Annotated in this window: 52 protein-coding genes and 1 tRNA gene (2 of these 53 only partly in view); 29 read left to right on the forward strand and 24 right to left on the reverse strand. The window is 62.1% G+C overall.

The annotated features are described in order from the left end of the window. From GTP55_RS09670 to GTP55_RS09685, 4 genes are all read left to right on the forward strand, one after another. On the forward strand, window positions 1–427 hold the 3' portion of the coding sequence (locus tag GTP55_RS09670; RefSeq protein WP_161044726.1) for a DUF4123 domain-containing protein. It extends 389 nt beyond the left edge of the window; 427 of the gene's 816 nt are visible here — the last part of the coding sequence; its start codon lies off the left edge, out of view; its stop codon occupies window positions 425–427. Continuing rightward, on the forward strand, window positions 424–1,020 hold the full coding sequence (locus GTP55_RS09675; protein ID WP_161044727.1) for a DUF3304 domain-containing protein: 597 nt from the start codon (window positions 424–426) through the stop codon (window positions 1,018–1,020). The genes GTP55_RS09670 and GTP55_RS09675 overlap by 4 nt, the downstream gene beginning before the upstream one ends. Further along, on the forward strand, window positions 1,011–2,615 hold the full coding sequence (locus GTP55_RS09680) for a T6SS phospholipase effector Tle1-like catalytic domain-containing protein (RefSeq protein ID WP_161044728.1): 1,605 nt from the start codon (window positions 1,011–1,013) through the stop codon (window positions 2,613–2,615). Before GTP55_RS09675 ends, GTP55_RS09680 begins: the two co-directional genes overlap by 10 nt. 234 nt (window positions 2,616–2,849) lie before the next feature. Then, window positions 2,850–3,107: a PAAR domain-containing protein gene (locus GTP55_RS09685; RefSeq protein ID WP_161044729.1), complete on the forward strand. Its 258-nt coding sequence runs from the start codon at window positions 2,850–2,852 to the stop codon at window positions 3,105–3,107. 24 nt (window positions 3,108–3,131) lie between these two features. Here the strand turns inward: GTP55_RS09685 and GTP55_RS09690 are convergent, their stop codons facing one another. The 4 genes from GTP55_RS09690 to GTP55_RS09705 are packed head-to-tail and all read right to left on the reverse strand — an operon-like array spanning window position 3,132 to window position 10,757. After that, window positions 3,132–5,498, reverse strand: a complete 2,367-nt coding sequence (locus GTP55_RS09690) for a beta-galactosidase (protein ID WP_161044730.1) — start codon at window positions 5,496–5,498, stop codon at window positions 3,132–3,134. Then, window positions 5,498–6,769: a DUF2264 domain-containing protein gene (locus GTP55_RS09695; RefSeq protein WP_161044731.1), complete on the reverse strand. Its 1,272-nt coding sequence runs from the start codon at window positions 6,767–6,769 to the stop codon at window positions 5,498–5,500. The genes GTP55_RS09690 and GTP55_RS09695 overlap by 1 nt, the downstream gene beginning before the upstream one ends. Window positions 6,770–6,782: 13 nt before the next feature. Beyond that, window positions 6,783–7,913, reverse strand: coding sequence for a glycoside hydrolase family 88/105 protein (locus GTP55_RS09700; protein WP_229257850.1), 1,131 nt, complete (start codon window positions 7,911–7,913; stop codon window positions 6,783–6,785). Then, window positions 7,914–10,757, reverse strand: coding sequence for a TonB-dependent receptor (locus GTP55_RS09705; RefSeq protein ID WP_161044732.1), 2,844 nt, complete (start codon window positions 10,755–10,757; stop codon window positions 7,914–7,916). 386 nt (window positions 10,758–11,143) lie between these two features. Between GTP55_RS09705 and GTP55_RS09710 the strand changes: the two genes are divergently transcribed. After that, complete coding sequence (locus tag GTP55_RS09710; protein WP_161044733.1) at window positions 11,144–11,455, forward strand: hypothetical protein; 312 nt, start codon at window positions 11,144–11,146, stop codon at window positions 11,453–11,455. A gap of 251 nt (window positions 11,456–11,706) precedes the next feature. Here the strand turns inward: GTP55_RS09710 and GTP55_RS09715 are convergent, their stop codons facing one another. Further along, complete coding sequence (locus GTP55_RS09715) at window positions 11,707–12,009, reverse strand: DUF8583 domain-containing protein (protein ID WP_161044734.1); 303 nt, start codon at window positions 12,007–12,009, stop codon at window positions 11,707–11,709. Between the two features lie 206 nt (window positions 12,010–12,215). Here GTP55_RS09715 and mobQ point away from each other — a divergent pair, with 206 nt between their 5' ends. Both mobQ and GTP55_RS09725 read left to right on the forward strand, forming a co-directional pair. After that, on the forward strand, window positions 12,216–13,322 hold the full coding sequence (gene mobQ, locus GTP55_RS09720) for a MobQ family relaxase (protein WP_161044735.1): 1,107 nt from the start codon (window positions 12,216–12,218) through the stop codon (window positions 13,320–13,322). A 22-nt stretch (window positions 13,323–13,344) separates the two neighbouring features. After that, the gene (locus GTP55_RS09725; RefSeq protein WP_161044736.1) at window positions 13,345–13,998 is read left to right on the forward strand and encodes a hypothetical protein; all 654 of its coding nucleotides are present in this window, start codon (window positions 13,345–13,347) and stop codon (window positions 13,996–13,998) included. A gap of 156 nt (window positions 13,999–14,154) precedes the next feature. Here GTP55_RS09725 and GTP55_RS09730 read toward each other — a convergent pair whose 3' ends face one another. The 3 genes from GTP55_RS09730 to GTP55_RS09740 all read right to left on the reverse strand — a co-directional run bounded on the left by GTP55_RS09730 (window position 14,155) and on the right by GTP55_RS09740 (window position 16,214). Then, window positions 14,155–14,586, reverse strand: coding sequence for a hypothetical protein (locus tag GTP55_RS09730; protein WP_161044737.1), 432 nt, complete (start codon window positions 14,584–14,586; stop codon window positions 14,155–14,157). A 116-nt stretch (window positions 14,587–14,702) separates the two neighbouring features. Beyond that, entirely contained in the window at window positions 14,703–15,947 is a 1,245-nt protein-coding gene (locus GTP55_RS09735) for a tyrosine-type recombinase/integrase (RefSeq protein ID WP_229257851.1), read from the reverse strand. Between the two features lie 190 nt (window positions 15,948–16,137). After that, window positions 16,138–16,214: transfer RNA gene (locus GTP55_RS09740), tRNA-Met, on the reverse strand. Between the two features lie 150 nt (window positions 16,215–16,364). Between GTP55_RS09740 and GTP55_RS09745 the strand changes: the two genes are divergently transcribed. Further along, window positions 16,365–16,769 (forward strand): VOC family protein, encoded by a 405-nt coding sequence (locus GTP55_RS09745; protein ID WP_161044739.1) that lies wholly within the window; start codon window positions 16,365–16,367, stop codon window positions 16,767–16,769. Here the strand turns inward: GTP55_RS09745 and miaA are convergent. The 3 genes from miaA to GTP55_RS09760 form a co-directional block, all read right to left on the reverse strand. Beyond that, the gene (miaA, locus tag GTP55_RS09750; RefSeq protein ID WP_161044740.1) at window positions 16,766–17,713 is read right to left on the reverse strand and encodes a tRNA (adenosine(37)-N6)-dimethylallyltransferase MiaA; all 948 of its coding nucleotides are present in this window, start codon (window positions 17,711–17,713) and stop codon (window positions 16,766–16,768) included. The two genes, GTP55_RS09745 and miaA, sit on opposite strands and share 4 nt — an antisense overlap. 2 nt (window positions 17,714–17,715) lie before the next feature. Beyond that, the gene (gene mutL / locus GTP55_RS09755) at window positions 17,716–19,758 is read right to left on the reverse strand and encodes a DNA mismatch repair endonuclease MutL (protein WP_161044741.1); all 2,043 of its coding nucleotides are present in this window, start codon (window positions 19,756–19,758) and stop codon (window positions 17,716–17,718) included. A gap of 92 nt (window positions 19,759–19,850) precedes the next feature. Then, on the reverse strand, window positions 19,851–20,777 hold the full coding sequence (locus GTP55_RS09760; RefSeq protein ID WP_161044742.1) for a peptidylprolyl isomerase: 927 nt from the start codon (window positions 20,775–20,777) through the stop codon (window positions 19,851–19,853). Window positions 20,778–20,912: 135 nt separating this feature from the next. Here GTP55_RS09760 and GTP55_RS09765 point away from each other — a divergent pair, with 135 nt between their 5' ends. Together GTP55_RS09765 and GTP55_RS09770 are read left to right on the forward strand one after the other, a co-directional pair. Next, complete coding sequence (locus GTP55_RS09765) at window positions 20,913–21,557, forward strand: VTT domain-containing protein (RefSeq protein WP_161044743.1); 645 nt, start codon at window positions 20,913–20,915, stop codon at window positions 21,555–21,557. 139 nt (window positions 21,558–21,696) lie between these two features. Then, on the forward strand, window positions 21,697–22,734 hold the full coding sequence (locus GTP55_RS09770; protein WP_161044744.1) for a carbonic anhydrase: 1,038 nt from the start codon (window positions 21,697–21,699) through the stop codon (window positions 22,732–22,734). A 64-nt stretch (window positions 22,735–22,798) separates the two neighbouring features. On the opposite strand, the gene GTP55_RS09775 is transcribed toward GTP55_RS09770, so the two are convergent. The 3 genes from GTP55_RS09775 to tsaE are packed head-to-tail and all read right to left on the reverse strand — an operon-like array spanning window position 22,799 to window position 25,470. Continuing rightward, complete coding sequence (locus GTP55_RS09775; protein WP_161044745.1) at window positions 22,799–23,626, reverse strand: D-hexose-6-phosphate mutarotase; 828 nt, start codon at window positions 23,624–23,626, stop codon at window positions 22,799–22,801. A gap of 21 nt (window positions 23,627–23,647) precedes the next feature. Continuing rightward, a complete protein-coding gene (locus tag GTP55_RS09780) occupies window positions 23,648–25,021 on the reverse strand; it encodes an N-acetylmuramoyl-L-alanine amidase (RefSeq protein WP_161044746.1) in 1,374 nt (457 codons plus the stop codon). Further along, a complete protein-coding gene (tsaE, locus tag GTP55_RS09785; protein ID WP_161044747.1) occupies window positions 24,985–25,470 on the reverse strand; it encodes a tRNA (adenosine(37)-N6)-threonylcarbamoyltransferase complex ATPase subunit type 1 TsaE in 486 nt (161 codons plus the stop codon). Before tsaE ends, GTP55_RS09780 begins: the two co-directional genes overlap by 37 nt. A gap of 63 nt (window positions 25,471–25,533) precedes the next feature. Between tsaE and queG the strand changes: the two genes are divergently transcribed. Beyond that, complete coding sequence (gene queG, locus GTP55_RS09790; protein WP_161044962.1) at window positions 25,534–26,631, forward strand: tRNA epoxyqueuosine(34) reductase QueG; 1,098 nt, start codon at window positions 25,534–25,536, stop codon at window positions 26,629–26,631. Between the two features lie 10 nt (window positions 26,632–26,641). Here queG and GTP55_RS09795 read toward each other — a convergent pair whose 3' ends face one another. From GTP55_RS09795 to GTP55_RS09805, 3 genes are all read right to left on the reverse strand, one after another. Further along, window positions 26,642–26,863 carry a hypothetical protein gene (locus GTP55_RS09795; RefSeq protein WP_161044748.1) on the reverse strand — a complete coding sequence of 74 codons (222 nt, stop codon included), beginning with the start codon at window positions 26,861–26,863 and terminating at the stop codon, window positions 26,642–26,644. 211 nt (window positions 26,864–27,074) lie between these two features. Next, window positions 27,075–27,923: a CPBP family intramembrane glutamic endopeptidase gene (locus tag GTP55_RS09800; protein WP_161044749.1), complete on the reverse strand. Its 849-nt coding sequence runs from the start codon at window positions 27,921–27,923 to the stop codon at window positions 27,075–27,077. Beyond that, complete coding sequence (locus GTP55_RS09805; protein WP_161044750.1) at window positions 27,920–28,396, reverse strand: MarR family winged helix-turn-helix transcriptional regulator; 477 nt, start codon at window positions 28,394–28,396, stop codon at window positions 27,920–27,922. Before GTP55_RS09805 ends, GTP55_RS09800 begins: the two co-directional genes overlap by 4 nt. A gap of 188 nt (window positions 28,397–28,584) precedes the next feature. On the opposite strand from GTP55_RS09805, the gene GTP55_RS09810 reads away from it, so the two are divergent. From GTP55_RS09810 to GTP55_RS09820, 3 genes are all read left to right on the forward strand, one after another. Next, on the forward strand, window positions 28,585–31,245 hold the full coding sequence (locus tag GTP55_RS09810) for a glycoside hydrolase family 3 C-terminal domain-containing protein (protein WP_202423642.1): 2,661 nt from the start codon (window positions 28,585–28,587) through the stop codon (window positions 31,243–31,245). Window positions 31,246–31,258: 13 nt separating this feature from the next. Further along, the gene (locus GTP55_RS09815) at window positions 31,259–32,176 is read left to right on the forward strand and encodes an alpha/beta hydrolase (protein WP_161044751.1); all 918 of its coding nucleotides are present in this window, start codon (window positions 31,259–31,261) and stop codon (window positions 32,174–32,176) included. Window positions 32,177–32,255: 79 nt separating this feature from the next. Continuing rightward, entirely contained in the window at window positions 32,256–35,219 is a 2,964-nt protein-coding gene (locus GTP55_RS09820) for a TonB-dependent receptor (RefSeq protein ID WP_202423643.1), read from the forward strand. A 1-nt stretch (window position 35,220) separates the two neighbouring features. On the opposite strand, the gene GTP55_RS09825 is transcribed toward GTP55_RS09820, so the two are convergent. Then, window positions 35,221–35,802: a response regulator transcription factor gene (locus GTP55_RS09825; RefSeq protein WP_161044752.1), complete on the reverse strand. Its 582-nt coding sequence runs from the start codon at window positions 35,800–35,802 to the stop codon at window positions 35,221–35,223. A gap of 5 nt (window positions 35,803–35,807) precedes the next feature. Further along, window positions 35,808–37,826, reverse strand: coding sequence for a two-component system sensor histidine kinase NtrB (locus tag GTP55_RS09830; protein WP_161044753.1), 2,019 nt, complete (start codon window positions 37,824–37,826; stop codon window positions 35,808–35,810). 127 nt (window positions 37,827–37,953) lie between these two features. On the opposite strand from GTP55_RS09830, the gene GTP55_RS09835 reads away from it, so the two are divergent. The 6 genes from GTP55_RS09835 (at window position 37,954) to GTP55_RS29535 (ending at window position 42,881) form a co-directional block, all read left to right on the forward strand. After that, window positions 37,954–38,940, forward strand: coding sequence for a TRAP transporter substrate-binding protein (locus GTP55_RS09835; RefSeq protein ID WP_161044754.1), 987 nt, complete (start codon window positions 37,954–37,956; stop codon window positions 38,938–38,940). A 61-nt stretch (window positions 38,941–39,001) separates the two neighbouring features. Further along, window positions 39,002–39,571 (forward strand): TRAP transporter small permease, encoded by a 570-nt coding sequence (locus tag GTP55_RS09840; RefSeq protein ID WP_161044755.1) that lies wholly within the window; start codon window positions 39,002–39,004, stop codon window positions 39,569–39,571. After that, window positions 39,568–40,848: a TRAP transporter large permease gene (locus tag GTP55_RS09845; protein WP_161044756.1), complete on the forward strand. Its 1,281-nt coding sequence runs from the start codon at window positions 39,568–39,570 to the stop codon at window positions 40,846–40,848. Before GTP55_RS09840 ends, GTP55_RS09845 begins: the two co-directional genes overlap by 4 nt. Before the next feature lie 404 nt (window positions 40,849–41,252). Next, window positions 41,253–41,774 carry a methylated-DNA--[protein]-cysteine S-methyltransferase gene (locus tag GTP55_RS09850; protein ID WP_161044757.1) on the forward strand — a complete coding sequence of 174 codons (522 nt, stop codon included), beginning with the start codon at window positions 41,253–41,255 and terminating at the stop codon, window positions 41,772–41,774. Then, window positions 41,750–42,652, forward strand: coding sequence for a site-specific tyrosine recombinase XerD (gene xerD, locus GTP55_RS09855; RefSeq protein ID WP_161044758.1), 903 nt, complete (start codon window positions 41,750–41,752; stop codon window positions 42,650–42,652). Before GTP55_RS09850 ends, xerD begins: the two co-directional genes overlap by 25 nt. A 58-nt stretch (window positions 42,653–42,710) precedes the next feature. Further along, window positions 42,711–42,881, forward strand: coding sequence for a hypothetical protein (locus GTP55_RS29535; RefSeq protein WP_202423644.1), 171 nt, complete (start codon window positions 42,711–42,713; stop codon window positions 42,879–42,881). A gap of 6 nt (window positions 42,882–42,887) precedes the next feature. Here GTP55_RS29535 and GTP55_RS09860 read toward each other — a convergent pair whose 3' ends face one another. From GTP55_RS09860 to GTP55_RS09870, 3 genes are all read right to left on the reverse strand, one after another. Beyond that, window positions 42,888–45,992 carry an efflux RND transporter permease subunit gene (locus GTP55_RS09860; RefSeq protein WP_161044759.1) on the reverse strand — a complete coding sequence of 1,035 codons (3,105 nt, stop codon included), beginning with the start codon at window positions 45,990–45,992 and terminating at the stop codon, window positions 42,888–42,890. Between the two features lie 2 nt (window positions 45,993–45,994). Further along, window positions 45,995–47,242, reverse strand: a complete 1,248-nt coding sequence (locus GTP55_RS09865) for an efflux RND transporter periplasmic adaptor subunit (protein ID WP_161044760.1) — start codon at window positions 47,240–47,242, stop codon at window positions 45,995–45,997. A 167-nt stretch (window positions 47,243–47,409) separates the two neighbouring features. Continuing rightward, window positions 47,410–48,429, reverse strand: coding sequence for an endonuclease/exonuclease/phosphatase family protein (locus GTP55_RS09870; protein WP_161044761.1), 1,020 nt, complete (start codon window positions 48,427–48,429; stop codon window positions 47,410–47,412). 22 nt (window positions 48,430–48,451) lie between these two features. Here GTP55_RS09870 and ybaK point away from each other — a divergent pair, with 22 nt between their 5' ends. The 8 genes from ybaK to GTP55_RS09910 all read left to right on the forward strand — a co-directional run bounded on the left by ybaK (window position 48,452) and on the right by GTP55_RS09910 (window position 54,041). Continuing rightward, entirely contained in the window at window positions 48,452–48,943 is a 492-nt protein-coding gene (ybaK, locus tag GTP55_RS09875; RefSeq protein ID WP_161044762.1) for a Cys-tRNA(Pro) deacylase, read from the forward strand. Between the two features lie 55 nt (window positions 48,944–48,998). After that, a complete protein-coding gene (gene plsY / locus GTP55_RS09880; RefSeq protein ID WP_161044763.1) occupies window positions 48,999–49,631 on the forward strand; it encodes a glycerol-3-phosphate 1-O-acyltransferase PlsY in 633 nt (210 codons plus the stop codon). Beyond that, complete coding sequence (locus tag GTP55_RS09885; protein ID WP_161044764.1) at window positions 49,609–50,259, forward strand: DsbA family oxidoreductase; 651 nt, start codon at window positions 49,609–49,611, stop codon at window positions 50,257–50,259. The genes plsY and GTP55_RS09885 overlap by 23 nt, the downstream gene beginning before the upstream one ends. 96 nt (window positions 50,260–50,355) lie before the next feature. Further along, window positions 50,356–51,408: a sensor domain-containing diguanylate cyclase gene (locus GTP55_RS09890; RefSeq protein WP_161044765.1), complete on the forward strand. Its 1,053-nt coding sequence runs from the start codon at window positions 50,356–50,358 to the stop codon at window positions 51,406–51,408. Window positions 51,409–51,420: 12 nt separating this feature from the next. Next, on the forward strand, window positions 51,421–51,711 hold the full coding sequence (locus GTP55_RS09895) for a DUF427 domain-containing protein (RefSeq protein WP_161044766.1): 291 nt from the start codon (window positions 51,421–51,423) through the stop codon (window positions 51,709–51,711). Continuing rightward, window positions 51,711–52,457, forward strand: coding sequence for an AAA family ATPase (locus tag GTP55_RS09900; protein WP_371868316.1), 747 nt, complete (start codon window positions 51,711–51,713; stop codon window positions 52,455–52,457). The genes GTP55_RS09895 and GTP55_RS09900 overlap by 1 nt, the downstream gene beginning before the upstream one ends. After that, complete coding sequence (locus GTP55_RS09905; protein WP_161044767.1) at window positions 52,450–53,664, forward strand: metal-dependent hydrolase; 1,215 nt, start codon at window positions 52,450–52,452, stop codon at window positions 53,662–53,664. The genes GTP55_RS09900 and GTP55_RS09905 overlap by 8 nt, the downstream gene beginning before the upstream one ends. Before the next feature lie 197 nt (window positions 53,665–53,861). Then, a complete protein-coding gene (locus GTP55_RS09910; RefSeq protein ID WP_161044768.1) occupies window positions 53,862–54,041 on the forward strand; it encodes a hypothetical protein in 180 nt (59 codons plus the stop codon). Here the strand turns inward: GTP55_RS09910 and tsaD are convergent. Continuing rightward, window positions 54,038–55,078, reverse strand: a complete 1,041-nt coding sequence (tsaD, locus tag GTP55_RS09915; protein ID WP_161044769.1) for a tRNA (adenosine(37)-N6)-threonylcarbamoyltransferase complex transferase subunit TsaD — start codon at window positions 55,076–55,078, stop codon at window positions 54,038–54,040. The two genes, GTP55_RS09910 and tsaD, sit on opposite strands and share 4 nt — an antisense overlap. Window positions 55,079–55,258: 180 nt before the next feature. Here tsaD and GTP55_RS09920 point away from each other — a divergent pair, with 180 nt between their 5' ends. After that, entirely contained in the window at window positions 55,259–55,579 is a 321-nt protein-coding gene (locus GTP55_RS09920; RefSeq protein WP_110845083.1) for a hypothetical protein, read from the forward strand. 79 nt (window positions 55,580–55,658) lie between these two features. On the opposite strand, the gene GTP55_RS09925 is transcribed toward GTP55_RS09920, so the two are convergent. Beyond that, window positions 55,659–56,176, reverse strand: partial view of a 3-deoxy-7-phosphoheptulonate synthase gene (locus GTP55_RS09925; protein WP_161044770.1) — the 3' end only. Its footprint extends 541 nt past the window's final position; the window shows 518 of its 1,059 coding nt (coding positions 542–1,059); its start codon lies beyond the right edge, outside the window; its stop codon occupies window positions 55,659–55,661.

Here is a 56,176-nt window from a genome sequence, read left to right on the forward strand (position 1 = left end):
AGCGCCATTTGAGAGCTGGAAGGTCCACTCCCGTGATGGAAAATTAAAATCACTCCCCATTCTCAAAGTGGAATCTCCATCGAGGATTCCTTTATTGTTAAGCGAGATCCAGATCAGCGCTCTTAGAGATGCTTTCGGCGCTGATCAGCTACTGGCGAACTTGCGTAAGCTCCGGCCGGAGCACGGATCCGAATACTCGACAATGCAGGCCCACCAATATGCCGAACAAACGCGTCAGATATGGCTGTCCGCAGGACATGAAGAAAACACAGATCTCTTGCTGTTTGCTCGTCACGTTTTTGAGACTCAGGGGCGTCTTCTACTTCATCCTGGCTTGAAGTCGGTTCTAGAACAATCTGATCCCATTCTGCGGCAAAAAGACTTGCAGCGCTTGGCAAGTCATCATTGTGGCGGAACCAAGCGATGAGAAAGAAAGTACTGCGATTGCTTCTTGCCTGCTCTCTTGGCATAGCCCTTGCGGTTGGGTACGCTTCATTTTTCATGCCTACTGAAGAGGACGACTACGTAGGAACGGTAATGATTGGGGTACACCATCTAGGGCCAGATTACCTTCTGCCAGAGTTTTATGTTAACAAATATGGCGGTACAGGGGTGCAACGCGAAGGGGGCGGTAGCGGGGAGATTTGTTGCATCATGATTCCGAGGCATTGGCGACCGGGGTTGGTAGTTGAGGTACGGTGGAGCGTAGAGGATTGGTCACATGCAGATTATTCGGAAATAGACGCAGGAAACTATCGAAGCATCAAGAAAAAGGGCTTTTATTTCGCAAAGGTACCCGTCGAAAAATATACGGAAGCATATAGCTTATATATCCATTTCTTCCCCGAAGGTCGGGTTCGTGTGTTGACCACACCCTACTCAGTGGTGAGTCCGAATCACCCTGTGCCATATGGACCGACGGACGGGGGCGCTTCGGCGACGACAGGATCGCGTATTACAGAGATGTTTACGGAAGCTGAGAAGAAATATATGGATCGTTGGAGGAATACATGGAAATGATGCAATCAAACGGAAAATTCACAGCGACTCGCACCGCTCCTGTCGAATATCTGAGGCCTTCCAAGCCTGGCCAATACGCCAATGCTTCAGCATGCGAAATTACGATACAAGTAGGTATTTTTTTTGACGGAACAGGCAATAGCCTCTATCTACACAAGGACAAGAAAGGTCACTCCAATGTGGCACGGCTTTACGAAGCCTACCCTCATATTCCTGAAAAAGGATCCCATGCCGTGTACATTCCCGGTTTAGGTATGCCATTTGCGTTGATTAATGAAACAACAGAAAGTGTCTTGGGAAGCGCTTTCGCCAGTGGCGGTGACTCTCGTATCATGGTTGCGCTATTACGCGTTTTTAATGCGGTACATAGAGGTCTTTTTAGTACCGAACTGTTCTCAGCAGCGATGATCACTGCGCTATGCACTGGTACTCCATCCAAGGCTGACATGAAGCTACTCAAGAGCGTGGGACTCAATGACAGCCTCGTAGCGAATGCGGGCGCGATGAGGGGGGTATTCCTAAGTGTCTGTATCAATAGTATTAAAGCTCGAATGAAGAGCAACCGGTCGGCGAAGGTGTGTGAATGCGTCTTGGACATCTTCGGGTTTTCTCGTGGGGCCACGGAGGCTCGAGTATTTTGCCATTGGTTGAATGATTTTTTAACTCAGACCGGCTTAGCTGATGTCCCTCTCCGCTTTCGTTTTTTAGGTTTGATGGATACTGTTGCATCAGTTGGTATACGGGAGGGAGTTAAAAATGATCAATTGCGTATTACAGGTGGTCATTCTAACTGGGCGACACCTGAAGTTATGTGGATTTTGCCCAATATAGAAAATTGTGTTCACTTAATTGCGGTTCATGAGTTACGTAAGAATTTTCCATTGGACACAGTCTTGATGAATCGGGAGCTCCCTCCGAATTGCCTTGAATTCGCTTATCCGGGCGCGCACAGCGACGTCGGGGGAGGATATGAGCCGGGAGAGCTTGGTGTCGCTATCGAGGATTCGCTAAAACTTTCTCAGATTCCTCTGAATCATCTGTACGACTGCGCTATTGCTGCGGGGGTGCCGATATCAAAACGGCGTGGTACTGCGGACTTTGAAATTCACTCTGATTTGCTAACGGCATTTGAGCGATTTATTGATGTTTCCACAGAGGCTCCCAAATCATTGGGTGATTGGCTGCTGCCTTATCTGATATGGAGGTGGCAGGTGAGGAGGGATTTTGAGAATACTGCACAAGTGAGGAGAGCTAATCCAACTCATCGCCGCCATCTGATCGCGTCGAATCGACAATTTTGTGCCGCCGATGAGGAGCTTCAAATGAGTGCGACGTTGTCTTCCAAAGTTTTGAAAAAGAAACGGCCTTATGATCGGGATGGAAATCAGGCCGTGGTATTCGTTTTAGAGCCTGAAGCTCCTGAACTGAGGGCAAAAGTGGCTGCTCAGCCCAAAATCTCGCCTTTCTTGGCGACGTTCTTCGACAATTTTGTGCACGACTCCCTGGCCGGCTTTCGCGAGCAGTTTGTCGAACCAACCGGATATTGGCGCTACCGCAGACTATTTCGTGGTTCCGAAATCCCCTATACCGACTAGAAGAATGAGCGGACGGTCGTGGTTTGCGGTTGGCTTTTTATCAGCACCCCGTTGGCGATATGCCAGTCAGGTGGGCCGCTACGTCACAGGCGCACAAAACGCAAACGTATCCCTCGGACCCTCGCAGCAAGACGCCGGACTGGCATGGCGAGGAAGACAGCTTTAAGAACGCCGAGCTTTGGCGCGCAGAGATCGCTCCTGGTAACTAAATGAGAAGCATGACGGAGGTACCGCATGAAAAACAGCCAGGGCAAGGGCGTCATTCGTCTAGGTGACGCAACGTCGCATGGCGGCAAAGTGATCTCTGCGGCCAATGATTTCAAAGCGCTTGGCAAGCCAATAGCTGTGGATGGCGATATAACCGTCTGTCCGCAATGTAAAGGCAACTTCCCGATACAAGTGGCGTCCAGCGATCGGCATCACCACGGCAAAGCGGTTGCTTACGATGGCGACAAGGCTGCCTGCGGAGCAAAGTTGATCTCCTCAATCTGAGAGCAGCCTTGTCGCCAATCGGCGTCAGTTTTCCTTTACCAGATGGTCGCCGACGTAAGCGCGATAGTGCTTGATGCGGCCGGTGACGCCTTCCGGGCCTTGGCGCGGGGTGTAACGTAAGCCGGCGATGGTGGCTTCGGCGCCCAGGTCGATAATCAGGCGGTGCGGGTGCTTGCTGCCCGGCGCCGTCGCGGCCTTGCCGCTGTAAGCCGTGTGCCAGAAGTCGGAGGCCTGGCCGTTGATGGCGTTGAGGGCGCCGCCGTCTTCCTTGGTGGCTTCCTCGCTGCTGGCGTAGACGATGGTCCAGTTGGACTGGTTGAGCGTCTTGCCGTCGACACCCAGCAGCGCCAGTTCGGCCACGGCGGCGTACTGCTTGCCGTCGAACGCGTCCAGCGACTCGAGGCAGAACTGGCGGCCTTTGTGCGGCTGCGCAAATTTCACGTCCTGCACCGCCGAGCCTTGCGCGAATTCGCCTTCGTGCGCTGGCTTGACGCCGTCCAGCGCCGGTTTCACTTTGCTAGGCGGACGCGCCAGGTCCAGCTCCGGCCGCAGCTTGTCGAGAACTGGCATGGTCAAGCCTTCGATGCGTGCGCTGCGTGGGCCGGTCAGGTCCAGCACCACGACTTCGTTGTGGCCTTGCTTCATCCACGGGCCGGGCAGGTACATGGTTTGCGTCGGGCCGATGCTCCAGTAACGGCCCAGGCAGCGGCCATTGACCCACACGATGCCCTGGCCCCAGCCGGACAAGTCGAGGAAGGTGTCGCCGCTTTGCGTGACATCGAAACCGCCGCGCCAGAAAGCGGCGCCCTGTGCGCGGCCGGTCTTCCACGTCAGCGGCGGCAGCACGGCGTCGGCGTCAAAGTCGATGGCGCGGATGTCCCAATTTTCCAGCGGCTGGCCGTTGAGCAGCACCGGCCCATGCAGGCCTTTGCGGTCGTGGATTTCGACGCCGAAGTTGACGCGGGCGATGGTGTACAGCAGGATCTCCAGCGTCGCCGGTTTGCTGCGCGCCGGCAGGTCGACACTGAAGCGGCGGTAGCGCGTATCCATGGTGCCGACTTGTTTGCCGTCGATGCTGACCCAGGCCAGGTCGCGCACCTTGGCCGCTTCCAGCTTGCCGGCCGGGCCGGCGGGCAGCTTGACGCGATAGGAGACCAGGCCGCGGCTGATGTCGTATTGTTCGATCGGCTGCGGCGAGGTCACGCTCAGCGCCTTGGTTGGCATGGCGGCGGCCACCGTGCAGGACTCCTTGAACCCAAACGGTTTGATGGCGATGACCGGATTTCTCGGCGGTGGCGGCGGCAGTGTTTCGCCCGCCGGCAGGAAGGGTTTGATGCCCTCGCGGTAGGCCTGGAATTTTTCGCCGGTCCATCCGGCTTCGCTGATCGGCGCGTCGTAGTCGTAGCTGCTGGTGTCGGGACGGAAGGGCCGGTCGCAGCCGCCCCACAGACCGAAGCTGGTGCCGCCGTGCGCCATGTACAGGCTGAAGGAGCCGTTGGCCTTCAACATGGTCTGGATGTCGGCCACGGCGCCGTTGGCGGAACCGCGACGGTGCGGTGCGCCCCAGGTGTCAAACCAGCCGGAGTAGTATTCGCCGCACATGCGCGGGCCTTTCTGCACCTGGTCCAGCGCCTTGAAGCCAGTCTGCGGATCGCTGCCGAAATTGACGACGTTGAACAAGCCGTCGATGTGCGACTTGACTACCGAGTTAGTTGGATTGCACTGGAATAGCGGCACATCGAAGCCGGCATCTTGCAGCATGCTTTTCATGTCGCGCATGTAATCCAGGTCTTCGCCGAAGAAGCCATATTCGTTTTCGACCTGGACCATCAGTATCGGCCCGCCGCGGGTTATCTGCTGCGGTCCGAGGATACGGCCGACTTCCTTCATGTAGCGGCGCGCCGGCTGCACGAAGTTGGCGTCGCGCGTGCGCAGGAAGGCGTCGCCGGGCTTCTTCAGCAGCCACCATGGCAGGCCGCCCATTTCCCACTCGGCGCAGGCGTAGGGACCGGGACGCAGGATGACCCACAGGCCTTCCTGCTGCGCGAGTTTGCAGAATTCGGCGGCGTCGCGCTGTCCTTGCCAGTCGTAGCGGCCTTCGCGCCACTCATGGTAATTCCAGAACAGGTAGGCGCAGACGGTGTTCAGGCCCATGGCCTTGATGGCTTTCAGGCGGTGCTGCCAGTATTCGCGCGGCACGCGGGCAAAGTGCATTTCGCCGCAGCGGATTTGCAGGCGCTGGCCGTCCAGCATAAAGTCGGTGTCGCTGATGCTGAAGCGGGCGGCGGCTTGCGCGGACAGCGGCAGCATCAGGCTGCCCATGGTGGTTGCTGCTGCGGCGGCGCTGGCGCCACGTAACATGGTGCGGCGGGAAGTGGATTCGATCGTCATTAGTAATTTACCGGGTAGTCTTTAGGGAAGCGGGCGCCGGCGAAGGCTTTCTTTTGCGTCCAGTCTTGCGCGGGCGCAGTCCAGTAGCTGTCGGTCGGCGACAGGCCAAGTGGCAGCAGGCTGGCGGAGGCGATGTACATGCTGCCGTTGTTGGAGTACCAGTCGCCCAGTTCCGGTTGATGGCCGACAAAGCCAATGGTGAGATAACCTTCCTTGCTGAAGTTGGACGGCGCCGACCACACGGCCTTGTGCACTGCTTGCAGTGCGGCGCGGATCTGGCCTTCGGGCAGGCTTTGCGGCAGCTGCTTGCGCAGCGCCAGCAACGCCAATGGCTGGAAGGCGGCGGTGCGGTAGGTGAGCGACCGGCCGATTGGCGGGAAGCTGCCGTCGGTGGAGATGAAGCGTTCCAGGTGTTCGCTGTAGCGCTGCATGCGTTTGATGGCCTGTGCGCGCAGCTCTTCCGGCTTGCCGTTCCAGAACGCGCCTTTTTTCGCATCGAGAACGTCGAGGATTTCGACCAGCATCGGGTGCATGACGAAGGCGTTGTAGTAGTCGAAGTGGAAGGCGTCGCCATCCTTGATCCAGCCATCGCCGACGTACCATTCGTTGATTTTTCGGATGGCGACATTCATGCGCAGCGGGTCGAATTCTTCGCCGATCGACATCAGCCATGCTTCGTTCATGGCGGCGAACAGCATCCAGTTGATGTACGGCGGTTCGATGCGGCGCAGCGATTTGATTTCGGCGATGATGCGTTGCTTGGTTTTGGCGTCCAGCGGTTCCCACAGCGCTTGCGGCGCGCGGATCAGGGCATTGGTGAAGTAGGCGGAATCGACCAGCGTCTGGCCTGGGCCTTTCCACAGCAGGTAGTCCGGATTGGATGGATCGACAGAATTGGTATAGCTTTGCAGCGCGAGTTGTTGCAGGCGCTTGCGGGTGCGGCCCTCGGGCGTGCCATCGTTGGCGAGGGCCAGCCATGGCGCGACCCCGGCGATCAGTCGGCCGAAGCATTCGAGGAAGGCCACGCCTTTGTCGCGGCCATCCCAGGTGGGGCTGACTTCGAGGACGAAGTTTTTCTTTAGTGTGCCGGCGGCCATGTTGGCCAGCACTGGCTCGGACATTTTTTGCGCCAGTGTGGCGAGTTGTGTGCGGGCTGCGGCGCCGCTGCCATCTGCGCTTGCGGTGGCGGAACTAGCCGCCATGGCTGGCGCGCTGGCGATGCCGCCGCCGGCCGTCGCTGCGAGGGTCTGGATAAAGTGTCGTCGTTGCATTCAGTCTCCGTTGTTATTGTCGCAGCAGGCGCACCAGCTCCGAGGACGCCAGCAGGTAGGCGCCGACACCGAACGCCGTGGTCGAATTCTGGTCAACCACCTGTCCCGGTATGGCGCGGTCGCCGATCGGCTGCACGTAGCCGATTTTTCCGTCCGCTTGCAGCGCGGTCTTGCTCAGGTAGCGCCAGCCTTTGCGTACCACCGGCAGATACTCGTCGCGCTCAAGCAGGCCGTTATTGATGCCCCACAGGTAGCCGTAGACAAAGAAGGCGGTACCGCTGGTTTCCGGCCCGGGTGCGTGCTGCGGATCGAGCAGGCTGCGGGTCCAGTAGCCGTCGTCGGTCTGCGCTTTCTTCAACGCCTGCGCCATGCCTTTGAATTTGGCGATGTAGTCAGCGCGATAAGGATCATCCTTCGGCAAGTCCTTCAGCACTTTGGCCAGGCCGGCGAACACCCACCCATCGCCGCGCGACCAGAAGTCCTTCTTGCCGTTGACGCTTTGATGCTTGGGATAGACGTAGCGGGCATCACGGTAGTACAGCTGCGCGTCGCTGTCGTACATGATGCTGTTGGAGTATTCAAAATACTCGTGCAGCTTGTCGAGATACTGGCGATTGCCGGTGATCGTATACAGCTTGGTCATCACCGGCATCACCATGTACAAGCCGTCCGACCACCACCAGTAGTCCTTGTTGGCAGTGCTCATCTGGTACTCCATCACCTCGCGCGCGCGGGCGATCTTCTTTGGATCGGGATCGAGCTTGTACAAGTCGGCATAGGTCTGGAAGCAGATCTGCCAGTCGCCGAACAGCACATGGTCATCGGTCTCGCCGTACTGGTACTTCCACGTCGCCTTGTCGGTCGACTTGGCGCCCTGCCAGTTGTTATGCGCCGCCCAGTCTTCCGAGTACTTTCGCCATGCCGGATTGCCGGTGATCTGGTACGCCTCCATATTCCCGGTATGGTAGGCGGCGATATCCCAGAAGGCCCACTTCTGCGGCGCTTCGCGCTGCTGCCAGTAGCCATTGACCTTGTTGATAATGCCGATCACTTCCTGTTCGGACGTGTCGACCGCCGGCGGCGCCGAAGCGCAGCCGGCCAAACTCGCCGCCAACAGGCTGGCGGCGTACAGTCGTTTCATCATTTAGAGTTTTCCCCGGATGCCGAATTTGATCGTGCGGCCATCATACTTCGCATAGTCCATGCGGGTCTTTTTACCGCTACCGTATTTCCCGCTGGCGTCTTCGAAGTAATCGTAGGCCAGCGTGTTGCTCAGGTTGAGCGCATCGATACGGAATTCGAGATTCTCGTTGATCTTGTAGCTGATGTTGGCGTCGAGGTAGCCGCGTCCCGCGCGCCAGCGGATCAGGTCATCGCCCAGGTTGCGCGGGTTGTCCGGGTGTAGCGACTTGTCCTTGTAGTTATAGGACAGGCGCGCCGCCCATGGCCCCTGTTCGTAGTAGACCGTGGTGCTGTAAGCGTACTTCGGCACCGAATTGACGTCAATGACTTTGCCGGCGTTGGTAATCCACGGCGCGCTGTTGAAGGGATTGATGTGGGTATAGCTGGCGATGGCACCCATGCCGCTCCACGGCGCCGGCAGGAAGTTGAAGGCCTGCTGGTAGGCCAGCTCATACCCTTTCAGCGTTTGTTCGCCGGCGTTGGTGTAGGTGCGCAGCGTCATCGCCAGGTTGGGATCGACGTGGCCATTCGCATCCTGGAACAGCGGTCCCAATGCGGTATCCGGCAGGCCGAGCGAGGAGAACGGCACCACGGTGGTGTTGGCGACGGTGGCGTCGGTCAGCTTCTTCTGGAACACGGCTGCCGACAACAGGCTACCCGGCTTGAAGTACCATTCCAGGCTGGTGTCCAGGTTCTTCGATTGTTGCGGGCGCAGGTTGGGATTGCCCGAGGTGGCCGAGTTATCAAACTGGTTCGGGATCACGGTCTGCGCGGCGATGATCGACAGCGACGCGCGCGTGATGGTTTTGCCCCATGAGGCGCGCCACATCAAATCATCGGTCAGGTCAAACGCGCTGCTGATGGCCGGCAGCACATTGCTGTACGAGCCTTGCTCGTGGTTGGGCGAATAGACCAGGCCCGCGCCTTTCTGCTTGAAGTTGTCGATGTCGGTTTCGGTCTTGGAGAAACGCACGCCGGCGTTGAAGCGCAATTCGTGGCCGCCGATGTCGCCCTTGAAGTCGGACTGCACAAAGGCCGTTTTCACATCCTCTTCCGCCGCAAAGCTTTGCGATGGCGTGAAGGCGGAATCCGGGTTGTACACATTGGGGTCGAACTGCGAGTAGAAGTAGTTGCTGTTCCAGGTGGCCCAGCTATGCGGCCAGCCGGCGCCGAAGTCGAGGTTATTGATCGGCAGCTGGGACGTCATCGCGCTGCGCAGGCCGGCCGCGCCGATGCTGTTCAGGTGCGCGGTGGCGAGCGCGGTGCCGTTACGCTTGCTGACGCCCTTGATGGTGGCGACGTAGGTCAGGCCTGTTTTCAGGTGGCCGGTCCAGCCGCCGGGCAGGTCGTAGTCATAGTCGGCGGCCACGCGCGCTTGCTTGCCCTTGTCGGTCTCCTTGGTCCAGCCGGTGCCGATGGTGAAGCCGCTCCAGCTATTCGGATCGGTGTAGCTGGTCGGCGAGGAGATCGATGGGTAGACGTGATCGCTGCCGTAGTCGATGGTCGAGGTGGCGCCGTAGATGTAGCCGGACAGCTGGCCGGTGGCGCTGGTGGCGGTGCTTTGATTCAGGCTGGCCTGGCCGCTCAGCGTCAGCTTGGGACTGGCCTTCCAGCTGGCGTTCAATGCGCCGTAGCCGAATTTGGTGTCGTCCTTGGTATAGGCGGCGCCGGCGTTGTAGGTGGTATTGCCGAAGGTGCCGGTCAGCAGATTGGTGCCCGGGTCGATGTGGACGTCGAGCGGTATCAGGCCGTTGTTGCCGCTGGCGCCAACTGGCGCGTTGCGGTTGGTGGTGGCGGTGCTGCGCACCAGGATGCCGAACAGCTGTTCCGCGCGGGTGTTCTCCAGCTTCGAGTAGAGGGTGTCGAAACTGACGTTGAGTGTGGGCGTTTTCCACTGCACCGATGATACCAGGCCGTCGCGCGTGCGTTCGTTCTGCGAGCCGTAGAAGCGATAGATACGCGGCAGGAAGGCTTTGGCCACCTGGTCGCGTGTGTAGCCGCCCAGATTGGCCAGCGGGCTGTCGAAGTCCAGCGCAAGGGCGAAGTTGCCCTTGACCGGATTCTGGCTGCCGTTGAAGGAGCTGTTGTAGCCGCCGGTGGCTTCAAAGCCGGAGCGGGTGTTGATGCTGCCGCTGTGCGAGGCGCCGATCAGGAAGCCGAGGTTGTCCCAGGTGTTCGAGTACAGCACGAAGCCGTTCGGGTCATTGTGCTTGGAGCTGGTGTTGTAGGTGTCGGTGAGGCCGTAGCGGATGGTGCGCTTGGGATTGTCGAAGGGGCGCGGCGTTTGCAGGTCGACGATGCCTCCGAGGCCGCCCTCGGTCAGTTCGGCCAGCGGCGATTTATAGAAGTCGACGCGGCCAAACAGTTCGGATGCGAAGACGTCGTAGTTGAAGCCGCGCGCCGCCGAGCCGATGGTGGCGGTGGAGGTGGTGTTGACCGGGGCGCCGTTCAGCGTGGTGACCGAGTATTCGGTCGGCAGGCCGCGAATCGAAATGCGCTGGCCCTCGCCGGACGACTCGTCGCGGTTGAGGATCACGCCGGGCACGCGCTGCAAGGATTCGGCGACGTTCGCCTCGGGGAATTTGCCGATGTCTTCAGCGACGATGGAATCGCGCACGCCGATGGCTTGCTGCTTCAGGTTCAGCGCTTTTTGCAGGCTGGAGCGGAAGCCGGTAACGACCACGGTGGTGCCGGGATCTTCGGCGGCGGCCGGCGGTTCCGCTTGTGTTGCCTGGGCCGAGGCCGCAGGCGCATACATGGCCGCCAAAGCGAGCGGAACCATGGTCTCCATTATTTTCTTTTTCATGTCGTCCTCAGTCGGTTAGTTCTGGGCGGGTGCAGGTTGTCTGATGACCTGTCACGGTCAAGACTAGCCATTTCGGCAAGCATGGGCAACACGCCAGGGAAAACGTTTTATTGCAGTGCGGCAGAGGTGCGGCGAGGGTGATTTCGCTATGAAATCAGAGGATTTTGATGGTGTGGTTAGCCTGAAAAACGTGGCGATGGGCAGTTTTATACACTCAGGTATGCCGACATCGTATAGGCCAACGCAAATTTTCCATACGTCGATGTGGGGAAAAACTGACGCGCCATTTCACAGTCGCGTCCGCGCCGGAGAGACCGCTTGCGTACGATCAGCTCGATCTTGCGCAGGCGTGTTACAACAGGGATCGCTCTGAGAAAGGATGCGCTATGCGTCGTTGGCTGGTTTGCTTTTTAATTGCACTGCCGTCTATCGGACTCGGCAGCACTTGCTATGGCACGGTTGCGCAGGGCAAAACCTTCGTCTACGGCGAGACCGGCCTGGCGCAAGGCGGGCCGATCCGGCCGCATAAAACCCACCAGGCCGGATTGTCGGTGGATTTTATGGTGCCGGTGCTGAACGCCGCCGGCGAATCGGTGCCGCTGCCGGGTAATGTCAGCAACCAGTTCGGCTACGGCATCGAGTTCGACCAGGCCGGCAGATTTGAAGATCTGCGGATTGACTACGTCTGCACTTCATGAAGGAACGGCCATGGATACGGCACGACGAGCACTATCACGTGGATTTCGCGGTGGCGTGCCGGTAAAAACAAAAAAGCCGTAAATCATTTAGTATGATTTACGGCTTTCGGAATCTTGGTGGGATAGGTGGATTTGGACCTCGCGAAAGTAAGCCTTATCCTGATTGGGTTTCTTCACCTCGCGAAAATGCATATACCGAAATACATACCCTAATAATCTGTTGGTCCTGCTTGCGATGTTGAACGGCGCGACTAAGGCAGGTCAAGTTGGCTCTCCGGCGCTGTCGTTGGCGGACTGCGAAGGTCGAACAGTGCGCGGTCGTCCGGGCGCGTAAGCACCTCGTCCATCATCGCGAGAAGGCGCGCTTGCGGCCATTCGCCTCGTTCGACTTTAGCTAGGATCGCGGCACCGATCAAGATTTTTCTTCGAGTATCTTCTGTGCGTTTGCGTTTCGAATCCTCCGTGCGTTTGCGGGCTTCGATCTGTTGGCGTTGCGCCTTGAGCTTTTTGAGCCGAGTTTCGGCTGCCTCAATACGGGTGTCGATGGTTTCCATAGCATCTCCTTGATCGGGCTATGCGTTATTAAAGCCGATCCGCATGCATAGTGAGTGAGCCAGCGCAAGGGCGGTTCACGCCCGATGCGCAACCCCGAAGCGAACAGCAAGGGCGCACTTAGCGTAATCCCCTGCAGGGATTACCGTGCGGTCGCTGCGCGACAAAGTCAAAAACACAGACAACGACAACACCAACGGCGAACACCATGGCGATCTATCATCTGTCGGTGAAGGTTATCGGCCGTGCAGCTGGTCGCAGCGCGACCGCTGCCGCCGCCTATCGTGCGGCCGAAAAGATCGTCGATCAGCGCACTGGCCTCGTGCATGATTTCACCCGCAAGCGCGGTGTTGAACATACAGAGTTAGTGTTACCCGGCGGCACGCATGCCAGTCGCACCGACTTCTGGAACCGTGTCGAAACGCACCATAAGCGCGGCGACGCAGTGCTAGCGCGCGAAGTCGAAATCGCGTTGCCCGATGAACTGACGAAGGACGAACGACGCACGCTGGCCACAGCGTTCGCACGCGAACTCGCAGACCGCTACAAAGTGGCCGCTGACGTCGCGGTCCACGCACCCAGTCGCGAAGGCGACGAACGCAATCACCATGCGCACATCATGTTATCGGCTTGCTCCGTTGGCGAGGACGGAACCCTCGGGAAGAAGGCAGTAGAACTTGATCCGATTCATTGCCAGCGGCACGGACTCGGGAACATGGCTGATCGGGAGCGCGCGCGATGGGAGGAAATCGTCAATGTGCAACTCGAGCGCGCCGGGCATGCGGCCCGAGTAGATCATCGTAGCCTCCAGGCGCAGGGGATTGATCGTGTTCCGACGAGTCATCTCGGACCAGCGGTCGCCGGAATGAAGAGACGCGGGGCATCCAGCGACGTTGGACAACGTATCGCGAACGAAGTGGCGGATCATCTGAAGCGCGCACGCGAGATGGGAGAGCTTGAGCGGCATGCGTGCGTATTGGATCAATCGATCATCGATGCGTCCAGCGATCTCGCAGCGGCATTGCGGGATCGTGAGGAGATGGTGCAGCTAAAGGCCAACGTTGGTACAGGGAAGGCCAGTTTCCGAAGCCAGTTCAAACAGCATCAGGAGGCCGAAGGTGCTAAGGACGCACTTATGGCCTTTAGGGCGTTTCAAGTGGAGCAGGCATACGAGCTCGCGAAGGAGCATGCGCAGCGAGAAGCGAGCGCGCAGGAATTGGCGCGTCAAAGAGCCGAAGCACAGACAAGGGCCGGGCGCATGCGAGACGGTTCGAAATTGCCGCGTGAGCGTGGTGGCCCTTTGCATAAGCGGTAACGATGATTTCATCGGAGGTGAAATGGACGTGTCGACACAGATATACGGCTTGATGGCCGTGGCGGAAGAACAGCAGAAAGCGATTGCCGCCGCGCTGGATGGCTTGACGCAAGAGCGTAGAACCCTAGAAGTATTGCGGGCGGACCTAGTCAAACAGTACGCGGCGATTAAAACCACGAGACAGGAAACGATCTCGACTATTCAGAACGCGACAGAGGAGGCGACTCGCGACGCCGTGACGCGTTCTATCACTGGTATCTCGCACGTTGTTGTAGATGAGTTTCGCGAAAACTGGCAGCCATTTTTGGCCGAGGCGCATACGTCTACAGCGACCATGAGTGCGGCGGCGGGTGACGTGACATCTGTCATGAGGTGGTTCACCTGGCGTTGGTCGACGCTGTTGTGCTGTTTTCTAGCAGGCGTGTTTCTGCTGACCTGGTTGGGTACCACGGCTATGATTGCAAGCCAGCGTGGCGAAATCCGAGGCCTACAAAACGAGCGTGCGGCGTTGGCGTCGGAGGTTGTGAAATTGCAGCAGCAAGCCGATGCGTGGTCTACTAAGGGAGGGCGTGCGAAGCTGCAGGTGTGTGGACCCAAGCGGCGCTTGTGTGTGCGCGTCGACAAGCAGGGTGCTTATGGCGCGGGCGCGGATTATTTTGTCCTAAGCGGCTATTAGCTGATCGCTAGGGATGGCAACTAGCCTAGACCGTGCACTGCAGCACCAGTCGTAAACGCCCCGTTGCGGACGTTCGCGGTTCTACGAAGCGGTCGCTCAACAAACTAGCTTAGCAGCGCCGTTAGGCGTGGGCTGCAGCATCGGTCAGGTTGCCGTTCAAAAAATTACTAACACGCATCTACCGTTGTCCATTTCCACAAACGTTAGCACTAAGTTTCCGATAGGGTAGTGTTCGGCCTGCACTTCGATTTTTACCGTCGGCTGTTGGTGCGATGTCGTCAGATTTCCAGCCTCGGAAACGGATGCAACAGAAACCAGTCTTGGGGTGGAGAGCAGACCGAGAAATTTCATGCCGCTTAGGCTTCCGGGGCCTCCCTTTTCTGACAATGCACCGCAAACCATGCGATTCCATGTCGCTGCATCATCGTTCTGATAGGCGTCAACAAGTCGATAGGACTTGTCGAGAATGGCCTCCGCCCCTGGTGGAACGAGCGGGCGGCCATCAGCTGCGGCAGCTTTGCCTATGATGAGGGTGGACAGAATCAAAAATTTAAGAAGTTGTCTATTCATTCGAATCAATTCATCCAAGCGTTACCCAAGTATCGATATATGTAACTTTTCGCACTCCTCGCGCGATGTTCGGCGATGGAGCGTTGGAACCCGCTCCAGTGTTGAGTGAGATAGCAATTTTCTCATACGATCAATCACGTGTGGATTTTAGTTGTCCGCTCCGCATCGGCGGCTTTCTGGGCAATTTGATCGAGATAGTCGGCGTAGTCCTGCATCATTTTCTTGCGTTCATCGAGGAACATGGCGCGGTCGTAGGCTTCTCCGTAGATGTCTCCTGAAAGGTGGGCCAGCTGCCGGTCAACGACTTCGTGACGGTAGCCAAGGCGCTCTTTGAGTACGCCCATTGCCAAGCTGCGGAACCCGTGCCCTGTCATGCGGCCGGTATAACCCATTCGCTTGAGCGCGGCGAGGATCGCCCAATTGCTGGTTGGGCGGCTGTGGTCGTTTCGGTTAGGGAAGAGGTACTCGTTGCCACCTGTGTGCGAGTGCAATTCGCGAAGAAGCTCCCAGCCCTGGCGCGGAAGGTGGACATGGTGATCGACCCGGCGCGGGTTGATTTTCCTTTTACCCATTTTCATGCGGTGCCATTTGATGATCCAGACTTGTTTGTCGAAGTCGATCTCCGACCATGGCGTCTCCGTCAATTCGCTGGTGCGGACGAAGACCAACAGCATCAGCCGGATCATGATCCGGGTCTGCATCATCATGGAGTATTCATGCTTGGTTAAGAGGCGCAGGAATTCCGGCAGTTCATCTGGCGTAATAGCCGCATGGTGGCCGCGCGCACGAACCTTCAGGGCGCCGCGCAGGCTGGGGATTGGGTCGAATTCAGCCTGGCCGGTCGCGATGGCGTAACGGAAAACCTGGCCGCAGAACTGGCCGCATCGGCGCGCCATTTCCACTGCGCCGCGTTTCTCGATACGGCGTAGCACATCGAGCATCAACGGCGCTTTGACCTCACTGATGGGAAACTTGCCGATGAGCGGAAAGACGTCCTTCTCAAGACGGTGAAGGACATTCTTCGCGGTATTGTCTTTCCAGCTGTCGGCTTTGTTGGCATGCCAATCGCGGGCGACGTTCTCGAATGTGTGCGAAGCGTCCATTGCGGACTGGAGCTTTTCAAGGCGACGCGCCTGCGCCGGATCTTTGCCGATCGCGAGCAGGTGTTTGGCTTTTGCGCGCCGCTCGCGTGCCAGAGCCAGCGATACAGCAGGGTATGCGCCAAAGCTCAAGCAATTTTGTTTACCGTTGGCTTGCTGGTAGTTCATGCGCCAGATCTTCGATCCGGTCGGATTCACTTCAAGGTACATACCGGCCCCGTCCGCCAGCTTGTAACGTTTGGGCTGGGGCTTTGCGTGTCTGACCTGGATGTCGGTCAATGGCAATACGCGCCTGGGCATGTTTTTAAGGTATACCGTTTGAAGGTATATCGATTGTCCCTAAAAACATACCTCTAAAATTGATGGACATCAAAGGACGTGCGTGGACGTTTACGAACAAAAAACCCGCCGTCTCACTGGGAGAAGGGCGGGTTTTTGAAACTTCGTCAAACGGACTGAAGTAAATTCTTGGTGGTGATAGGTGGACTTGAACCACCGACCCCAGCATTATGAATGCTGTGCTCTAACCAACTGAGCTATATCACCTGCAACGCGAAGCATTATCGGGGATGGCGCCCGGACTGTCAAGAACGCCCCCAAACTTTTTTGAAAAAAATGCCCGTTAGCGTGCGGCGGTCGTCAAAACGTTGGCATATTGGTATTCTGACCGCATAACCATTTTTCAATGGAGGCGATATGGCCACCAATATCTTCATCAATCTGCCGGTGCGGGATCTGCAGAAGTCGATCCATTTCTTCACCCATCTGGGCTACAGCTTCAATCAGCACTACACAGATGACTCCGCCACTTGCATGATCGTGGACGAGAATATCTTTGTGATGCTGCTGACCGAGACCCGCTTCAAGGAGTTTACGCCCAAGCCGATCAGCGACGCGCACACGTCAACCGAGGTGCTGGTGTGCTTGCAGGCGCCGTCGCGCGACGCGGTGACGACGCTGGTTAGCAAGGCTATCGAGGCCGGCGGCCGCACCTACAAGGAGCCGCAAGATCGCGGCTTCATGTATGGCCACGGCTTCGAGGATCTCGATGGCCACCTGTGGGAACTGGTGTATATGAGCGGCGAGTTGCCGACGGACTAAGCGAGGCGCCCGGCAATTTGCGCCAGCATGGTGCTGGCCGGGTCCGGCGCCAGGCAGTCGAGCACCACGCGATCGGGCATTGAACGCAGCCAGGTCAGCTGGCGCTTGGCCAGCTGGCGCGTGGCGATGATGCCGGTTTCGCGCATGGTCGGATAGTCAATGGTGCCATCCAGGTATTCCCACGCCTGGCGGTAGCCCACGCAGCGGATCGACGGCAGGCCCAGATGCAGGTCGCCGCGCCGGCGCAGCGTTTCCACTTCGGTGATCAGGTTACCGTGCGGGGATTGTTCCAGCATGATATCGAAGCGGCGCGCAATGCGCTGATGTAGCACCGCACGGTCGGACGGCTCCAGCGCAAACGACAGCAGCTCAAACGGCAGTTCGGTTTTCTCGCGCAGCGCCAGCAGCTCGGACATCGGCTGGCCGCTCAGCGCATGGATCTCCAGCGCGCGCTGGATGCGTTGCGAATCGGCCGGCGCCAGGCGCCCCGCGGTTTCGGGATCGACGGCGGCCAGGCGCGCATGCATGGCAGGCCAGCCGATGCGGGCCGCTTCCTCATCCAGCGCGGCGCGCACGGCGGGATCGGCGCCCGGCAGGTCGTCCAGCCCATCGGCCAGGCCTTTGAAGTACAGCATGGTGCCGCCCACCAGCAGCGGCAGTTTGCCGCGCGCGCTGATGTCTGCCACCAGCCGCAGCGTGTCCTTGCGAAACTGCGCCACCGAATACGCGTCCAGCGGATCGAGAATGTCGATCAGGTGATGCGGCGCGGCGGCCAGTTCCTCCCTGGTCGGCTTGGCGGTGCCGATGTCCATGCCCTGGTAGACCAGCGCCGAATCGACGGAGATGATTTCGGACGGGATGCGGGCCGCAATCGCCAGCGCGGAGGCGGTCTTGCCCGACGCCGTCGGCCCCATGATGGCGACGGCCAGTGGTTTGGTGCTCATGATTATTGACCGCGCAGGAAGAGCTTATCGAGTGCGCCGATTTCCACCTGCACCCAGGTCGGGCGACCGTGGTTGCACTGGTCGGCGCGTTCGGTGATTTCCATCTGGCGCAGCAGGGCGTTCATCTCCTGCAGCGACAGGATGCGGTTGGCGCGCACCGCCGTATGGCAGGCGAGGGTGCCGAGCAGTTCGTTCTGGCGTTCGATCAGCACGCGGGAGCCGCCGAATTCGCGCACGTCGCGCAGCACGTCGCGCGCCAGCGTCTGGGCGTCGGCGTTCTTCAGCAGGACTGGCACCGAGCGTACCGCCAGCGTGGTCGGCGACAGCACGGCGATGTCGAAGCCCAGTGTCTGCAAGGTCTCCTGGTGTTCTTCGGCGGTGCCGACTTCCACTGCGTCGGCGTAGAAGGTGATCGGGATCAGCAGCGGCTGCACCTGCATTTCTTCACCGGCCACGCGGCTATCCAGCGCGTTTTTCAGTTGCTCGTACAGGATGCGTTCGTGCGCGGCGTGCATATCGACCAGCACCAGGCCTTTGACGTTCTGCGCCAGGATGTAGATGCCGTGCAGCTGCGCCAGCGCGAAGCCGAGCGGGAATTCTTCCTGCGCCATGGCGGCGGCGGAGACGGTGAAGGAGCTGGTTTGCGGCAGCGTCATGTCGGCGGCGCGCTCGCCGGCAGGGCGGTCGCTGTCGCGGAACATGGCGCCGTAGCGTTCGGTGCTTTGGGCGACACCGCCGCCGGCGCCGAAGCGTGGGCCGGCGTAGTTGCCGCCAAAGCTGCCGGCAGTCGACGCGCCGCCGTAGCCATGACCGCCGGCTGGGCCGCCGAAGCCGGCGCTACTGGCCACACCGCTGCCATCGCCCGCACCGCCGTCGGTGCCAGATGCGCCAGATGCGCCAAATGGCGATGGCGAGAACGTCGGCGCGTAATCAGGGGCCAGCAATGGGCCGAACGAGGTCTGCTCGCCGCGCCACATCGGCGTGGTGTTCAGGCTATCCGCCGCCGGTAGCGGCGATGGCACGCTGCCGTGTGCGGTGGCCGAGGTCTGCGCCAGCGCCCGCTGCACTGCGTGGAAGACGCATTGATGCACAGCGCGGCCATCGCGGAAGCGCACTTCGATTTTCGACGGGTGAACGTTGACGTCCACCAGCGCCGGATCCATGTCCAGCGACAGCACGTACGACGGGAAGCGGTCGCCGTGCAGCACGTCCTGATAAGCCGCTTTGACCGCATGCACCAGCACCTTGTCGCGCACGAAGCGGCCGTTCACGTAGAAGAACTGGCCGTCGGCGCGCGCCTTGGAGGCGGTCGGCAAACCGATGTAGCCGTGCAGGCGCAAAGGGCCGATGGTTTCGTCGACCGGCAGGCGCGCTTCGGCAAAGCCGTCGCCGAGGATCTGCGCGCTGCGGCGGGCGATTTCGCTGACATTCCAGTGATCGACGGTGCGGCCGTTGTGGGTCAGCGAGAACGAGACATCGGGCCGCGCCAGTGCGATGCGGCGCACGACTTCGGCGCAGTGGCCAAATTCGGTCTGCTCGGACTTGAGGAATTTGCGCCGCGCCGGCGTGTTGTAGTACAGGTCCTTGACGTCGATGGTGGTGCCCAGCGCGCCGGACGATGGCGTCGGCGTGGCGTTGTGCGAGCCGGCGATTTCCCATGCGTGGGCCACATCGGCGGTGCGCGAGGTGATGGTCACCTGCGCTACCGAGGCGATGGAGGCCAGCGCCTCGCCACGGAAGCCGAGGGTGCCGACGTTTTCCAGGTCGTCCAGCGAGGCGATCTTGGAGGTGGCGTGGCGCGCCAATGCCAGCGGCATTTGTTCGGGCGGGATGCCGCGGCCGTTGTCGGTGATGCAGATGCGTTTGACGCCGCCTTCCTCCAGGCGCACGGCGATTTGCGTGCCGCCGGCGTCCAGCGCGTTTTCCAGTAGCTCTTTGACCACGGCGGACGGACGCTCCACCACCTCGCCGGCGGCGATCTGGGAAATCAGCTGGTCAGGCAGGGCCTGGATAGGGCGTGGGGGGCGGAGGTCTGGGGCGTTCATCGACAAGATTATAGCGTGTGCGGCACCGCTCACCCCGCAAACCGCGGACCAGGGTCTGACCCCGTACGGGGTCAGACCCCCTCCGGCTGGGGTTACTGCTTCGGACGTTCGCGCACCGGGATGGCGGCGTTGCACAGTTCCAGATAGTTGGCGGCGTATTTGTTCCACGGGCCGCCACGGTTGCGTTGCGCTTCCAGCACCTGCTCGTAGATCGGCGCTTCGCTGCGCATCACTTCAAAGTGGCTGCGTTCCGCTTCCGGCACATCCGCCTCCAGCCGCACCGAGACGATCGGCATGCGCGCCTCGTTCGGGCCGTAGAAGCCCAGCGCCTCGCTGCCGCGCGGCAGGGTAGTCAGCAACGGCATGCCGGAGATCACGCGGCCCAGCAGCGTGATATTGCGGTCCAGGTGGCGCGGTGCATGGCCGGTGATCGCGTACAGCTCGGAACCGCTGCCGCTGTCGGTGTCGTTGTCGCGGCCCACGCCCACCATGCCGTAGCAGTGCGCCAGCCAGGTGGTCTTGGCCTTCGGATCGCGCCCCACCGGGAAGCCGTTGGAGTGGCCGATCTGCGGCGCGTAGCCATCCGCATCCTTTTGCAGCACGAAGTGCTTGTCGTTCGCCAGCGGCGCGGTGAATTCGCCCGGGACCTTGGCCTTGGCCGTGCCCAGCGACTTGGGCTTGGTCTCGGCGTTCGGATCGCCCCACTGCGCCACGTAGTTATCCTGCGAACGGATCACCGCCAGTCCATCGAAGTAGTGTTCCTTGACCATGGTCTTGATATTGGCCACGCCCAGCGGCGCGAAGTCCGGCGCCAGTTCGATCACCACGCGGCCGGTCGGCAGATCCATATATAGGGTGTTGGCCGGATCGGTCGGCCGCCAGTCGGCCGGCTTGGACGTCTTGATGATGTCGCCGGCGCTGGGGCGCTCCGGCAGATCGGCGGCGACAGCGCTGGCAGCGCCGAGGCCCAACGCCAGTGCTGGCAGGGATAAAACACGTAAAGTGCGGAACAAAGCCATCCAAATCTCCTTGGTTGATCGAACCCGCTTGTTGCGGGGCCTGCGATGATTGTAAACTGGATATGACCAGCTCGGAAACCGCTGCCGCAGTGACTGGCGGTAGTGTATGATGCCGGCTCACCTTATGGAAAGAATATGGACTTAGTGCAATTGTTTGACATGATCCTGCATGTCGATAAGACATTGGAAGTGTTGATCCAGCAGTACGGTACGCTGATCTACGTTGTTCTATTTGCCATTATCTTCGCCGAAACCGGTCTGGTGGTGCTGTTCTTCTTCCCGGGCGATACGCTGTTGTTTATCGCCGGCGCGCTGTGCGCGGTGGGCGAGATGAATCTGCCGCTGCTAATGGTGCTGCTCACTACCGCCGCCGTCACCGGCAACACGGTCAATTACTGGATCGGCGAGAAGGTCGGGCAGCGGGTATTTACCCACGATTACCGCTGGCTCAATAAAGAAGCGCTCACGCGCACCCACAACTTCTTCGAAAAACACGGCGGCAAGACCATCGTGCTGGCGCGTTTCATTCCGGTGGTGCGCACCTTTGCACCGTTCGTCGCCGGCGTGTCGGATATGACCTTTGCCCGCTTCCAGCTGTACAACTTCACCGGCGCCATCCTGTGGGTGCTGATGTTGACGTCGGCCGGCTATTTCTTCGGCAACATCCCGATCGTGCGTGAACACCTGACCGAAATCGTGCTGTTCGGCGTCGGCCTGGCGGTTGTGCCGATGGCGATCGGCGCCGTGTGGAAATTAACTCGGCGCCTGCAAAGCCGCTGAAACCCGCATGTAGCCGTGCTGCGCGGCCGCCGCAGCATGATTGTTTGCTATTTTCGGCGCTGCGCGCCAAGCCGCGACCCTCAAGTTTTGCCCAAATGCATCCGTATACCAGACTGTAACTGTTACTTCTGGATACTTCATGCGCTCCCTCCTGACCCTGATTGCCTGCTGCTGCGTGGTTTCCGCAGCCGCCGGCGCTGAAAAAGATCCGCTGATTTCGCCCTCGACGAAATCGGCGGTGGCGGGGGCTGCGGGTGTGACTGGCGCCGCCGCAGCGGTGGTGGGCGCGTCTTCGGCTTCGTCTGCGGCATCGAGTGCACCGCCGCGCAAGATGACCGAGCGCGAAAAAGAAGCCCAGGCGGAGGCCGACCTGACTGCCCGCATCCAGGAACGACTGGCCATCATGCGCGCCAACCAGGCCGCGCGCGTGGCCGCAGCGGCAAAGGCGAAGAAGCAGGCCGCCGCCAAGGAGGCCGCCGTGGCGGCCATCCCCAAGGTGTACAGCAATGTATGGTCGTATGAAGGCGAGACCGGCCCGGCCAACTGGGGCAAGATCAATCCGGCGTGGGCCAAGTGCGGCAGCGGCAATCGCCAGTCGCCGATCGACCTGCGCGACGGCATGAAGGTGGATCTGGAGCAGATCACGTTCGACTATCATCCGTCGTCGTTCAATGTGACCGACAACGGCCACACGGTGCAGGTGATGGTCGGCAGCGGCAATTTCCTCACGGTTGGCAACCGCACCTATGAGCTGATCCAGTTCCACTTCCATCGTCCGTCGGAAGAGCGTATCAACGGCAAGGGCTTCGAGATGGTGGTGCACCTGGTGCACAAGGACCCGGAAGGCCGCATCGCCATGCTGGCGCTGCTGCTGGAACGCGGCAAGCCGCAGCCGGTGATCCAGACCGTGTGGAATAATCTGCCGCTGGAGAAGTTCGATACGGCGGCGCCGTCCGAGCCGCTCGATCCGCAGGACCTGCTGCCGGCCAAGCGCGAGTACTACACCTTCATGGGATCGATGACCACGCCGCCGTGCAACGAGGGCGTGCTGTGGCTGGTGATGAAGGAACCGCTGCAGGCGTCGCCGCAGCAGATGGCGTTGTTCAGCCGCCTCTATCCATTGAATGCGCGGCCAGTCCAGCCTAGCGGCGGCCGCATCATCAAAGAGTCCAACTAGCCGTCATTCCCGCGCACGCGGGAATCCATGCTGAATGTGGGGTCCCGCTTGCGCGGGAATGACGTCAGGTGCTGATGGTGTGCCGGCCGGTCCAGGTGGCGCCGGCCGCCAGCGGCTGCTGGTAGATGCGCGCCGGTTCGATGCAGACGAAGCGCAGGTATTCGTCATCGGCCAGATCGGTCAGCGCAGCGGCATCGTCTTTGCCCGGATTCCATACCACCCATTGATCGAAGCCTTGCTGTTGCAGGTGCAGCGTGGCGTCGGCCGTGTTCAGCGTCACGCCTGGCGTGGACTGGTACATGCGGTCGTGCTTCTCGGTGAAGTGCAGCGCCGGCGTATCCTGCACCAGCGTTTGATTATGGTGATCGAGGAACTGCTGGTGTTGCAGGCCGCTGATGCTGGTCGCGTCCAGATGGCCGACATCGTAGTAAGTGTGCAGCGCCACGCCGAAATCGTAAGCCTGCTGGCCCGGATTGTGAGCGCTGTAGCTGATGTCCAGCGCAGCGGCGCGCAGCGTGAAGCGCAGCGTCAGCGTAAAGTCGTGCGGCCAGGCTTGCGCGTGTTCGGCCGACAGGTCGGATGGCGCCAGGCTGAATTCCACAAACGAATCTCCCTGGCCGGTCAGGCGCCAGGTGCTCACGCGCGCAAAGCCGTGACGCAGGCCAGGACCGCGCACGTTAAACTGCGGGAAGATGACCGGCACGCCGCCGCGTATCGCCTTGCTGCCGTCGAGCGGCGTTTGCGAACTGACGAACAGGCGCTCCTTGCCATCGGCGGTTTTCCACGACAGCAGGTGCGCGCCGAATAGCGACACCGTCGCTTGCGCGCCATCGGCTGCGGTCAGGTGGACGGCCGGCAGCTCGCCGTAGGTGGTCATCGTAACTACAGCCATGGGTCTCTCTTCGTGTCGTAATTAAGCCAGGCGGTTCTTCGCCAGCGGTGGATTCTTCGAAAAATAGCGGCGGATGCCGGTGACGATGGCGTCCGCCAGCTTGTTCTGGTAAGCCTCGTCGAGCAGCTTGGCTTCTTCTTCCGGATTGGAGATGAAGGCGGTTTCGATCAGGATCGACGGAATGTCCGGCGCCTTCAGCACCGCAAAGCCGGCCTGTTCGACCGAACCTTTGTGCAGGCGGTTGATGCCGCCGATTTCGCCCAGCACCGAGCGGCCCAGCTTCATGCTGTCGTTGATCTGGGCGGTGGTGGAAAGGTCGAGCAGCACGCTGGCCAGTTGCCGGTCGTGGTTCTTGACGTTGACGCCGCCGATGTTGTCGGCCGAATTCTCCTTGTCCGCCAGCCAGCGCGCGGCCGACGAGGTGGCGCCTTTTTCCGACAGCACGAACACCGACGAGCCGCGCGCGGTCGGCTGCACGAAAGCGTCGGCGTGGATCGACACGAACAAATCGGCCTGCACCTTGCGCGCCTTGTCGACGCGGGTGCCGAGCGGGACGAAGTAGTCGCCGTCGCGGGTCAGCATCACGCGCACGTTCGATTGTTCTTCCAGCTTGGCCTTGAGGCGCTTGGCGATGGACAGCACGATGTCCTTTTCACGGCTGCCGTTCTTGCCGGAGGCGCCGGGGTCTTCGCCGCCGTGGCCGGGATCGAGCGCGATGGTAATCATGCGCACCATCTTGCCGTTCTTGTCGGTTTTATCGGTTTTTTCGGTTTTGGTCTGGGCTTCGGCGGTTTTGAGTTCGGCCTTGAGTTCCTCGCGCGGCTCGGCCTTCAGGTCGGGCTTGAGCTGTTCCAGCTGCTCTTTCGGCGATGGCGGCGGCGCGGCGGCCACTTTCTGATCGGCCGACCAGTCGCCTTTTTCGATCATGGCGGCGATCGGATCGGCCGCCTTGACCGGATACAGGTCGAAGATCAGACGGTGCTTGTAGCTGCCGGCCGGCGGCAGCGTGAACACCTGCGGCTTGACTTCTTCTTTCAGGTCGAACACCAGCCGCACCACGTTGGGCCGGTTCTGGCCCACGCGCACCTGCTTGATGTACGGGTCGTTGGACTGGATCTTGGCCACCAGGCTTTTCAGCGTGGGATTGAGCTCCAGGCCTTCGATGTCGACCACCATCCGCTCCGGGTCCTTGACGATGAAGTGGGTGGCTTTGAGTTCGCTGTCGTTTTCCAGCGTGACGCGGGTGTAGTCGTCGGCCGGCCAGACGCGCACCGCGAGGATTTGCGCCGCGCTGGCGCGCAGTGGCGCCGTCACGGACAGCAGCAGGGTGGCGCCGGCCTTCAGGACGGTGCGGCGGCTCACATGTTGGGAGCGAATTTGAGGCGTTGAAGGCATGAGTTACCCAAGGCGGTAGACGCCTGCAATTCTACATCACGGCCATGGCCGGCCACAGTCAAAAATACGTTCAGATCGGGCGGCGGCAGCACGCCGTCGGCCTTTTCCGGCCATTCGACGATGCAGATGTTATCGCCGTTGAAGTCTTCGCGGAAGCCGGCGTCGAGGAATTCCTCCGGGCTGCCCATGCGGTACAGGTCAAAGTGGATCACGCCGACGGCGCGGCCATCGAGCTCGATGCTGTATGGTTCGGACAAGGTGTAGGTCGGGCTCTTGACGGTGCCGACATGGCCGGCGGCGTGCAGCAGCGCGCGCGTGAGGGCGGTTTTGCCGGCGCCAAGGTCGCCGTGCAGGTGAATCGCCAGGCCGGGCACGAGGGCCCGCGACAGCGCCGCGCCGAGTGCTGCGGTGCCTTCTTCGTCGTGGAGATGGGCTGTGAAGTGCTGCATCAATTAAAATGTGATGTTGGTTTGACCGCCATTGTAACCGCCTACGCCGCCTCGAATGCCAAGATGTCCCTGTCCGAATCCAATTTAGCCCAACTCGCCCTCAGCATCAAGCGCTGGGGTGTGGAGCTGGGCTTCGCCGAAATCCGCATCACCGACGTGGACCTGAGCCACGCCGAAGCCGGCCTGCAGGCCTGGCTGAACGCAGGCATGCACGGCGAAATGGACTATATGGCGGCGCATGGCATGAAGCGCGCGCGTCCCGCCGAGCTGGTGCCGGGTACCATCCGCGTGGTCAGCGCCCGCATGAACTATCTGCCGAGGGACACGGAAACCGGGGGCGAACATGACTGGCGCGATCGCGAGGCGGCGCGGCTGGCCGATCCCGGCGCGGCGGTGATCTCGGTCTATGCGCGCGGTCGCGACTACCACAAGGTACTGCGCGCGCGCCTGCAACAGCTGGCCGACAAGGTGAAGGCGGAAATCGGCGACTTCGGTTACCGCGTGTTCACCGACTCGGCGCCGGTGATGGAACTGCCGCTGGCCGAGAAGGCGGGCCTGGGCTGGCGCGGCAAGCACACCTTGCTGCTGTCGCGCACCGCCGGCTCGATGTTCTTCATGGGAGAATTCCTGGTCGACCTGCCGCTGCCGGTGGATGAACCGACCGGCGCGCATTGCGGTCAGTGCTCGGCGTGCATTACCGCCTGTCCGACGCAGGCGATTCTCGGGCCGGGCAAGCTGGATGCGCGGCGCTGCATCTCCTACCTGACCATCGAATTGAAGAATGCGATTCCGCTGGAGCTGCGGCCCTTGATCGGCAACCGCATCTACGGCTGCGACGATTGCCAGACCGCCTGCCCATGGAACAAGTTCGCGCAGCGCGCGGTGCTGCCGGACTTCGATGAGCGCCATGGTTTGGGCAGTTCGTCGATGATCGAACTGTTTGGGTGGAGCGAAGAGGAATTCAACCGCAAGATGGAAGGCAGCCCGATACGCCGAATCGGCCATGAACGATGGCTGCGCAATATCGCGGTAGGGCTGGGAAATGCCGCCGTCGGCGCACGCGGCGACGCCGCCATCGTCGCGGCGCTGGAGGCGCGCCGCGACGATCCGTCCGAACTAGTGCGCGAGCACGTGGCGTGGGCGCTGGCTTGCCACGTCTGAAATGACAGCACTAGCGTTTAGCCTTCTTGAGCTTTAAACGCCCGACTTTTTGGAAAGCATGCTGGCCAGGGAGAATCGTTTTCGCGTCCGCCCAGTATGCTTTGAAGGCCTCTGGATGATTCGTATCGTATGGGCAATCAGGATCATCGACATGATCAGGGGCGGCCGCGATCATTGCCTTGATTTCTTGCGCGCTAAAGGAAGGCGTTTTGAAAGTAGGTTTCGTGCTCACGTTTATCACCGTTTCGGCAAGAGATGAGTCTGGCAGTGTCGCTTTGCTCCGTCCAAATCAGCACCACAACTCTGCCCTGAAACAGACAAAGACTGCGGTGCCGTCTTTCGGGGTGGTCGGTCGTCCAAGATATTACGTTTGCGTTTGTGCTTGTCCACGTTAATCATGGGACGATCTTGTGATTTGATGATAGACCGTCATTTGAGCGCTTTCAAGCGAGGTGATGCGGTTGAGCGCGTTTAAGCATCAGAACAGTGGCGATGCCCCACACCAGTAGCGTCAGCACCGAGGCTTCGACGCCGTAGGCGCCGCCGGTCAGCCATTCGGGGCCGGGCAACGAGACTTGCAGCCAGCCGCGCGCCGCGTGGCCGGACAGCGGCACCGCAAACACGCCGTCATACAGGAAGTTCCAGCCGAAGTGGATGCCGATCGGCAGCCACACGCGGCCTGTCATCATGTAGGCCGCGCATAGTGCCAGCGAGACCACGGCGGTGTCGAGGACTGCCAGCGCGCTGATGTTGTCGTTGGGGAGGTGCGCCAGCGCGAACAGCACGAATGACACCGCCAGCGCCACGCGCGTGCCCCAGCGCTGGTCGACGATACGAAACAGCACCGCGCGGAAGATCAGTTCCTCAAACGTCGCCACCATGATCTGCTCCGGCAGGCACTTGAGCAGGGCGTCCCAGCCGGTGCTGCTGCCGGTAATCACAAACGCGCCCATCACCGCGAGAATGACGGCGACCTTCAGGCCCAGCGCCGCGCCGGCCACCACGCCGGCGCCGACTTCGAGCGCGGCGCCGGGCAGCGCCAGTTCGGACGGCAGGCGTTTCTCGACGCGGGTGGCGAACAGGCGATAGCTCAGGAAGCTGAGCAAGGCGGCCAGCGGCATCGGCCACACCACGCGCAGCGGTTGCGGCACCACGGCATGGATCAATGCCAGCGTCAGCGAAATCGGCAGCATGACGGCGGCGACGCCAAGCACGATGCGCAGCAGCGGATGCGTCAGCACACGCGCGCGGAAAGAAGGGATGGGCGTAACTGCCGGTTGGGCGATGCTCATGATGTCTCCTTGGTGATGGCGGCGCGCGCTTTGCGGATGCGGGCGCCGAAAGGCTGTTGCTGCAAGGCGGCAATGGCCGCCGCCAGGATGTCGGACAAGGGGTAGGGCAGGTCGCGATCCAGACTATCGGCGGCGGTGCGCGTGGCTTGCCAGCACAGGTGCAGTTGCGGCAGCAGGTCTCGGCCACGGGCGCTGAGTCGCACCATTTTCTGGCGCGCGTCACGCACGCCGGGTGACGATTCCAGCAGGCCCTCCTTGATCATCAGCGCGACCGTCTGCGTGGCGGCCGGCTGGGTGATGCCGGCCGCTTCGGCGATCTGGCTGACGGTGTGCGGTTCGCCGCCTTCCAGCGCCCGCATCACCGGCGTGTAGCGCGGCCGATAGTCGATGCCTGCCTCCTCGTAGGCGGCGCTGACGGCACCGTCCAGCAAGTCGATCAGATGGCGTAATTGGGTTCCAAGTCCTTGTCTCATGTGGGAACTTTAGCACAATGCATAAGTGCTTATGCATTATTTTTTGCATTCCGCCCTGCGGCTGATATCGATTTCGGTATGAACGATGCAAAAAAAGTTATTGGTTTCTTGCCAATGCAAGGATTACATTTGTCACGTCGAGAAATGTTACCGCAAACATTTTCGGCTTCGCTAACATGGAGACTAACATGGCGACCAAAAAGACCCACCAACAGGGTCATGCAGGAGACAACAAAAGCGGGATGGCACGGGGCGCCGCGCGCGCCTTCGTGCTGGCCGTTGCCATCCCTTTGACGGTGTTCGGCGCCGATGTGCGCAGCGACGCCGAGGCCCGTGCCCGCAACGTGGTGGCCCAGCTGACCATGGATGAAAAGATCGACCAGTTGCTGAATGTAGCGCCGGCCGTGCCCCGGCTGGGCATCCCCGCCTACAACTGGTGGACCGAATCGCTGCACGGCGCACTGGGGCCGCTGCCGACCACTAACTTTCCCGAACCGATAGGGCTGGCCGCCAGCTTCGATGCGCCACTGCTGCAACAGGTGGCCGCCGCCATCAGCACCGAAGTGCGCGCCTTGCACACGCTGGGCCGCCAGACCGGGCACCTGGGCCGCATCGGCACCGGACTCGATACCTGGTCGCCCAACATCAACATCTTCCGCGACCCGCGCTGGGGACGAGGGCAGGAAACCTATGGCGAAGACCCGCACCTGACGGCGGCGCTGGGCGTGGCCTTCATCCGCGGCATCCAGGGCAGCAATCCCGACCTGCCGGACGTGGTGGCCACGCCCAAGCACTTCGCCGTGCACAGCGGACCGGAATCGACCCGTCACAAGGCCGACGTGACGGTCTCGGCGCACGACCTGGAAGATACCTACCTGCCGGCCTTCCGCGCCGCGATTGTCGACGCCCAGGCCGGCTCCATCATGTGCGCCTACAACCGCATCAACGGCCAGCCGGCCTGCGGCAGCGAGCTGCTGATGAAGCAGCACCTGCGCGGCGCCTGGGGCTTCAAGGGCTATGTGGTGTCCGATTGTGACGCCGTCACCGACATCGCCGAGCAGCACAAGTACGCCACCGATCCGGCGGCGGCAGTGGCGGTGGCGCTCAAGGCCGGCACCGACAACGAGTGCAACACCAGGACCTTGGGCGAAACGCCGGGCCTGAGCGCGCGCTACCGCGAAGCCTGGCAGCGTGGCCTGATCAACATGGCCGACATCGACCAGGCGCTGGTGCGGCTGTTCTCGGCGCGCTACCGCACCGGCGATCTGGCCGGCCTGCCGCAACGCCAGGCTACGACGGTGCCGGTCAGCGCCATCAACACGCCCGCGCACCAGGCGCTGGCGTTGCAGGCCGCGACCCGCAGCCTGGTGTTGCTGAAGAACGACGGCGTGCTGCCGCTCAAGCCGGGCCTGAAACTGGCCGTCATCGGACCGCTGGCCGACGCCACCCGCGTGTTGCGCGGCAACTACTCATCGACGCAATCGGCGCCGCCGGTGTCGGTGCTGGAAGGCCTGCGCCGCGTGCTGCCGCAGGCGCAGATCAAGCTGGCGCCGGCCGGCGCCTCGATCACCGATGGCGACCCGGTGCCGGCATCGGCCCTGCAGACGCCGGATGGCAAGCCGGGCTTGCGGGTGACCTACACCAACCGCAACGGCACCCAGTACGACAGCAAGCCGGTATTGACCCGCACCGCGCCGGGCCTGGAAGCGCAAGGCCTGCAATTCAAGGCGGTGGCCGACCACCACAAGGTGAACTGGGACGGTTACCTGACGGTGCCGGAGTCCGGGCTGTACCGCCTCGGCGTCAGCGGCGTCAAAGGCGCGCTGACGGTGGGCGGGAAGGCGGTGGTCGAAGCCAATGCGTATTCGCAGTGGGGCGAGCCGCTGCAACTGAACACGGTGCAGCTGGAGAAGGGCCAGCGCTATCCGCTGCACTTTATGGCGGAGACCGGCAGCACCGGCGTGCCCGGCCTGTTCTGGAAGCGAATTTCCAGCGACGCCGACGCCGACCTGAAACGCGCCACGGCGGACGCGGACGTCATCGTCGCCGTGGTCGGCCTGACTTCGGACCTGGAAGGCGAGGAGATGGCGATCAAGGTCGAGGGCTTTTCCGGCGGCGACAAGACCTCGCTCGACCTGCCGGCCGAGCAGCGGCAATTGCTGGAACGCGCCAAGGCGCTGGGCAAGCCGCTGGTGGTGGTGCTGATGAACGGCAGCGCGCTCGATCTGTCATGGGCCAAGGACAACGCCGCCGCCATCCTTGAAGCCTGGTATCCCGGACAGTCGGGCGGGCTGGCGATTGCCGACGTGCTGACCGGCCGCGCCGATCCGGGCGGCCGCCTGCCGCTGACCTTCTACCGCAGCCTGGCCGACCTGCCGCCGTTTGACGACTACCGCATGCAAGGCCGCACCTACCGCTACTACAACGGTACGCCGGTGTACGCCTTCGGCGCCGGCCTCAGCTACACCAGCTTCAGCTACGCGCCATTGCTGGTGGCGCCGGTGGATGGCGCACCGGAAAACGGCGTCATCGTCACCACCCGGATCACCAATACCGGCGGCCGCGATGGCGACGAGGTGGCGCAGCTGTATCTGACGCCGCCGGCCTTTGACGGCGCGCCACGGCTGGCGCTGCGCGGCTTCCAGCGCATTACGCTGAAAGCCGGCGAAAGCCGCGACATCAGTTTTCGCCTGACGCCGCGTGACCTGAGCTTTGTCACGCGGGACGGCCAGCGGCAGCTGACGCCAGGGCAATACCAGCTGAGCGTGGGTTCCGGGCAGCCGGGCACCGGCGTGGCAGGGCAGCAGACGCCCATCGTGTTGAACCGCACGGTGGGATTGGAATTATAAAAAAGGAGACGAAATGAACAAAGCAGGATGTGTAGCGCTGGCGCTGGCATGCGCGCTGGCGGCGCCAGCCATGGCGCAGAACGACAAGATGACGCCGATCGCCACGCCGGCGCAGCCGGCCGCGATTACCCTCAACACCGGCCCGCTGCCGGGCGCCACGGTGCAGGAATCCTGGCATAGCCAGTACAACAGCGTGTTCGCCCGCAATGTCACGCTGGCCACGTTGACGCCATTCCTGCCGGCGGCCGGCAAGGGCAGCGGCGCGGCGGTGATCGTCGCTCCCGGCGGCGGCTTCCGCACGCTGTCGATGGAAAACGAGGGCTGGCAGGTGGCGCAGGCACTGGCCGACAAGGGCGTGGCGGCCTTCGTGCTGAAGTACCGCCTGATCCAGACGCCGGCCGACATGGACGGTTTCGCGCGCTCGATGGCGGAGATGTTCTCGGGCACCGCCAAGCGGCCGCCGCCACCGCCGGATGGCGCCGCCGCCTACGCGCCGCAGATCGCCGACGCCCGCGCCGCCTTTGCGCTGGTGCGCGCCCGCGCCGGCGAGTGGCATGTCGATCCCAAGCGCATCGGCATGCTGGGCTTTTCGGCCGGCGCCATGTTGACCATGGCCACCACGCTGCACGGGCAGGACGCCAAGCCGGCCTTCATCGGCAACATCTATGGACCGATCACGGCGGTCACGGCGCCGGCTGACGCGCCGCCGCTGTTCATCGCGCTGGCGGCCGACGATCCGTTCTTCGGCAACAGCGGCTATGGCCTGGTGGACAGCTGGCGCAATGCCAAACGGCCGGTGGAGTTGCACCTGTTCGAGCAGGGCGGCCACGGTTTCGGCATGTACCAGAAAACCACCACCAGCACCGGCTGGTTCGATAGCTACGTGCGCTGGCTCGGCATGCACGGCTATTTGCCAGCGGCTACCCGTTAACCATCATCAGGAGACCCGCCACCAGATAGACACCGGCAAGACCACGATAAAAAACGACGATAAAAAATACGGAGATTTTATGCAAACACCTTTCCAGCGTAGCTTGATGAACCTGGCCGTCGCCAGCGCATGCGCAGCCCTGGCCATGCCCGGCCATGCCCAGCAAGCGGCCGACACGTCCGCCGACGCCGCCCCGCAAGTGATCGTGACGGGCATCCGCGCCAGTATGCAGTCCACCCTCAACATGAAGCGCAACTCGGACGGCATTGTCGACGGCATCGTCGCCGAAGACATGGGCAAGTTCCCCGACACCAACCTGGCCGAATCGCTGCAACGCATTTCCGGCGTGTCGATCGACCGCAGCAACGGCGAGGGCCAGAAGGTCACCGTGCGCGGCCTCGGTCCGGACTTCAACCTGGTGCTGCTGAACGGCCGCCAGATGCCGACCACCGACCTGAGCGATTTGTCCGGCCGCTCGTTCGACTTTTCCAACCTGGCGTCGGAATCGATCTCGCAGTTGCAGGTGTATAAAACCGGCCGCGCCGACAGCCCGACCGGCGGCATCGGCGCCACCATCAACGTCGTCACCGGCCGCCCGTTCGACAATCCCGGCCTGCATTCCAGCATCGGCGTGAAAGCCGTCAAGGATACGTCCAATGACCACTTGCCGGATGCGGTCAAGGGCAAAAGCGTCACGCCCGAAGTCTCCGGCATTTACTCCAATACCAGCGCCGACGGCCGTTTTGGCGTGTCGCTGAGCGCCAGCTTCCAGTCGCGCGATTCCGGCTTCAACCGCGCCGGCCTGTTCAACGGCTACCAGGGGCCGTATCTGGGCTCGGCCGTCATCGACGGCCAGACTCTGCCGCAGCCGGGCCAGCCCGGTTCGCAGAACATCACCAACCGGCCGGCGCCGGACGCGCTGTATTCGATTCCGCAGAACATGAACTACAACGTGGCGGCGGTCCAGCGGCAGCGCACCAACGGCCAGCTGACCTTGCAGTTCCGCCCAGTCAAGGAACTAACCACCACGGCCGACTACACCTATTCGGAAAACAAGATCCAGACCAAGCGTAACGAACTGAGCGTCTGGTTCGCGCAAACGCCGACCTCGACCAGCAGCTGGCCGAGCGGCCACGTGGTCAGCCCGCTGACCTATGCCGAGGTCTACCCGACGCCGCAGGATATCTCGGTGGTCGGCAGCGACTTCGCCACCAAGACCAAGAACCAGTCGCTGGGCTTCAACGCCGTCTGGAAAGCCAGCCCGAGCCTGAAGCTGGAGTTCGATGCGCACCATTCCACCGCCGAGTCCGGCGCCGACAGCCCGTTCGGCAGCGAGAATGCGCTGTCCAACGCCAGCTTCAGCCGCGGTCCGACCAAGCTCGATCTGACCCACGAGCTGCCGATCCTGAGCATGCCGGCCGCCAACCTGACCGCCGCGCCGATCCAGGCGGCCGGCTCGTGGTTCCACAACAGCTACGAGAAATCGGTCATCAATCAGGCGCAGGCAAAAGGCAGCCTGAAGCTGATGGAGGCGTCCGAGCTGAACTTCGGCGTCGGCTATACCGACACCACCAACCGCTCGACCTATTCCAACGTGCAGAACAACACCTGGGGCGGCGCCACCAAGGCATCCGATTATCCGGCCGCGCTGTTCCAGGCCAATTCCCTGCCGTCGTTCTTCAACAAGCTGGGCGGCTCCAACTCGCCGGACCTGTTCGCCAAGCTGTACACCTTCGACTTTGCCAAGGTGCGCCAGGTAACCGCCAACGCGGTAGGCAACCAGGCCGCCTATCTGCCCAACTTCGGCACGCCGGACACCGACCGCAAGCTGCAGGAGAAAACCACCTCCGGCTACCTGGCCTTCAACACCGACTGGGATACCGCGATTCCGTTCCACTCGTCGGTCGGCGTGCGCGTCGAACGCACCAAGGTCAGTTCCACCGCCCAGGTGCTGCCGGGCACGGCAGTGGTGTGGGTGGCGCAGAACGAACTGCCGCTGACCTTCGGCGGCCAGGCCTTCAGCAATGCCGATGCGTCGTACACCAATGTGCTGCCGGCGCTCAACCTGGACGCCGACCTGCGCAGCGACATGAAGCTGCGCGCCAGCATCGGCACCACCATCGGCCGCGCGCGCTATGACCAGCTGCAAGGGGGCCTGACCTTGGGTACCATCGCCAATGTGTTCACCGGCGGCAGCGCCTCGGTCGGCAATCCGGCGCTGAAGCCGGTCAAGTCGAAGAATCTGGATGTCGCGTGGGAGTGGTATTACGACAAGCAGAGCTTGCTGTCGCTGGCGTATTTCCGCAAACAGCTGGACAACTACGCCGGCCAGACGCTGGTGTCGCAGACGCTGTACGACCTGCACACGCCGATCGGCGGCGCCTACTACAAGGCGGCGCTGGCCAGCGGCTGCGGCGCGGCCGATACCAACTGCATCCGCAACTACATCCTGGGCAATTTCGACGGCCAACCGGGCGTGAAGAAAACCGGCGTCAAAGGCGACGGCATGCTGGACGGTACCATCACCGGGCTGCCGACCGATCCGCTGCTCAACTTCCAGACCACCACTTACGCCAACCAGAAATCGGCCAACGTCAGTGGCGCCGAGGTCAACCTGCAGCATATGTTCGGCCAGAGCGGCTTCGGCGTACAGGCCAACTACACGTATGTGCACTCGCCGCTGAAGTACAACAACGCCGACGTCAACGACCAGTTTGCGATTCTCGGATTGAGCAATTCGGCCAACCTGGTCGGCATTTTCGAGAACAAGGACTGGTCGGTGCGGGTGGCGTATAACTGGCGCGACGAATTCCTGGCCGCCACGGTCGACGGCAACGGCCGCGCAGCGCCGGTGTACACCGACGCCTACGGCCAGGTCGACGTCAGCATCGGCTATAACTTCAACAAGAACCTGAGTTTCCAGCTGGAGGCGATCAACCTCAATGACGCCACCCAGCGCCAGCATGGACGGACTTCGGCATCGACCTTGAACGTCACGCAGGCCGGACCGCGTTACATGATCGGCGCGCGCTACAAGTTCTGAGTTATTTCAGCAGGCCGGCCAGTTCAACGGCCGTCTTGACCTGCATCTTGTCGAAGATGTGTGCGCGGTGGACTTCCACCGTGCGCATGCTGATGCCTAGCTGGTCGGCCACCACCTTGTTCATTTTGCCGGCCAGGATCAGGTCCAGCACTTCGCGCTCGCGCGTCGACAGCGTGGCCAGGCGGGCGTGGACGGCGGCGGTGTCGCCGGCGCGGCGCGAGTTGGCCAGCGCTTCCTGCACGCGGTCCATCAGCTGGTTGTCGTTGAAGGGCTTTTCGAAGAAGTCGAAGGCGCCGCGTTTCAGCGTGTCGACCGCCATCGGCACGTCGCCGTGGCCGGTCAGGAAGATCACCGGCATGCGCTGCGCCAGGCCGCGCGTCAGCAGCTGGTCAAACACCGCCACGCCGTTCATGTCCGGCATGCGCACGTCAAGCAGCACGCAGTCGCCGGCGGCGTCAAAATCACCAACCTGCTGCAGGAACTGCGCCCCCGATTCGTAGGCGCGCGCGGGTATCGCCCGGGATGTGGCCAGCCAGGTCAGTGCGTCGCGCACCACCGCTTCATCGTCGACGATATGCAGCATTTTTCTTATGTCTCCTGTGTCGTGGCGACCGGCGCGGCCGGCAGCACGAACGTAAATATGGTCCCGCCTTGCGGGTTGGCGTGGAAGGTCAAGGCTCCACCGTGGAATTCTATCGCAGTCCGGCAGATGTTAAGGCCCATGCCCATGCCTTCGGCCTTGGTCGAGAAGAATGGCGAGAACAGCCGCGCCGCGACTTCTTCCGGGATGCCGTGGCCCTGGTCGATGACGGCGACGCTGACTTTGTCCGTCTCGGCGTCGTAGGCCGCCACCACGTTGAGGATGCGGCGCTGCGGCGGGATGTGCTGCATGGCTTCGATGCCGTTGCGGGTCAGGTTGAGCAGCACCTGTTCGATCATCACGCGGTCGGCGCGCACCGGCGGCAGGTCGGGCGGAATGGTGGTGCGGAAGGTGACGTAGCTCTGACGCGCCTGCAGTTCGATCAGCGCGCGGATGCCGTCCAGCAGCGATGGAATGGCCAGCGCCTGCCGCAGCGGTTCGCGCTTCTTGACGAATTCGTGCACGCTGCGGATGATCTGGCCGGCCCGCTGCGCCTGCGCGCTGGCCTGTTCCAGCGCCGGCTTGAGGATGGCGCGGTCGACGGGAGCATCGCGGTCCAGCACATTCAGCGCGCCGGTGGTGTAGCTGGAGATGGCGGCCAGCGGCTGGTTCAGTTCATGCGCCAGCATCGAGGCGATTTCGCCCATGGTGGCCAGGCGCGCCGACGATTGCAGCTTTTCCTGCTGCTGGCGGTTGACCTCTTCGATGCGCTTGCGGTCGGAGATATCGAGGATGGAGCCCATCCAGCCGGTCTGCTTGCCGTGGTTGTCCACCAGCGGCGCCTCGAACACCAGCACCGGCACGCGCTCGCCGTTGGGACGCTGGAAGAAGGTCTCGAACTGCGGCGTGACCTTGCCCGCCAAAACCGAGGCAAAGCGGGCCTGGTATTCGGACATCGCTTCCTCTGCCCAGTAAGGCATGGGCGGCAGCTTGCCGACGATCTCCTCGGCCGGGTAGCCGACGATCTGGCAGAAGGCCGGATTCACATACGTGATGCGGCCTTCCAGGTCGCGCGCGCGCAGGCCGGTCACCAGCGAGTTTTCCATCGCGGTGCGGAACGACATCTGCTGGCGCAGCGCGCCTTCCGCCGCCAGCCGTTTGGAGATATGGCCCCACAACGCCAGCAGGCTCCATAGCAGCCCGAGCGACAGCACGATCACCGAGCCGACCAGCAGGTTGGGCAGCAACTGCGGTTCGCTCTTGACGCTGTCGGTCACCAGCGTCACCGAGGCGCCGGGCAGATCGAGCGCGCGCTTGTGGGTGTAGACGCCGTGACCCGGACCGGCGGCCGCGCGCCGCGCCAGCACCTTGTCGTCGCGGTCCACCAGCGTGACCTGGTTGTCCTGTGCGAACCACCACGGCACCATTTCGTCCAGCAGCGCCACGGTCTGATAAGTGGCCACCAGGTCGCCCAGGTACTCGTCGCCGCGGAACAGCGGCACGTGATAGTCCATCAGCACCGCCGACGGCGCCGCCGACGACACGTGCGATTGCGCCTCCGGCTGGGTGTACATCGGCCGCTTCGTTTTGCGCGTGATCTCGGCGGTGGCCCTGGAGGCAGGCGTCAGTTCGACCGGATTGGCGAGGGGATCGCTGCTGCCGCCCAATGCACCGTCCGGCTTGAGCCAGACCACCCGCACCAGCTCGTGCCCATTCTTCAGCAGCCGCGCCATGCGTTCGTGCAGCTCCTTCGCCGACAGATGGCCGGCGGTGATTTCCACTCCCAGGCTGCGCAGGCTTTCCTCGTCGCGGCCCATCTGGAAGCGGATGGTCTGTTCCACCCACAGGGTGTCGGCGATCAGCTGTTCCTGGCGCTCGTTGCTCTCCATCTGGCGCGCCTGCCACGGCAGCCAGATCAGGATCGCCAGAAAAAACAACACCAGCACGATCGGCAGCAGCCAGCGCAGCGAGGTGCCGGAATGCGGACGGCGGGGCGGAACTGGGGCTGGGGCAGGGCTGGAGGTCATGGGCGCTCAGGGTAGCCGGTCGGAACCGGGCGGTCATTGTGGTTATCCACAGTTGCCAGTGTTGCAGCAATTCATAAGAATCGACCAAAATAGAACAATAACGCAATTTTACCCACCAGGAGACTTCATGAAACTGAAAACCGCACTGCTCGTCCTGAGCGCCGCTCTGAGCTTCAATGTGTACGCCCAGGCGCCGATCGTCATCAAATTCAGCCACGTGGTGGCCACCGACACGCCGAAAGGCCAGGCAGCGGAGCGCTTCAAGCAACTGGCGGAAAAAGCCACCAACGGCCGCGTCAAGGTCGAGGTCTATCCGAACAGCCAGCTGTACAAGGACAAGGAAGAGCTGGAAGCGCTGCAGCTGGGCGCGGTGCAGATGCTGGCGCCATCGCTGGCCAAGTTCGGCCCGTTGGGCGTGAAGGAGTTCGAAGCCTTCGACCTGCCGTACATCTTCCCGTCCAAGACCGCGCTGTACAACGTCACCGAAGGCGAAATCGGCAAGTCACTGCTGAAGAAGCTGGAGCCGAAGGGCATCACCGGGCTGGCATTCTGGGATAACGGCTTCAAGGTGATGTCGGCCAACAAGCCGTTGCGCAATCCGAGCGACTTCAAGGGCCTGAAGATGCGCATCCAGTCGTCCAAGGTGCTGGACGCGCAGATGCGTGCGCTGGGCGCCAACCCGCAGGTGCTGGCGTTCTCCGAGGTGTACCAGGCGCTGCAGACCGGCGTGGTCGATGGCACCGAGAATCCGCCGTCGAATATGTACACCCAGAAGATGCACGAGGTGCAGAAGTATGTGACGGTGTCCAACCACGGCTACCTGGGCTATGCGGTGATCGTCAACAAGAAATTCTGGGACGGCCTGCCGCCGGACATCCGCGCCGCGCTGGACAAGGCGATGAAGGATGCCACCACCTTCGAGAAAGCGATCGCGCAACGCGACAACGATCTGGCGCTGGACGCCATCAAGAAGACCGGCAAGACCGAGATCTACACGCTCAGCGTGAAGGAGCAGGCGGAGTGGCGCAAGGCGCTGCTGCCGGTGCAGCAGTCGATGGAAGGCCGGATCGGCAAGGACCTGATCTCGGCGATCAATAAAGAAGCCGCCAAGTAAGACCACGGCGACCGGGGCGGCGCAAGGCCGTCCCGTTTCTCTTTTCCTCTAAAGGAACACCATGAAATTCCTCGATAAGCTCGAAGAATGGCTAATCGCGTCCCTGATGGGCGCGGCGACGCTATTGATCTTCGTGGCGGTGCTGCACCGCTACCTGTCCGGCCTGCCGATTCCCGGCCTGCAGGATTACCTGATCACCATCAATACCAGCTGGGCCCAGGAGGCCTGCATCTATATGTTCGTCTGGATGGCCAAGTTCGGCGCCGCTTACGGCGTGCGCACCGGCATCCACGTCGGCGTCGACGTGCTGATCAACCGTATGAACACCCCGTGGCGCAATAAATTTATCATATTTGGCCTGCTGGCCGGCGCCACCTTCACCGCCATCATCGGCACGCTGGGCGCCAATTTCGTGCACCACATGTCGCAGACCGACCAGACCTCGGCCGACCTGGAAATTCCGATGTGGATCGTCTACCTGGCGGTGCCGCTGGGCTCTTACCTGATGTGCTTCCGCTTCCTGCAGGTGCTGGTGGCGTTCGTCAAGACCGGGCAGCTGCCCAAGCATGACCACTCGCACGTCGAGGGGCTCGAAAGCGAACTGACGGAAGACAAAGGAGCCAAAGCATGAACGCCCTGATTATTTTCGTGCTGCTGCTGGCGCTGATGCTGACCGGCATGCCGATCTCCATCTCGCTCGGCCTGACGGTGCTGACGTTCCTGTTTACCATGACCGAGGTGCCGATCGACACCGTGGCGCTCAAGCTGTTTACCGGCATTGAGAAGTTCGAGATCATGGCCATCCCGTTCTTTATATTGGCGGGCAATTTCCTGACCCATGGCGGGGTCGCGCGGCGCATGATCAACTTCGCCAGCTCGATGGTCGGCCACTGGCACGGCGGTCTGGCGCTGGCCGGCGTGCTGGCCTGCGCCTTGTTCGCGGCGGTGTCGGGCTCGTCGCCGGCCACTGTGGTGGCGATCGGCTCCATCATCCTGCCGGCCATGGTGCGCCAGGGCTATCCGAAATCCTTCGGCGCCGGCGTCATCACCACCTCCGGCGCGCTGGGCATCCTGATCCCGCCGTCGATCGTGATGGTGATGTATTCGGTGACCACCAACACCTCGGTCGGCAAGCTGTTCATGGCCGGCGTGGTGCCTGGCATTATGCTGGCCTTCTTCCTCGGCCTGACCACCTGGTGGCTGGCGCGCAAGCACAACTATCCGCGCATGCCCAAGGCCAGCTGGGGCGAGCGCTGGAGCACCTTCCGCAAGAGCGCCTGGGGCCTGCTGCTGATCGTCATCGTGATGGGCGGCATCTACTCCGGTTCGTTCACGCCGACCGAGGCGGCGGCGATGGCGGCGGTGTACGCGTTCTTCATCGCGGTGTTCGTCTACAAGGACCTCAAGCTCAAGCAGGTGGGCAAGGTGCTGCTGGATTCGGCGGCGATGTCGGCCATGCTGCTGTACATCATCACCAATGCCATCCTGTTCTCGTTCCTGATGACCAGCGAAAACATTCCGCAGGCCATGGCCGAATGGATCACCGGGCAGGGCCTGGGCGTGGTGACGTTCCTGCTGGTGGTGAACATCCTGCTGCTGTTGGCCGGCAACGTCATGGAACCATCATCGATCGTGCTGATTATGGCGCCGATTCTGTTCCCGGTGGCGATGAAGCTGGGCATCGATCCGGTGCACTTCGGCATCCTGATCGTGGTCAATATGGAGGTGGGCATGTGCCATCCGCCGGTCGGCCTGAACCTGTATGTGGCGTCCGGCATCACCAAGATGGGCATCACCGAATTGACGGTGGCGGTGTGGCCTTGGCTGCTGACCATGCTCGGGTTCTTGATCCTCGTCACGTACATACCACAAATTTCCTTATGGCTGCCAAATTTGATTTACTCTTAAAGTAGTTTGCCATTTCGGTATAAAAAATTTGAGAAAAAGCTTAACGAATACGTTATGATGGCGTCGCTCTCAGGGAAACATGCATATCGATATGCGACCTTGTAGCAAAGAATTGTAAGTGGGGAGTGTGTATAGAAACGGTAACTAATACCGGCATTAGATCGAGGAGACACACGTTTTACAGAATGTTGCTGTTATAGGGTCTGCAGGCCGCCACAAGCGTGCCACGGAACCAGGCAAGCGACCGGGAACGTGAAGCAGGATTTGAAAACGCACCTGAGGGTGCGTTTTTTTTCGTCCCGACCATTTACAATCGTCCCGGCGTGGCTTTTTTGCTGTAGTAAGGACGCAACAAAATGGTGCGTCCAAACAACTTTGGTACTTTTTTGGTGCAAGTAACTGTGATGAAAATACAACAAGGTAGTGAGCTCTTTTCAGCCGTGGTGGCGTTCCCGTTCGGGAAACTGGGCGTTCGCACTGCGCAGGGCCTGATTGCCGAACTGTGCTACCTGCCGCCCCATTTTGAGGCAAAAGCGCCGCAGGACGCGGCGGCCGAATTGCTGGCTGAGCAGGTCAGCAAGTATTGCGACGACGCCGATTTCCGGTTCACGCTGCCGCTCCGGCGCAGCGGCACCGCGTTCCAGCAGAAGGTGTGGGACGAGCTGTGCGCGATTCCACGCGGCAGCACCCGTACCTATGGCGAACTGGCGCGGCATCTCGGTTCGGCGCCGCGCGCGGTGGGGCAGGCCTGCGGCGCCAACTGGTTCCCGGTGGTGGTGCCGTGCCACCGCGTGACCGCCGCCACCGGCCTGGGCGGCTTCTCCAACAGCGACGATCCCAACGGCTATTTGTTGGGCATCAAGCGCTGGTTGCTGGCACATGAAGGATCGAGCGAATACGCATGGCAACAGACAACTTTGCTCTGATTGACGAGTTCTGCGACAGCCTGTGGCTGGAAGACGGGCTGTCGAAGAACACGCTGGAAGCCTACCGGCGGGATATGCGTTTGTTCGCCGGCTGGCTGGAAAAGAAGCGTCCCGAGGTCGACGGCCTGCTGGCGGTGGCCGCGCACGATATCGAAAGCTATATCGGCGCGCGCCATGATCAGGGCAAGGCGACCTCGTCGAACCGGCGATTATCGGTGATCCGGCGCTTCTACCAGATGTTGCAGCGGCAGCGCCGCATCGAGGACGATCCCAGCCTGAAGCTGGTGTCGGCCAGGCAGCCGCAGCGCTTTGTGCAGACGCTCAGCGAAGCGCAGGTGGAGGCCTTGCTGGCGGCGCCGGATGTCAATACGCCGTTGGGTTTGCGCGACCGCACCATGCTGGAGTTGATGTACGCCAGCGGCCTGCGGGTGTCCGAGCTGGTCGACCTGAAGATGCTGGAACTGAGCCTGAACGACGGCGTGCTGCGGGTGACCGGCAAGGGCGCCAAGACGCGGCTGGTGCCGTTCGGCCAGCAGGCGCGGATCTGGATCGAGCGCTACGTCAAGGGCGCGCGCGGCATCATCCTGAACGGCCAGCAGGACGACGCGCTGTTCGTCACCGCGCGCGGCGCCGGCATGACGCGGCAAATGTTCTGGGTCCTGATCAAGAAGCACGCCCTGAAGGCGGAGATCAAGACGCCGCTGTCGCCGCACACCCTGCGGCATGCGTTTGCCACCCATTTGCTGAACCACGGCGCCGACTTGCGTGTTGTTCAATTGCTACTCGGACACTCCGATATCTCAACCACGCAGATCTATACGCACGTCGCCCGCGAACGCCTCAAACATTTGCATGCGCAACATCATCCTCGCGGGTGAGCAACTTGGTTCATAATGAGGGTTGTGCAGTGCAACGCTTTTAAAGAAGGAGCAGCAAATGGCCAAAACAAACTTCGCATATGAAAAGCGGCAGCGGGAATTGGAAAAGAAGAAAAAGCAGGAAGAGAAGAACCGGCGCAAGGCCGAGTTGAAGAATAACCCCGACGCGGCGCAGGAAGGAGAGGAAGACGTTGCCGAAGGCGAAGCTTCCGCCCCCGGCACCGAATAATCGGGTTTAAGCGACTTCGCGCAGCACGTGTTCTTCTTCGTGGTTGCCCTTGAAGAAGCGCGCGCAGCGTTTTCCCCAGCGGTCCAGGTAGGTGTAGGCCACCGGCACCACCACCAGCGTCAGCAGGGTTGAGGTCAGCACGCCGCCGATCACCGCGCGGCCCATCGGCGCCTGAGTTTCGCCGCCGTCCCCCATGCCGATCGCCATCGGCAACATCCCGAACACCATCGCCAGCGTCGTCATCAGGATAGGCCGCAGCCGTACCTGGCCGGCAGTCATCAGGGCATCGTACTGGTTCTGGCCTTGCTTCTGCGCATGGTTGGTGAAGTCCACCAGCAGAATCGCGTTCTTGGTCACCAGACCCATCAGCATGATGAAGCCGATCACCGAGAAGATATTCAGCGTGCTGCCGGTGACCAGCAGCGCCACCAGCACGCCGATCAGCGACAGCGGCAGCGACATCATGATCGCCACCGGCTGCAGGAAGCTGCCGAACTGCGAGGCCAGCACCAGGTAGATGAAGATCACCGCGATGCCGAGCGCCACCATGGCCGAGTTCATCGATTCCGCCATGCTCTGCGCATTGCCGCCGACGTCGAAGCGCACGCCGGCCGGCAGCTCGATTTCCTTCATGACCTTCTTGACGTCGCTGTCGACGTCGCCGCCCGGCCGGCCTTCGGTACTGGCGTACACCGCCACCCGGCGTTGCAGCGCCTGGCGCTTGAGCACCTGCGGGCTAAAGGCCGGCACAAATTCCACCACCTGGCGCAGCGGCACCATGATCGGCCGGCCGTCCGGGCCCAGCTTGCTCGACGCCAGCGACAGGTCGGCCAGGTCGGTCACCTTCTGGCGGCCGGATTTCGGCAGCTGCACGTTGACGTCGTAGTTCTGGCCGTCCGACGCCAGGAAGTGCGAGGTGGTGTCGCCCGCCACGAACGGCCGCAGCGCGGCGCCGATCTGCTGCGTGGTCAGTCCCAGGTCGCTGGCCAGTTCGTTGTTGATCTTGATGTTGGTGGACGGGTTGGCGCCTTCCTGGCTGTATTCCAGGTCGGCGATGCCCTTGATCTTGCGCATCTTGTCCATCAGCCGGTGCGCCACGTCGTCCAGCTTGCCTTCGTCGGTGCCGAGGATGGCGATGAAGATCGGCTTCTGGCCCATCGACAGCGTGATGCCGGCGATCTGGCTCAGGCGCGCGCGGATCGCCGCTTCCATCTGCTGCTGGGTGCGGCGCTTGTGCAGCTTGCGGTCGAGCAGCTTCATGTCGAGCTGGGCGGTGTTGCGGCCGTCCCAGGTGCCGATCACGGCGTTGACGCTGGCGATTTCCGGGAATGCCTTCAGCGCGTCTTCCACCTGGTGGATCTTGTTGTCGGTGTATTCCAGGCTGGAGCCGACCGGCGTCTTGATCATGAAATTGACCCAGCCGTTGTCCTGCTCCGGCATCATCTCGCCGCCGATTTTCGGCACCAGCAGGATGCTGCCGGCGAACAGCGCAAAGGCCAGCAGCAGCGTCATTTTCTTCCAGCGCAGCGCCAGCGCCAGCACTTTGCCGTACACCACGTGCAGCCACTCGACGCCGCCTTCCAGCCAGTGCATGAAGCGGCCCAGCCACGGCAGGTATTTGAAGCGGTCCTGCACTGGGTCCGGCCACACCGACGACAGCATCGGGTCCAGCGTGAACGAGACGAACAGCGACACCAGCACCGCCACCGCCACGGTAATGCCGAATTGCAGGAAGAAGCGGCCGATGATGCCGTCCATGAAGGCCACCGGGATGAACACGGCGACAATCGCAAAGGTGGTGGCCATCACCGCCAGGCCAATTTCGTTGGTACCGTCTTCGGCCGCCTTGCGGTGGTTCTTGCCCATGCCGAGATGGCGCACGATGTTCTCGCGCACCACGATGGCGTCGTCGATCAGCAGGCCGATGCACAGCGACAGCGCCATCAAGGTCAGGAAGTTGAGCGTGAAGCCGAACGCCTTCATGGCGATAAAGCTGGCCATCACCGAAATCGGCAGCGTCAGGCCGGTGATGATGGTCGAGCGCCACGAGTGCAGGAAGAAGAACACGATCACCATGGTCAGCACCGCGCCTTCGATGATCGTCTCCTTGACGTTATCGAGCTGGCTTTGCACTTTCAGCGATTCGTCGTTCAGCACTTCCAGCTTGATATCGGCCGGCAGCGTTTTCTTCAGGTCGGCTGCCACCTGCTGGATGCGGCGGCCCACTTCGACCACGTTGGCGTCCTGCACCTTGGTGATGTCCAGCGTGACGGCGCGCTGGCCGTTGATGCGCGAGATCGACAGTTCTTCCTGGGCGCCGTCTTCCACCGTCGCCACCTGTTCCAGGTAGACCGGGCCGTTGGCGCGGCGCGCCACGATGATCTTGTTGAAGTCGCGCGGGTCTTTCATCTTGCCTTCCACCCGCACCAGGCGCTCGCTGGCGCCGTAGCTGATGAAGCCGGCCGGCAGGTTGGTGTTGGTGTTCTGGATCGCGTTCAGCACTTCGTCCACGCCGACCGCCTGCGCGGTCAAATCGTTGGGCCGCAGCTGGATCAGGATCTGGCGCGCCGCCATGCCGTTGGTGCGCACCTGGCCGACGCCGGCCACGCCCTGGAAGCGCTTGGCGACCACCTGGTCGACGATGGTCGACAGGTCGCGCAGCGAGTGCTCGCTGGCGGTCAGGCCGATCTGCGCGATCGGCTGCGCGTTCTCGCCTTCAAAGCGAACGATGAACGGGTCCTTGGCTTCGCGCGGGAAGCGCGGCCGCACCTGCGCCACCTTGTCGCGCAGATCCTGCATGGCGCGGTCCATATCGGTCGACAGTTCGAAGTCGACGTAGACGCCGGCCCGGCCTTCCCACGAGTTGGCGCGCAGCGTCTTGATGCCGCTGACGGTGTTGACCGCTTCCTCGATCGGGCGGGTGATGTCGTTCTCCACCGCTTCCGGCGAGGCGCCCGGGTAATTCACCTCGATGGCGGCGCCGGGAATGCTGATGTTGGGCATGGCTTCCAGCCCCAGGCCGCGGTACGAGAACAGCCCCAATACCATCAGCGCCACCATCACCATGGTGGCGAACACCGGGTTCTGGATGCTGACTTTAGTGATCCACATAATCAGCCCTTCGTCGGTTCGGCGGCCTTGGCCTGGGCCGATGGCGGCGCGTCGCTGCTGCTACCACCAGTTGCGGCCGGCAGCTTGACGGCGGCGCCGGGCTTCAGGTTGTCCAGCCGCGAGACGATCACGTTGGCGCCTTGCTGCAGGCCTTCGGTCACTTCGGCATAACCTTCATCCTCGTTGCGCAGGCCGATCTTGACCGGCTGCGCCACCAGCTTGCCCTGTTCTACCTTGTAGACCAGGTGCTTGCCGTCCTTGTCGCTGCGCACGGCGGCCAGCGGCACGATCGGCGCCACGGCGGAGCGGTCGGTGACGATGCTGCCCTTGGCGAACATGCCGGCGCGCAGCGCGTTGTCGCCGTTCGGCACGGCGATGTAGACCAGCATGGCGCGCGAGCCGGCTTCGGTAGCCGGATTGATGCGCGCCACCTTGCCATGGAAGTCGCGCAGGGCGTAGCCTTCGACGCGGAACTTGACGTCCTGGCCGACTTTGATGCGCGGGATTTCCGAGGCCGGCACTTGCGCTTCCAGAATCATTTCCGCCAGGTTGACGATGCTGTAGACCGGCATGTCCAGCGCCAGCTTTTCGCCGGCCTGTACGTGGCGCTTGCTGATCACGCCATCGATCGGCGCCTTGATCACGCCGTCGTTGAGGGCGATGCGGGCCAGCTCCACCATGGCGCTGGCGGATTTGACCGAGGCGCGCGCCAGGTCGACCGAATTCTGGGTCGAGTCGTAGGCGTTTTGCGAGATGTATTTTTGCTTGAGCAGCGCCTGGCTGTTGGTTTCATTCTTGGTGGCCAGCGCCAGCCTGGCCTGCGCCTCGTCCAGCATGGCCTGCTGCTGTTGCAGGCGCGCGCGCAGGTCGGCCTGGTCGACCCGGGCCAGCACCTGGCCGGCGCGCACCGCCATGCCTTCCTGCAAAGTGGTCGCTTCCACCACGCCCGACACCTTGGACTTGATGGTGGCCGAGCTCAGGGGCGCCAGCGAGCCGGATAAGGGCAAGCTGACCGCCAATGACCGGGCACTGACGGCGGCGACGTCGCCGCTCGACAGTTCGAAGATGTCTTTCTTTTCCTTGGCTGCGGCGGTGGCCGGGGCGGGCGCTGGCGCAGCTTCCGGCTTGCTGCGCAGGATGGCCCAGCCGCCGCCGGCCAGCGCCACCACGACCAGGATGGCGGCCGGTTTACGCCAGCGCGGGGTACGCGTGGCGGGCTGGCTTTGTGGGGGTAAAGTTTCTAGTCTCATATCGTTTTTCTGGCCTGAAGAGGTTTGCGCACCTTGCCACTTTAGGTAGTTTCAGGGGCAAGGGCCAGAAAAATGCGATAAGCCGCGCAAAAGCACGGCTGAAATGCAGAAAACGCGCCATCGTCATTCCCGCAGCAGCGGGAATCCATGTTGCGCCGGCCACGAGGCTATGTCTGGATTCCCGCCTGCGCGGGAACGACGGGGGTGGGGTACAGCCGCAGACTGACCAGCACCTGCCCATGGTCGGAGGCGGCCGGCGTGGCCAGCGCCAGATGCTCGTTGAGGTAGGTCACCTCGGCGACTTCGCCGATCGCATGGCGCGAGGCCGGATGGAACTCTTCCGACACCAGCACATGGTCGATGGTGGCGTGGCGGCCGTCGTGGGCAATGGTGTAGCCGCTGTCGCGCCGGCGTTCGCGGCCGGATTGGATCTGGCGGCTGTCGAACAGCTGGCCGTGCAGCTCCTCGCCCGGTTCGCAGGCGGCGCCGGCGCCCATGACGATGTGCGTGGTGACGGCGTCCACGGTGTCGTTGAAATCGCCGAGCACCACGCGCGGCCGGCGCCGTTCCTGTTGCTGCTTGTCCATCGCGCTCAGCAGCGAGCGCAGCGCCACCGCCTCGGTGCCGCGCCGGATCAGCGAGCGCAGGTTGGCCTGGGCGTGCAGCATCGGGTCGTCGCCGGTGTCAACGCTGCTGTAGTCGGGCCGCTTGGACTTCAGGTGGACCACGATGACGTCGACAATCCGTTGGTCCGGCAGCACCACCTGCACGTGCAGCGGCGCGCGGGCGAAGCGGTCGGCGTCGCGGTGGCCGTCGGGCAGGGATATGCCATCCGGGAACATGATGTAGGCCTGGGCCGGCGCCGCCAGCGGCAGGCGCGAAATCAGCGCCAGTTCCGGCGTCATGCGCGGCAGGCCGGTGGCCGGGTCGGGCGGCGGCGTGAAGCCGGTCAGCGTGGCCTCGCGGTACTTGCGGCTACGGGCCAGCACGTCGCGCAGCGCGTCGAGCGAGAAAATTTCCTGCAAGCCGATGACGTCGGCGTCCAGCTGGTCCAGCTGCTGCGCGGTCCAGGCGACTTTCGCTTCATACTCGGCCTCGGTCAGGGGCGCCAGATTGTCGTACAATTTCGCCCCAGGCTGGGAAAGATTGCAAACATTGAAAGTAGCAAAGCGAATTTCCTGCTGCATAATGAACAACTCCGATCGCACCATGGCTAAAAAAGAGCATATCTCCGAAACCCCTGCCACTCAACTACTGCGCAAGCACAAGGTGGCGTTCACCGAGCACCCGTACAACTACGAGGAGCACGGCGGCACCGGTGTGTCCTCGCGCGAACTGGGCGTCGACGAACATCACGTGGTCAAGACGCTGGTGATGCAAGACGAGGCCGCTAAACCTTTAATTGTGCTGATGCACGGCGATTGCAAGGTCTCCACCAAGAACCTGGCCCGCAACATCGGCTGCAAGTCCGTCGAACCGTGCAAGCCGGAGGTGGCGTCGCGCCACAGCGGCTACATGATCGGCGGCACTTCGCCGTTCGGCACCAGGAAAACCATGCCGGTGTATGTAGAGGATAGCATTCTTGCGCTGGAAACGATTTATATCAATGGAGGGCGGCGCGGTTACCTGATCGGCATCGCGCCGCAGGTGCTGACCGAACTGCTCAATGCCAAGCCGGTGCATTGCGCACTGGCCGAGTAAGGTTGTATATTCAGCGGCCCTGCTTATGGGTAAAGAACGATAACTAGAGGAAAAGATGAATACAGTTTGGATGACCGTGGCCGCCTACCTGATCGGCTCGATCTCATTTGCCGTCGTCAGCAGCAAGTTGTTCGGCCTGGCCGACCCGCGCACCTACGGCTCGAAAAATCCCGGCGCCACCAATGTGTTGCGTAGCGGCAATAAGGCAGCCGCCATCGTCACCTTGCTCGGCGACGCCGTCAAAGGCTGGCTGGCGGTGTGGCTGGCGCTGCATTTCCAGGAACGCCTGAATGTCGGCGACGCCACCATCGCGCTGGTGGCGATTGCCGTGTTCCTCGGCCATCTGTGGCCGGTGTTCTTCCGCTTTGTCGGCGGCAAAGGCGTGGCGACGGCGGCCGGCGTACTGCTGGGCTTGAATGTCTGGCTGGGCGTCGCCACCTTGGTGACGTGGGCCGTGGTGGCGTTCGCCTTCCGCTATTCGTCGCTGGCGGCGCTGGTGGCAGCGATTTTCGCGCCGTTTTACTATGGTTTATTGTTTGGCGTGGAGCCGCAGCTGGCCGCCGTGTTCATCATGAGCGTGCTGTTGGTATTCCGTCACAGCAAAAATATCTCGAATCTGATCGCCGGCAAGGAAAGCCGCATCGGCAGCAAATCGAAAGGCAAACATGGCAACTCCCCTCAAAATTGATTTCGTCTCGGACGTCTCGTGCCCATGGTGCGCAATCGGCCTGAGTTCGCTGAACCAGGCGCTGGCCGCCATCGGCGACGACGCCGAAGTGCAGATCCACTTCCAGCCGTTCGAGCTGAACGCGGCGATGCCGCCGGAAGGCCAGGACATCACCGAGCACCTGACCGAGAAATACGGTTCGACGCCGGAGCAGCAGCAACAGGCGCGCGAGATGATCCGTGCACGCGGCGCCGATGTCGGCTTCGACTTTGCGATGGACAAGCGCGCCCGCATCTACAATACCTTCGACGCCCACCGCCTGCTGCACTGGGCCGGGCTGGAAGGCAAGCAGAAAGCGCTGAAGGAAGCGCTGTTCAAGGCCTACTTCACGCAGGGCCTGGACCCGAGCGCGCACGAGGTGCTGATCTACGTGGCCGGCGAGGTGGGACTGGACAAGGAAGCGGCGCGCAAGGTGCTGCATTCGAACGAATACGCGGCCGAGGTGCGCGAGGCGGAGGAATTCTTCCACCGTCACGGCATCAACTCGGTGCCGGCTGTGATCATCAACGAGCGCCACCTGATCTCCGGCGGCCAGCCGGCGGCGGTGTTTGAAAAAGCGCTGCGCGAGATTATGGCCAAATCGGCATAAAAAGTACCTGCCGGGTGGGAGGGAGCGCTCCCACCGGTCTTGTTTTGCTATAAACTCCTTGGCTAAAGAACACGTCGTTACCACCCAGGGAGGCCCATGCTGGCCGAAGAAAAAGTACACACGCTGATCACCGCCCACTCGCCGGCCGACAACTTCCGCCTGGCGGCGCTGCACCGCTATCACATCCTCGATACCCCCGCCTGCGAGGACTTCAGCTTCCTCACCGAGCTGGCGACCAAAGTCTGCGCGGTGCCATACGCTTTCATTTCGCTGGTGGACGCCGAGCGCGTGTGGATCAAGTCTTGCGCCGGCATGCACATGGGCGAACTGCCGCGCGGCGAGAGCTACTGCTCGCTGGCGGTGCTGGGCGACGCCGCCACTGAAATTCCCGACCTGCGGCTGGACCCGCGCACCGCCACCATGCGGCTGACCGTCAGCGCGCCGTTCATGCGCATGTACAGCAGCGTGGCGCTGACGTCGTCCGATGGTTTCGCCATCGGCACCTTGTGCGTGCTGGATACCAAGCCGGGTGGCCTGAACGCCGACCAGCGCGCCATGCTGGCCAAGCTGGCGCGCCAGGTGATGGCGCTGATCGAACTGCGCGCCAACGAAAAAACGCTGGAGGCGACGGTGCGCGAGCTGGAACTGCTGGCCACCACCGACGACCTGACCGGCCTGCACAACCGCCGTTCGCTGCTGCACCGCCTGAAGTTTGAAACCGCGCGCGCCAAGCGGTTCCGCGCGCCGCTGTCGGCGGTGATGATCGATCTCGATCACTTCAAGAAGGTCAACGACGAGCATGGCCATGCGGTGGGCGACCAGGTGTTGACCACTCTGGGCCGGCTGCTGCGCGATAACGTGCGGGTGATCGACATCCCCGGCCGCTACGGCGGCGAGGAGCTGTGCGTGATCCTGCCGAATACGCCGCTGGACGGCGCCTGCAAGTTTGCCGAAGCGCTGCGCGCCAAGATCGAGGCGCAGCTGCATTACGCCGGCGCGCGGCCGCTGCACGTCACCGCCAGCCTGGGCGTGGGGTCGTTCGATCACATGGAAATCGATGATGCGGAAAGCCTGCTGCGGCAGGCCGACACCGCGCTGTATCGCGCCAAGCACGGCGGCCGCAATCGCGTCGAATGCGGCACTACATAAAGGAGACTGGTCATGCCTACCGCTAGCTGGAATGGCGTCGTCATCGCGCAGGCGAACGACGACGAGGTTGAAATCGTTGAAAACAATGTCTACTTCCCGCCGTCGAGCGTGAAGCGCGAGTACCTGCAGGACAGCAGCCACACCTCGCGCTGTCCGTGGAAGGGACTGGCCAGCTACTACTCGCTCAACGTCAACGGCAAGATCAACGAAAACGCCGCCTGGTACTACCCGCAGCCGTCCGAGAAGGCGGCGCAGATCAAGGATCACGTGGCGTTCTGGCGCGGCGTCGAGGTGCAGCGCTAGTGGGATTGCAGGCCAGGCCCTATCTGCAAAGGATTACCGCGCTGTTCGGTGACGATGTGGACTGGGAGCGCCATCCTTATCGCGTGCCGGCGGTGCGCGATTTGTCATCGCTGGATTTTCATCCGGATGTGACCTTTTTCATCGGCGAGAACGGCGCCGGCAAATCGACGCTGCTGGAGGCGATCGCGCTGGCGCTGGGCTTCAGCATCGATGGCGGCAGCCGCAATGTCAGCAACCTGAATACGGCGCAGGAGACCTCGCCGCTGTTCCAGTCGCTGCGGCTGTCCAAGAGTTTCAAGACGCCGCGCGACCGCTATTTCTTCCGCGCCGAGAGCTTCCATAATGTGGCGACGCGGATGGATCAATACTATGAGCGGGATGCGTCCAGCGGCGGTTCGCTGCATGCGCGTTCGCATGGCGAGGCGTTCATGTCGGTGCTGCTGAATACTTTTCGCGGCCATGGCCTGTATCTGCTGGATGAGCCGGAGGCGGCGCTGTCGCCCAATCGCCAGATGGCGGCGCTGCGAGTGATTGATCAACTGGTGCAGCAGGACTCGCAATTCATCATCGCCACTCACTCGCCGATTCTGCTGGCGTATCCCAACGCGAAGATCATGCTGTTCGACGGCACCGGCATCACCGAGGTGGCGTACGAAGATACGGAGCATTACGCCATCACGCGCGATTTTCTCAACCATTACCCACAGCGGCTGCAACAGCTGCTTGCCCCGGACTCGGATGGATAACATCACCCACAGCATTATCGGATTTGGCGTCGGTGAGGTCGTGCATCGCAGCCTGCCGATGGAAGCCGATGCGCAGTTGCAGCGCGTGCGCCATCGGCTGCTGCTGGTAGCCAGCGCGCTGGCCAGCAATTTTCCTGATCTGGATTTGTTCCTTACGCGGCTGCTGCCGGACCCGCTGGGTTATCTGCTGAATCATCGTGGCCACACGCATACGGTGGCGTGGGCGGTGCCGCAGGCGTTGCTGCTGGCGGCGCTGTTGTGGCTATGCTGGCCGTCGGCGCGGGCGCTGCTGCGCGCCAGCCGGCCGGCGCGGCTTGGGCTGGCGTTGAGCATAGGTCTCGGCTTTGCGCTGCACCTGCTGATGGACTATACCAATTCGTATGGCCTGCATCCGTGGTATCCGCTCGATGCGCGCTGGCTGTATGGCGATATGGTGTTTATCGTCGAGCCGCTGTTCTGGGCGGCGATTGCGGTGCCGATGGCGCTGATCATGCGCTGGCGCGGCTTGCGCATCGCCGGGCTGGCGCTGCTGGTTGCGGCGCTGGTGGCGTTTGCCGTCGCTGGCTATCTGGGCTGGCTGTCGCTGGTGGCGCTGCTGGTGATTGGCGTGGTGTGCGGCTGGGCGCAAATACGTTCCGGCCCACAGGGACGCGGCGGCCTGCTGCTGGCGCTGGGGATCAGCGTTGGCTTTATCGCGCTGCAGGGCGTGGCGTCGCATGTGGGCCGCGCGCAGATTACCGCGGACTTGCAGCGCATCGACCCGGCGTCGCGCGTGCTGGATGTGGCGATGACGGCCTTCCCGTCGCAGCCTTTGTGCTGGTCCTACGCCAGCGTGGAGAGCAATCCGGCGGCGGACCGCTATCGCTTGCGGCGCGGCGTTGCCAGTATCGCGCCGGACTGGTTGGCGCCATCGGCTTGTCCGGCCGGACTGGTAGAGAAAAAGCCGGCGCAGGTGCTGGGAGCGGGCGTGCTGCAACACGGTAGTGCGGACGCCAGCCTGTCGCAATTGCGCGCGCTCAAGGCGTCCAGCTGCGAAGCCGATGCGTGGCTGCGCTTCGGCCGCATGCCGGAATTGGCGAAGGACGCACTCTCCGACTACCGCTTCGCCAGCACGCCGCGTGGCAATTTCTCCACGCTGCACCTTGCGCCAGCGCCATGCCCCACGGGCGTGCCGTCCTGGGACTATCCTCGCGCCGATTTGTTATAGCCGTCCTGTCAAGGCGCCTAAAGCAAGATTAAGTGCGTTTGTGCACGGTTTTAGTGCCCCGCGCGTTGTATCGTGTGGTGACTTCACCACAAAAGCGCCTAAAATCAAGCTGACTAGGCGACTTATTGCCTATTTGGTTGGCACAACAATTGCATTGCCCTCCAGAAAGGACGATGATCGATTACATGGAGGCTGTTATGAATACCGCAACTGAAAAAGACAAAACCGTAGCCCACGAGTCGCCGGTCGACGAACACCGTCTGCGCAGCGAGCGCATCGCCGCGCGCGGCGTGAGCCTGAGCAAGGGCAAAGCCAAGTACTTGATTCCGCTGGTCGGCCTGGCCGTACTGGCAGGCATGGCGTTCGCGCAGGCTTAAACTACTTTCAGCTCGTCGAGCGGCCAGCGCGGCCGCACGTTGAACGAGTAATCCTTCTTGGCCGCGTCTGGATTGATCATCAAGCGGCGCGCGCCGGCGAAGGCGATCATGGCGCCGTTATCGGTGCAGAATTCCAGCTCAGGGTAATAGACCTTGAATTTCTTCTTGGCCGCCGCCGCGTTCAGCGAGGCGCGCAGTTGCGTATTGGCGCCGACGCCGCCGGCAATCACCAGCCGCTTCAGGCCGGTGTGTTTGAGCGCCGACACGCATTTGGCCGTCAATACTTCCACAATCGCATCGACGAAACCACGGGCGATATTGGCCTTGTCCTGCTCGCAGATGTTGGCGACGACTTTCTGTTCGTGGTTCTTCACCACCGTCAGCACTGCCGTTTTCAGGCCGGAGAAGCTGAAGTTGAAATCCTTGGTGTGCATCATCGGACGCGGCAGCTTGTAGGCTGTCGGATCGCCAAACTCGGCCAGGCGCGAAATCGCCGGCCCACCCGGATAACCCAGGCCCAGCAGCTTGGCCGACTTGTCGAAGGCCTCGCCGGCAGCATCGTCCAGCGTCTCGCCCAGCAGCGTGTACTGGCCGACGCCGTCCACCCGCATCAGCTGCGTATGGCCGCCCGACACCAGCAGCGCGATGAACGGGAATTCCGGCGGCTCCGTGGCCAGCAGCGGCGACAGCAGATGGCCTTCCAGGTGGTGCACGCCCAGCACGGGCTTGTCCAGCGCCAGGCCGAGGCTGCATGCCACGGACGAGCCGACCAGCAGCGCGCCGGCCAGACCGGGGCCCTGGGTATAGGCGATGGCGTCGATGTCGTCCAGCGTCTTGCCGGCGCCGGCCAGCGTCTGCGTCAGCAGCGGGATGGCGCGGCGGATGTGGTCGCGCGAGGCGAGTTCCGGCACTACGCCGCCGTATTCTTCGTGCATGGCGACCTGCGAGTGCAGGGCGTGGGACAGCAGGCCGTGTTGCGTGTCATACAACGCCAGGCCGGTTTCGTCACAGGAAGATTCAACGCCAAGAACGATCATGGAAGCAGCACAAGTCTAAAGGGGAATCCGCCATTGTAAAGGAAAGTGCGTGCAAGCATGCACCAGCACTGCGCCGCACCGCACTGGCCGGGTGCGGAATTTTGCCAAATGGACAGAAATTCGGGCATTTTTCCGTGGCATCGCTTTTGCTTATAAAGTAGGCAAAGCGTAGGAGGAACCATGTCCGCACAATGGAAATTGATCTGCAAAGTAAAGGAAGTGCCCCTGGACGGTGGCGTGCGCCTGGTGCCGCGCGGACTGGGCTGGCAGGAATTGCCGGGCGTGGCGCTGTACCGCTCCGATGAGGAAAGCGTGCATGCGGTGCTGGAATGCCAGGGCGCCGATGCCCGCTTCAGTGGCGCGCGCCGGTATTCGGTGAAGGTGGAAAATTGCCGGGTCTATCTGGATCTGGAAGAACTGAGCGCCCCGGCCAGCAAGGCCGAGGCGGCGCTGGCGGGGACGTTTGGCGTGGCCACGAGCTTAGTCGCGTATTGCTATTAGCACGTCGTTGGCGCGTCATTCCCGCGCAAGCGGGAATCCATACCCAGCATGGACTCCCTCCTGCGCGGGAGCGACGCGGTTACGGACGGCCCAGCAGCTGCTTGTGGGCGTCGCGCAGCATCTGCTCGGTGGTGTCCCAGTCGATGCAGCCGTCGGTGACCGAGCAGCCGTACTTCAGCTGGCTCAGGTCGGCCGGGATCTTCTGGTTGCCGCCGACGATGTTGGACTCGATCATCACGCCCACCAGCGACTTGTTGCCCTGGACGATTTGATGGATCACGTCCGCCATCACCAGCGGTTGCAGTTCCGGTTTCTTGTAGCTGTTGGCGTGCGAGCAATCGACCACCAGGTTGGCCGGCAGCTTGGCCTTGGCCAGCGCCTGTTCGGCGATCGCGATCGACACCGAATCGTAGTTCGGACGGCCATCGCCGCCGCGCAGCACCACGTGGCCGTAGGCGTTGCCACGGGTGCGCACGATCGACACATTACCCTGCGCATTGATGCCCAGGAAGGAGTGCGGGTGGGCGGATGACAGGATGGCGTTGATGGCGATGCTGATGTCGCCGTCGGTGCCGTTCTTGAAGCCGACCGGGGTCG

The sequence above is a fragment of the Duganella margarita genome (genome assembly GCF_009857535.1).
Taxonomy (GTDB): Bacteria; Pseudomonadota; Gammaproteobacteria; order Burkholderiales; family Burkholderiaceae_D; genus Rugamonas; species Rugamonas margarita.

Excerpts from the sequence above, each read along its gene's own strand:
- GTP55_RS09675 (WP_161044727.1), top strand. The coding sequence starts at position 424 with ATGAGAAAGAAAGTACTGCGATTGCTTCTTGCCTGCTCTCTTGGCATA.
- GTP55_RS09680 (WP_161044728.1), top strand. The coding sequence starts at position 1,011 with ATGGAAATGATGCAATCAAACGGAAAATTCACAGCGACTCGCACCGCT.
- GTP55_RS09685 (WP_161044729.1), top strand. The coding sequence starts at position 2,850 with ATGAAAAACAGCCAGGGCAAGGGCGTCATTCGTCTAGGTGACGCAACG.
- GTP55_RS09690 (WP_161044730.1), bottom strand. The coding sequence starts at position 5,498 with ATGACGATCGAATCCACTTCCCGCCGCACCATGTTACGTGGCGCCAGC.
- GTP55_RS09695 (WP_161044731.1), bottom strand. The coding sequence starts at position 6,769 with ATGCAACGACGACACTTTATCCAGACCCTCGCAGCGACGGCCGGCGGC.
- GTP55_RS09700 (WP_229257850.1), bottom strand. The coding sequence starts at position 7,913 with ATGATGAAACGACTGTACGCCGCCAGCCTGTTGGCGGCGAGTTTGGCC.
- GTP55_RS09705 (WP_161044732.1), bottom strand. The coding sequence starts at position 10,757 with ATGAAAAAGAAAATAATGGAGACCATGGTTCCGCTCGCTTTGGCGGCC.
- GTP55_RS09710 (WP_161044733.1), top strand. The coding sequence starts at position 11,144 with ATGCGTCGTTGGCTGGTTTGCTTTTTAATTGCACTGCCGTCTATCGGA.
- GTP55_RS09715 (WP_161044734.1), bottom strand. The coding sequence starts at position 12,009 with ATGGAAACCATCGACACCCGTATTGAGGCAGCCGAAACTCGGCTCAAA.
- mobQ (WP_161044735.1), top strand. The coding sequence starts at position 12,216 with ATGGCGATCTATCATCTGTCGGTGAAGGTTATCGGCCGTGCAGCTGGT.
- GTP55_RS09725 (WP_161044736.1), top strand. The coding sequence starts at position 13,345 with ATGGACGTGTCGACACAGATATACGGCTTGATGGCCGTGGCGGAAGAA.
- GTP55_RS09745 (WP_161044739.1), top strand. The coding sequence starts at position 16,365 with ATGGCCACCAATATCTTCATCAATCTGCCGGTGCGGGATCTGCAGAAG.
- miaA (WP_161044740.1), bottom strand. The coding sequence starts at position 17,713 with ATGAGCACCAAACCACTGGCCGTCGCCATCATGGGGCCGACGGCGTCG.
- mutL (WP_161044741.1), bottom strand. The coding sequence starts at position 19,758 with ATGAACGCCCCAGACCTCCGCCCCCCACGCCCTATCCAGGCCCTGCCT.
- GTP55_RS09760 (WP_161044742.1), bottom strand. The coding sequence starts at position 20,777 with ATGGCTTTGTTCCGCACTTTACGTGTTTTATCCCTGCCAGCACTGGCG.
- GTP55_RS09765 (WP_161044743.1), top strand. The coding sequence starts at position 20,913 with ATGGACTTAGTGCAATTGTTTGACATGATCCTGCATGTCGATAAGACA.
- GTP55_RS09770 (WP_161044744.1), top strand. The coding sequence starts at position 21,697 with ATGCGCTCCCTCCTGACCCTGATTGCCTGCTGCTGCGTGGTTTCCGCA.
- GTP55_RS09775 (WP_161044745.1), bottom strand. The coding sequence starts at position 23,626 with ATGGCTGTAGTTACGATGACCACCTACGGCGAGCTGCCGGCCGTCCAC.
- GTP55_RS09780 (WP_161044746.1), bottom strand. The coding sequence starts at position 25,021 with ATGCCTTCAACGCCTCAAATTCGCTCCCAACATGTGAGCCGCCGCACC.
- tsaE (WP_161044747.1), bottom strand. The coding sequence starts at position 25,470 with ATGCAGCACTTCACAGCCCATCTCCACGACGAAGAAGGCACCGCAGCA.
- queG (WP_161044962.1), top strand. The coding sequence starts at position 25,534 with ATGTCCCTGTCCGAATCCAATTTAGCCCAACTCGCCCTCAGCATCAAG.
- GTP55_RS09800 (WP_161044749.1), bottom strand. The coding sequence starts at position 27,923 with ATGAGCATCGCCCAACCGGCAGTTACGCCCATCCCTTCTTTCCGCGCG.
- GTP55_RS09805 (WP_161044750.1), bottom strand. The coding sequence starts at position 28,396 with ATGAGACAAGGACTTGGAACCCAATTACGCCATCTGATCGACTTGCTG.
- GTP55_RS09810 (WP_202423642.1), top strand. The coding sequence starts at position 28,585 with ATGGCGACCAAAAAGACCCACCAACAGGGTCATGCAGGAGACAACAAA.
- GTP55_RS09815 (WP_161044751.1), top strand. The coding sequence starts at position 31,259 with ATGAACAAAGCAGGATGTGTAGCGCTGGCGCTGGCATGCGCGCTGGCG.
- GTP55_RS09820 (WP_202423643.1), top strand. The coding sequence starts at position 32,256 with ATGCAAACACCTTTCCAGCGTAGCTTGATGAACCTGGCCGTCGCCAGC.
- GTP55_RS09825 (WP_161044752.1), bottom strand. The coding sequence starts at position 35,802 with ATGCTGCATATCGTCGACGATGAAGCGGTGGTGCGCGACGCACTGACC.
- GTP55_RS09830 (WP_161044753.1), bottom strand. The coding sequence starts at position 37,826 with ATGACCTCCAGCCCTGCCCCAGCCCCAGTTCCGCCCCGCCGTCCGCAT.
- GTP55_RS09835 (WP_161044754.1), top strand. The coding sequence starts at position 37,954 with ATGAAACTGAAAACCGCACTGCTCGTCCTGAGCGCCGCTCTGAGCTTC.
- GTP55_RS09840 (WP_161044755.1), top strand. The coding sequence starts at position 39,002 with ATGAAATTCCTCGATAAGCTCGAAGAATGGCTAATCGCGTCCCTGATG.
- GTP55_RS09845 (WP_161044756.1), top strand. The coding sequence starts at position 39,568 with ATGAACGCCCTGATTATTTTCGTGCTGCTGCTGGCGCTGATGCTGACC.
- GTP55_RS09850 (WP_161044757.1), top strand. The coding sequence starts at position 41,253 with ATGAAAATACAACAAGGTAGTGAGCTCTTTTCAGCCGTGGTGGCGTTC.
- xerD (WP_161044758.1), top strand. The coding sequence starts at position 41,750 with ATGGCAACAGACAACTTTGCTCTGATTGACGAGTTCTGCGACAGCCTG.
- GTP55_RS29535 (WP_202423644.1), top strand. The coding sequence starts at position 42,711 with ATGGCCAAAACAAACTTCGCATATGAAAAGCGGCAGCGGGAATTGGAA.
- GTP55_RS09860 (WP_161044759.1), bottom strand. The coding sequence starts at position 45,992 with ATGTGGATCACTAAAGTCAGCATCCAGAACCCGGTGTTCGCCACCATG.
- GTP55_RS09865 (WP_161044760.1), bottom strand. The coding sequence starts at position 47,242 with ATGAGACTAGAAACTTTACCCCCACAAAGCCAGCCCGCCACGCGTACC.
- GTP55_RS09870 (WP_161044761.1), bottom strand. The coding sequence starts at position 48,429 with ATGCAGCAGGAAATTCGCTTTGCTACTTTCAATGTTTGCAATCTTTCC.
- ybaK (WP_161044762.1), top strand. The coding sequence starts at position 48,452 with ATGGCTAAAAAAGAGCATATCTCCGAAACCCCTGCCACTCAACTACTG.
- plsY (WP_161044763.1), top strand. The coding sequence starts at position 48,999 with ATGAATACAGTTTGGATGACCGTGGCCGCCTACCTGATCGGCTCGATC.
- GTP55_RS09885 (WP_161044764.1), top strand. The coding sequence starts at position 49,609 with ATGGCAACTCCCCTCAAAATTGATTTCGTCTCGGACGTCTCGTGCCCA.
- GTP55_RS09890 (WP_161044765.1), top strand. The coding sequence starts at position 50,356 with ATGCTGGCCGAAGAAAAAGTACACACGCTGATCACCGCCCACTCGCCG.
- GTP55_RS09895 (WP_161044766.1), top strand. The coding sequence starts at position 51,421 with ATGCCTACCGCTAGCTGGAATGGCGTCGTCATCGCGCAGGCGAACGAC.
- GTP55_RS09905 (WP_161044767.1), top strand. The coding sequence starts at position 52,450 with ATGGATAACATCACCCACAGCATTATCGGATTTGGCGTCGGTGAGGTC.
- GTP55_RS09910 (WP_161044768.1), top strand. The coding sequence starts at position 53,862 with ATGAATACCGCAACTGAAAAAGACAAAACCGTAGCCCACGAGTCGCCG.
- tsaD (WP_161044769.1), bottom strand. The coding sequence starts at position 55,078 with ATGATCGTTCTTGGCGTTGAATCTTCCTGTGACGAAACCGGCCTGGCG.
- GTP55_RS09920 (WP_110845083.1), top strand. The coding sequence starts at position 55,259 with ATGTCCGCACAATGGAAATTGATCTGCAAAGTAAAGGAAGTGCCCCTG.